This window comes from Mesomycoplasma ovipneumoniae (assembly GCF_033343935.1).
In the GTDB taxonomy this organism is placed as follows: Bacteria; Bacillota_I; Bacilli_A; order Mycoplasmatales; family Metamycoplasmataceae; genus Mesomycoplasma; species Mesomycoplasma ovipneumoniae_G.
The window spans coordinates 1-57,671 of the sequence record NZ_JAWPGQ010000004.1; the positions used below are offsets into that span (position 1 = coordinate 1).

Annotated in this window: 49 protein-coding genes (1 of these 49 running past the window's edge); 39 read left to right on the forward strand and 10 right to left on the reverse strand. The window is 28.9% G+C overall.

What is annotated here, in order from left to right:
* Positions 1-194: 194 nt before the first annotated feature.
* Genes rnr through recA form a run of 4 tightly spaced genes read right to left on the reverse strand, consistent with a single transcriptional unit; the run spans position 195 to position 5,133 of the window.
* Entirely contained in the window at positions 195-2,285 is a 2,091-nt protein-coding gene (gene rnr / locus R7X45_RS01280) for a ribonuclease R (RefSeq protein ID WP_318055624.1), read from the reverse strand.
* A 5-nt stretch (positions 2,286-2,290) separates the two neighbouring features.
* Entirely contained in the window at positions 2,291-2,524 is a 234-nt protein-coding gene (secG, locus tag R7X45_RS01285; protein WP_075949690.1) for a preprotein translocase subunit SecG, read from the reverse strand.
* 47 nt (positions 2,525-2,571) lie between these two features.
* The gene (locus R7X45_RS01290; RefSeq protein ID WP_318055625.1) at positions 2,572-4,104 is read right to left on the reverse strand and encodes a phospholipase D-like domain-containing protein; all 1,533 of its coding nucleotides are present in this window, start codon (positions 4,102-4,104) and stop codon (positions 2,572-2,574) included.
* Positions 4,105-4,119: 15 nt separating this feature from the next.
* The gene (gene recA / locus R7X45_RS01295) at positions 4,120-5,133 is read right to left on the reverse strand and encodes a recombinase RecA (RefSeq protein WP_318055626.1); all 1,014 of its coding nucleotides are present in this window, start codon (positions 5,131-5,133) and stop codon (positions 4,120-4,122) included.
* A 235-nt stretch (positions 5,134-5,368) separates the two neighbouring features.
* Here recA and R7X45_RS01300 point away from each other — a divergent pair, with 235 nt between their 5' ends.
* The 26 genes from R7X45_RS01300 (at position 5,369) to R7X45_RS01425 (ending at position 37,255) form a co-directional block, all read left to right on the forward strand.
* On the forward strand, positions 5,369-6,091 hold the full coding sequence (locus R7X45_RS01300) for a phosphotransferase (protein WP_318055627.1): 723 nt from the start codon (positions 5,369-5,371) through the stop codon (positions 6,089-6,091).
* Between the two features lies 1 nt (position 6,092).
* Positions 6,093-7,358, forward strand: coding sequence for a GTPase ObgE (obgE, locus tag R7X45_RS01305; RefSeq protein ID WP_318055628.1), 1,266 nt, complete (start codon positions 6,093-6,095; stop codon positions 7,356-7,358).
* A gap of 66 nt (positions 7,359-7,424) precedes the next feature.
* Positions 7,425-7,787 carry an MG284/MPN403 family protein gene (locus R7X45_RS01310; RefSeq protein ID WP_044284109.1) on the forward strand — a complete coding sequence of 121 codons (363 nt, stop codon included), beginning with the start codon at positions 7,425-7,427 and terminating at the stop codon, positions 7,785-7,787.
* A 3-nt stretch (positions 7,788-7,790) separates the two neighbouring features.
* Complete coding sequence (locus R7X45_RS01315; protein ID WP_318055629.1) at positions 7,791-8,996, forward strand: MHO_1580 family protein; 1,206 nt, start codon at positions 7,791-7,793, stop codon at positions 8,994-8,996.
* Entirely contained in the window at positions 8,997-9,422 is a 426-nt protein-coding gene (locus tag R7X45_RS01320; RefSeq protein WP_318055630.1) for an MHO_1590 family protein, read from the forward strand. It abuts the gene before it with no gap.
* Between the two features lie 47 nt (positions 9,423-9,469).
* Complete coding sequence (locus R7X45_RS01325) at positions 9,470-10,624, forward strand: DNA polymerase IV (RefSeq protein ID WP_318055631.1); 1,155 nt, start codon at positions 9,470-9,472, stop codon at positions 10,622-10,624.
* 435 nt (positions 10,625-11,059) lie between these two features.
* Positions 11,060-11,788, forward strand: a complete 729-nt coding sequence (locus tag R7X45_RS01330) for a F0F1 ATP synthase subunit A (protein WP_318055632.1) — start codon at positions 11,060-11,062, stop codon at positions 11,786-11,788.
* A gap of 59 nt (positions 11,789-11,847) precedes the next feature.
* Entirely contained in the window at positions 11,848-12,156 is a 309-nt protein-coding gene (locus tag R7X45_RS01335) for a F0F1 ATP synthase subunit C (RefSeq protein WP_318055633.1), read from the forward strand.
* Between the two features lie 20 nt (positions 12,157-12,176).
* On the forward strand, positions 12,177-12,725 hold the full coding sequence (locus R7X45_RS01340) for an ATP synthase F0 subunit B (RefSeq protein ID WP_252262563.1): 549 nt from the start codon (positions 12,177-12,179) through the stop codon (positions 12,723-12,725).
* 3 nt (positions 12,726-12,728) lie between these two features.
* Positions 12,729-13,274 (forward strand): F0F1 ATP synthase subunit delta, encoded by a 546-nt coding sequence (locus R7X45_RS01345; RefSeq protein ID WP_318055634.1) that lies wholly within the window; start codon positions 12,729-12,731, stop codon positions 13,272-13,274.
* 19 nt (positions 13,275-13,293) lie between these two features.
* On the forward strand, positions 13,294-14,817 hold the full coding sequence (gene atpA / locus R7X45_RS01350; protein WP_318055635.1) for a F0F1 ATP synthase subunit alpha: 1,524 nt from the start codon (positions 13,294-13,296) through the stop codon (positions 14,815-14,817).
* A 26-nt stretch (positions 14,818-14,843) separates the two neighbouring features.
* Positions 14,844-15,674 (forward strand): ATP synthase F1 subunit gamma, encoded by an 831-nt coding sequence (gene atpG, locus R7X45_RS01355; protein ID WP_318055636.1) that lies wholly within the window; start codon positions 14,844-14,846, stop codon positions 15,672-15,674.
* A 17-nt stretch (positions 15,675-15,691) separates the two neighbouring features.
* Positions 15,692-17,107, forward strand: coding sequence for a F0F1 ATP synthase subunit beta (gene atpD, locus R7X45_RS01360; protein ID WP_258824775.1), 1,416 nt, complete (start codon positions 15,692-15,694; stop codon positions 17,105-17,107).
* Entirely contained in the window at positions 17,094-17,354 is a 261-nt protein-coding gene (locus R7X45_RS01365) for an ATP synthase subunit epsilon (protein ID WP_044285688.1), read from the forward strand. Before atpD ends, R7X45_RS01365 begins: the two co-directional genes overlap by 14 nt.
* Before the next feature lie 105 nt (positions 17,355-17,459).
* Positions 17,460-17,945, forward strand: coding sequence for a Holliday junction resolvase RecU (recU, locus tag R7X45_RS01370; RefSeq protein ID WP_069099132.1), 486 nt, complete (start codon positions 17,460-17,462; stop codon positions 17,943-17,945).
* Positions 17,946-18,152: 207 nt separating this feature from the next.
* The gene (rpsB, locus tag R7X45_RS01375) at positions 18,153-19,073 is read left to right on the forward strand and encodes a 30S ribosomal protein S2 (protein WP_420372467.1); all 921 of its coding nucleotides are present in this window, start codon (positions 18,153-18,155) and stop codon (positions 19,071-19,073) included.
* 21 nt (positions 19,074-19,094) lie between these two features.
* Positions 19,095-19,997 carry a translation elongation factor Ts gene (tsf, locus tag R7X45_RS01380; protein ID WP_318055638.1) on the forward strand — a complete coding sequence of 301 codons (903 nt, stop codon included), beginning with the start codon at positions 19,095-19,097 and terminating at the stop codon, positions 19,995-19,997.
* A gap of 80 nt (positions 19,998-20,077) precedes the next feature.
* Complete coding sequence (ffh, locus tag R7X45_RS01385; protein WP_318055639.1) at positions 20,078-21,400, forward strand: signal recognition particle protein; 1,323 nt, start codon at positions 20,078-20,080, stop codon at positions 21,398-21,400.
* A 24-nt stretch (positions 21,401-21,424) separates the two neighbouring features.
* Positions 21,425-22,792 carry a glycine--tRNA ligase gene (locus tag R7X45_RS01390; protein ID WP_318055640.1) on the forward strand — a complete coding sequence of 456 codons (1,368 nt, stop codon included), beginning with the start codon at positions 21,425-21,427 and terminating at the stop codon, positions 22,790-22,792.
* Positions 22,785-24,632 carry a DNA primase gene (dnaG, locus tag R7X45_RS01395; protein WP_318055641.1) on the forward strand — a complete coding sequence of 616 codons (1,848 nt, stop codon included), beginning with the start codon at positions 22,785-22,787 and terminating at the stop codon, positions 24,630-24,632. The genes R7X45_RS01390 and dnaG overlap by 8 nt, the downstream gene beginning before the upstream one ends.
* A gap of 610 nt (positions 24,633-25,242) precedes the next feature.
* Complete coding sequence (locus tag R7X45_RS01400) at positions 25,243-26,616, forward strand: RNA polymerase sigma factor (protein ID WP_420372468.1); 1,374 nt, start codon at positions 25,243-25,245, stop codon at positions 26,614-26,616.
* A 7-nt stretch (positions 26,617-26,623) separates the two neighbouring features.
* Entirely contained in the window at positions 26,624-27,397 is a 774-nt protein-coding gene (locus R7X45_RS01405) for a Nif3-like dinuclear metal center hexameric protein (protein WP_318055643.1), read from the forward strand.
* The gene (locus R7X45_RS01410; protein WP_318055644.1) at positions 27,391-28,218 is read left to right on the forward strand and encodes a deoxyribonuclease IV; all 828 of its coding nucleotides are present in this window, start codon (positions 27,391-27,393) and stop codon (positions 28,216-28,218) included. The genes R7X45_RS01405 and R7X45_RS01410 overlap by 7 nt, the downstream gene beginning before the upstream one ends.
* Before the next feature lie 23 nt (positions 28,219-28,241).
* Positions 28,242-29,486, forward strand: a complete 1,245-nt coding sequence (gene tyrS / locus R7X45_RS01415; protein ID WP_318055645.1) for a tyrosine--tRNA ligase — start codon at positions 28,242-28,244, stop codon at positions 29,484-29,486.
* 59 nt (positions 29,487-29,545) lie between these two features.
* On the forward strand, positions 29,546-34,291 hold the full coding sequence (locus R7X45_RS01420) for a DUF4011 domain-containing protein (RefSeq protein WP_318055646.1): 4,746 nt from the start codon (positions 29,546-29,548) through the stop codon (positions 34,289-34,291).
* Between the two features lie 108 nt (positions 34,292-34,399).
* A complete protein-coding gene (locus tag R7X45_RS01425; RefSeq protein WP_318055647.1) occupies positions 34,400-37,255 on the forward strand; it encodes a hypothetical protein in 2,856 nt (951 codons plus the stop codon).
* Positions 37,256-37,752: 497 nt separating this feature from the next.
* Here R7X45_RS01425 and R7X45_RS01430 read toward each other — a convergent pair whose 3' ends face one another.
* Positions 37,753-39,333 (reverse strand): GIY-YIG nuclease family protein, encoded by a 1,581-nt coding sequence (locus tag R7X45_RS01430; RefSeq protein ID WP_318055648.1) that lies wholly within the window; start codon positions 39,331-39,333, stop codon positions 37,753-37,755.
* A gap of 109 nt (positions 39,334-39,442) precedes the next feature.
* On the opposite strand from R7X45_RS01430, the gene R7X45_RS01435 reads away from it, so the two are divergent.
* From R7X45_RS01435 to R7X45_RS01480, 10 genes are all read left to right on the forward strand, one after another.
* The gene (locus R7X45_RS01435; protein WP_318055649.1) at positions 39,443-39,751 is read left to right on the forward strand and encodes a hypothetical protein; all 309 of its coding nucleotides are present in this window, start codon (positions 39,443-39,445) and stop codon (positions 39,749-39,751) included.
* Positions 39,752-39,924: 173 nt separating this feature from the next.
* Positions 39,925-41,721, forward strand: a complete 1,797-nt coding sequence (gene dnaK / locus R7X45_RS01440) for a molecular chaperone DnaK (RefSeq protein WP_318055650.1) — start codon at positions 39,925-39,927, stop codon at positions 41,719-41,721.
* Positions 41,722-41,876: 155 nt separating this feature from the next.
* Positions 41,877-43,001 carry a DnaJ C-terminal domain-containing protein gene (locus tag R7X45_RS01445; RefSeq protein WP_318055651.1) on the forward strand — a complete coding sequence of 375 codons (1,125 nt, stop codon included), beginning with the start codon at positions 41,877-41,879 and terminating at the stop codon, positions 42,999-43,001.
* A gap of 51 nt (positions 43,002-43,052) precedes the next feature.
* Positions 43,053-43,736 (forward strand): (d)CMP kinase, encoded by a 684-nt coding sequence (gene cmk / locus R7X45_RS01450; RefSeq protein ID WP_318055652.1) that lies wholly within the window; start codon positions 43,053-43,055, stop codon positions 43,734-43,736.
* 19 nt (positions 43,737-43,755) lie between these two features.
* Positions 43,756-45,069, forward strand: a complete 1,314-nt coding sequence (der, locus tag R7X45_RS01455) for a ribosome biogenesis GTPase Der (protein ID WP_318055653.1) — start codon at positions 43,756-43,758, stop codon at positions 45,067-45,069.
* A gap of 35 nt (positions 45,070-45,104) precedes the next feature.
* Positions 45,105-45,377: an HU family DNA-binding protein gene (locus tag R7X45_RS01460; RefSeq protein ID WP_010321324.1), complete on the forward strand. Its 273-nt coding sequence runs from the start codon at positions 45,105-45,107 to the stop codon at positions 45,375-45,377.
* 11 nt (positions 45,378-45,388) lie between these two features.
* Positions 45,389-45,619 carry a hypothetical protein gene (locus R7X45_RS01465; protein ID WP_069099100.1) on the forward strand — a complete coding sequence of 77 codons (231 nt, stop codon included), beginning with the start codon at positions 45,389-45,391 and terminating at the stop codon, positions 45,617-45,619.
* Complete coding sequence (lepA, locus tag R7X45_RS01470; protein ID WP_318055654.1) at positions 45,620-47,416, forward strand: translation elongation factor 4; 1,797 nt, start codon at positions 45,620-45,622, stop codon at positions 47,414-47,416.
* A gap of 67 nt (positions 47,417-47,483) precedes the next feature.
* A complete protein-coding gene (locus tag R7X45_RS01475; protein ID WP_318055655.1) occupies positions 47,484-48,440 on the forward strand; it encodes an MSC_0882 family membrane protein in 957 nt (318 codons plus the stop codon).
* Positions 48,441-48,736: 296 nt separating this feature from the next.
* Positions 48,737-48,973, forward strand: a complete 237-nt coding sequence (locus R7X45_RS01480; RefSeq protein WP_318055656.1) for a hypothetical protein — start codon at positions 48,737-48,739, stop codon at positions 48,971-48,973.
* A 79-nt stretch (positions 48,974-49,052) separates the two neighbouring features.
* Here the strand turns inward: R7X45_RS01480 and R7X45_RS01485 are convergent, their stop codons facing one another.
* From R7X45_RS01485 to R7X45_RS01495, 3 genes are all read right to left on the reverse strand, one after another.
* Positions 49,053-49,970: a hypothetical protein gene (locus tag R7X45_RS01485; RefSeq protein WP_318055657.1), complete on the reverse strand. Its 918-nt coding sequence runs from the start codon at positions 49,968-49,970 to the stop codon at positions 49,053-49,055.
* Between the two features lie 100 nt (positions 49,971-50,070).
* Positions 50,071-51,000: a hypothetical protein gene (locus tag R7X45_RS01490; RefSeq protein WP_318055658.1), complete on the reverse strand. Its 930-nt coding sequence runs from the start codon at positions 50,998-51,000 to the stop codon at positions 50,071-50,073.
* A 180-nt stretch (positions 51,001-51,180) separates the two neighbouring features.
* Positions 51,181-51,945, reverse strand: coding sequence for a MurR/RpiR family transcriptional regulator (locus R7X45_RS01495; RefSeq protein ID WP_318055659.1), 765 nt, complete (start codon positions 51,943-51,945; stop codon positions 51,181-51,183).
* An 863-nt stretch (positions 51,946-52,808) separates the two neighbouring features.
* Here R7X45_RS01495 and R7X45_RS01500 point away from each other — a divergent pair.
* From R7X45_RS01500 to R7X45_RS01510, 3 genes are read left to right on the forward strand one after another with little or no spacing between them, the layout of a single operon-like run.
* Entirely contained in the window at positions 52,809-54,278 is a 1,470-nt protein-coding gene (locus tag R7X45_RS01500) for a PTS mannitol transporter subunit IICB (RefSeq protein WP_318055660.1), read from the forward strand.
* Positions 54,278-55,378, forward strand: a complete 1,101-nt coding sequence (locus R7X45_RS01505) for a mannitol-1-phosphate 5-dehydrogenase (RefSeq protein ID WP_318055661.1) — start codon at positions 54,278-54,280, stop codon at positions 55,376-55,378. The genes R7X45_RS01500 and R7X45_RS01505 overlap by 1 nt, the downstream gene beginning before the upstream one ends.
* Positions 55,369-55,797, forward strand: a complete 429-nt coding sequence (locus tag R7X45_RS01510; RefSeq protein ID WP_318055662.1) for a PTS sugar transporter subunit IIA — start codon at positions 55,369-55,371, stop codon at positions 55,795-55,797. Before R7X45_RS01505 ends, R7X45_RS01510 begins: the two co-directional genes overlap by 10 nt.
* Before the next feature lie 473 nt (positions 55,798-56,270).
* On the opposite strand, the gene R7X45_RS01515 is transcribed toward R7X45_RS01510, so the two are convergent.
* Positions 56,271-57,011 (reverse strand): hypothetical protein, encoded by a 741-nt coding sequence (locus R7X45_RS01515; RefSeq protein WP_318053935.1) that lies wholly within the window; start codon positions 57,009-57,011, stop codon positions 56,271-56,273.
* A 516-nt stretch (positions 57,012-57,527) separates the two neighbouring features.
* On the reverse strand, positions 57,528-57,671 hold the final stretch of the coding sequence (locus tag R7X45_RS01520; RefSeq protein ID WP_318055663.1) for a hypothetical protein. It continues 588 nt past the right edge of the window; only the last 144 of its 732 coding nucleotides appear in the window; its start codon lies beyond the right edge, outside the window; its stop codon occupies positions 57,528-57,530.

Consider the following 57,671-nt stretch of genomic DNA (forward strand, 5'->3'; position numbering starts at 1 on the left):
CAAATAAAAACGAGTTTTCTATTTGCATTGAGTTTAAATAGTAGTTGCATTTTTTATGATTTTTGTGAGTGTTTTAGCTAAAAAAGGTAGTTTAAATATTTTGTAATTTTGGTTTTTTAAAATTGTCTCATCAAACTGGGAAACTCCTGAAATTAAAAAAACACTGTAATTTACAGCATTTTTTACAAATAAGACTAATAATTGGTTAAAATAGCACTAATTTTTCCGTCTCAAATATTGGCGCTTTCAATTTTAACATCGATAAATTCGCCTAATTTAAATCTATGTTTTTTATTGTATAAACAAAAATTATCTTCTGCTAACACATAAGGATCATTTTCGCTATCAGGAAGAGTTTTATTAATTATTAAGGCGTCAAACATTCCATCAATTTCAACAAAAAATCCGGATTTAATAATAGAAGTTATTTGCGCTCTAAAGGATTTTCCAATCAAATTTTGGACATATTCAGCTTTTTTTATATTTATAATTTTTCTCTCTAAATTAAATGCTTTTTGTTCTAATTCGCTTGTTGTATAGGAATTTTTTTCCAAAATTTCTTTATAAGCTTCAATGTCATCATTCTTTTGAAATAAAAAGTTATGGATAATTCTATGCAATAACAAATCAGGATAACGACGGATAGGGCTAGTGAAATGACTATAAAAAGTAGCTGCAAGACCAAAATGCCCTTCGTTTTCAGTGCTATAAATTGCTTTTTGCATTGTTCTTAAAATTGAATATTTAAGAAAATTGTCGTTATTTTCTAATTTTATTTGATTAATTTTATTTGCAAACTCTTTAGAACTAGGATTTAATTTTAAGCTGTGTTGTATGCCTAAAGATTTAATAACTTGATTAAAAATTGTTATTTTTTCAGAATCAGGGGTTGCATGAATCCGGTATAAAATCGGAATTTTTTTCTTAGTTAAAAATTCTGAAACATTTTCATTTGCCCTAATCATAAAATTTTCAATTAATTCTTCAGAAATTCCTCTTCGTTTTAGTTTTAGGGATTGTGTATATCCTTCTTGATCTAAAATAATTTTAACTTCATCAAGCGCAAGGTCAATATAACCTTGTTTTTTCTTAAAATTTGACAAAATAGTGTTTAAATTCAAACACTTTTTTAACATATTTTCTAGATCTGTATCGCCAAATGAAAATGAACCAGCAAAAAAATTATTTACTTTTTCATAAGTTAGACGCCATTTTGAATTAATTACAGAAGGGTAAATTTTAATGTATAAATTTTCACCCTTTTTATTTATAAGAGATTCCATTGTGATAGTAAATCTGTCAACATTAGGCATCAAAGAGCAAATTCCGTTTGATAATTCTTCGGGCAGCATAGGAATTACCATGTGTGGCAAATAAATTGAAGTTCCCCTTTTTTGTGCTTCAATATCGATCGCTGAATCCTGTTTTACATAATGGGCGACATCTGCAATATGAACTTTTAAGAGAAAATTTCCCTCTTTTGTTTGCTCAATAGAAATAGCATCATCAAAATCTTTTGTATCATCGCCATCAATTGTAACCACAAGTTCATTTCGCAAATCTACTCTATTTTTGTCGATATTTTTTATTTCTTGTTCAATTTTTGAAGATTCAGCCAGAACTTCTGTGCTAAATGTATCAGTGATTTCCGATTCAATTATAGGAATTTTTACATGTAAAAAAGGCTCTGATTTGTGTCCAATTTTTTGAATAACATCGAGTTTAAGGACATTTTTTTGATAATCAATAATTTTTACTTTATAAAAATTATTGATTTCTAGATCTTGAGTTGAATTTCAGCGAAAGAAAAAATTACCCTTAAAATTAATAGGCTCAAAATCTCAAAATTTATCGTTTTTAACAACTTTTCCAATTAAAAACTTAGTGTTTCGCTGAATAATTTTAGTAACAACACCGAAAAATTGATCGCTTTTGAACCTGTCAACGTAAATATTGATTTTGACTTCATCGCCCTCAAGAGCATTTGCAGTAAATCTTCCGGGAATAAAAATATTATTTTTTTGGGCTGGATTTTGTTTATCTTCAACAAAACCAAACGAGGATTGGGTAGCACGGAAAATACCAACTCGAGTTTCTATAAATTTAGGTCAATAATATTTGCCTTCCAAAGTTTTGAAAACTTGGAAATTTTCAATTAAAGTGCTTATTTGGTGTGTTAAATGTTGGTTTAAGTCAAAAGGAACATTAAATTTTCTAACAATTTCAATAAAAGTCTTTTCGTTTTTAAGAAAATTTTTGAGTTTTTCTTGAGATATAATTTCCATGAATTTTACAACAACCTAATTACTAACGATAGAGCTAAAAAAATAAAGCCCAATATAAACATTGCTCATTTTGTGAACTTTTTGATACCACGTTCTTTTGATACTTGGAATAAATCCAAATCGCTTGATCCGATTAGCGCTCCTGAGAATGAGTTTGAATGTGGTGACATAATTAGCGAAACTAAAACAATCAGGAAACCAAAAATCGCAATAAAAATAACTAAAACTGTTTTTAACATGACTAACAACCAAAAATAAGTTAAATTATACTATAAAAAGCTAATTTCTAAGCCAAAGTTTTCAAAAAGAAAATTAAAAACTTAAAAAAATTAGAAATTTTATTAAATTCTTTTACTTCAACAATAATATTTTGTTTTTTAAGTAAGTCAATGTGATTCAAAAGCTTGTTTAAAATTTTACCTTTAAAAAATAAATTGGTTTCATACTGAAAAAATAAAGATCTAGCATCTAAATTTGAAGTCCCAACCATTCCGATATTATCATCAATAATTATTGCTTTTCCGTGAAAAAAGATTTCCTTAAAAAAGTAAATTTTAGCACCTTTTTTTAACAATGTGTATGCAAAATAGTGATTAAAAGTTTTGATCAATAAAATGTCATTTCTGCCTGGTATAAAAATTTCTACCTCTATTTTTGCAAGTAAAACGTCCTTAAGTGCGTCGATAATTTTTTGTGTTGGCACAAAATATGGCGAAAAAAGCTTAATATTTTTTTTGGCCGAATAAATACTTTTTAAAATAAAACCCTCAATTAATGAGTCAGGTAAATTTGGTCCATTTTGAATAACAACGCCTAAATTTTTAATTTTAGTAGATTGGATGCTGTTTTCTTCAAGTTTGCAAAAATTATTAATTTCAGATTTAGAAATATTTTTTTTACCTCATTTTGACCAGTGAAATAGGAAATTTCGGCAATAAGTTTCGACAATTTCGCCTTCAAGTCGAAGATTTAAATCCATTCAATAGCCATAATTTTTGTCAAAACCTGAGTATTCTTCAGAAATATTATTTCCACCAGTATATACAATTTTTCCATCAATTAGAAAAACTTTTCGGTGGTTTCTATAAAAACTTTGCCCTGAAATAAAAGGAACTTTGAAGGCGTTAAACAAAAGAACTTCAATTTTTTGACTTCTTAATTCAAGTCATTGCCGTGTTTTTATGTAGTAAGTTCCAAAAGAATCGACGATAATCTTAACTTTTACACCTTGTTTGCGCTTATTAATTAGTAATCTTTTTAATTTTTTCCAAATAAAGTCGTTTTTTACAATATAAATATCAATAAAAATGAATTTTTTTGCCTTTTGAATGTCGTTAAAAAGTTTTTCAAAAAAACTATGACCATCAACAATTAAATCGCCGGTAAATTTTTGAACAGGAGATAAAAAATATTTACTTGAATAAACCAATAAATCTCGATCAGTTTTAGGAATTTTTTCTAATAACTTTTCATCAGTTTTACTTGAGTCAATAAAATATTGATATTGTGAAAAATAATGCTTAACATTTTGGTGATTTGAGTATTTTCGCCCTAAAAAAATATAAGCAATTGGTCCGATTATTGGCAAAATAGAACAAGCAATCAACCATGAAATTTTTGCTTCATGTCTTCTTCTTTGTAGCAAAATAAATAAGTTAAAAAGCGAGGTAGAACTATAAACTGAAACAAGTGTTAAAATCGCGATTCAATCAAGATTTCTAGACAGAAAAACATAAATTATGTAAATAGTTCCGCTAAAACCCGCAAGGAAAATTAATAAAAAAAAATAGTAAAAAATCCATTTTGCTCTTTTGAACATTATGGTATAATTTTACTATATTTCTGAACTTTCCTTTTGATTTTCGTTAAGTTTTTCAGTAATTTGCTCCTTTATTTCATTAAATAATTTCTCATTATTTTCAAGTAATAGCTTTAAATTCATTTTTCCTTGAGCAATATTTTCGCCATTGTATGCAAATCATGATCCTTTTCTGGTAAGAATCCCTAATTCTTCTCCTAAATGAATAAGTTCAGCTGATTTTGAAATACCTTTTGCAAAAACAATTTCAACTAAAGCTGTTTTAAATGGAATTGCAAGCTTATTTTTAACAACTTTTATTTTTACGCTATGCCCTGTTATATCATTTCCCGTTGAAATTTGTTGAACTTTTCTAACATCAAGTCGAATTGAAGCATAGAATTTCAGCCCTCTTCCACCTGGAGTTGTTTCTGGATTTCCAAAAATTACCCCTACTTTTTCACGAATTTGATTGATAAAAATAACTGTTGTACCGTTTTTATTTAGTGAAGCAGTTATTTTTCGAAGCGCTTTTGACATAAGTCGTGCTTGCGCCCCAATTACTTGATCTTTCATTTCGCCTTGTAGTTCTGCCATTGGAACTAAAGCGGCAACCGAGTCTACAACAATCAAGTCAATAGCTTTTGTTTTTGCTAATGTATCTACAATATCAAGGGCTTGTTCACCTGAGTCTGGCTGAGAAAGAATTAAATTATCAATATCAATTCCTAAATTTTTTGCATATTGAGAATCAATTGAGTGCTCAGCGTCAATAAATGCCGCAATTCCACCGAGCTTTTGAACTTCGGCAATCGCGTGCAAAGTAATAGTTGTTTTTCCTGATGATTCAGGGCCATAAATTTCAATAATTCTACCTTTTGGGAATCCGCCAATTCCCAGAGCCATATCAATGGCCATACTTCCAGAGGAAAAAACTTCAGTGTCAATCGGTGGTTTTTCACCTAAAACCATGATAGATTCATTTCCAAATTTTTTCTTAATATCACTTAAAGCTTGTTTTAATAGTGATTTGTCGTTTATTTCAGTCATTTTTGTCCTTTTTAAAATATTGGGTTAAATAATTTTCTTGTTTTTTCTTATTTTAAATTAATTTTTTTTGTAAAAAAACCTCAAAAGTAGGAAAAATCGACCAATTTTCCTATTTTAAGAAAAAATTAGCAGTTTTTCTTAAAATATTACGCTAGGGCGGAATAAACAAACATTTATTTTTGTCCTAGCAAGAATTATTAGCTTAAAATCCTAAAAATCTAATAAAATTTATAGTATGAAAAAAATTTCCATTGGTTTTACTAATAAATCTTTTCGCAACGATTCACAATTTATTCAAGAAAAAGTTTATAATGGAATGAATCATCAAATTGATTATTCAATTTTATCAAATTTTGATTTTGTTCCAAAACTAATATCTGATTCAAAAGAAGTGATTATTTGAGAATGAATTGAAGGATCTAATGTTGAAATTACCACTGAATCGCTTGAAAAAATTGCTTATCAATTAAGGGAAATTCATAATTCAAATTTAGTTTTTCCACCGTCTAACCATGCATTTCGGGTAGAACAATATTTAAAAATTCTAGCTGAAAAAGGGATAAAAAACCCTACAATCGAAAAATATAACCCATTTATCAACGAAATTTTGATAAATATGGACAAAACTAAACCACTTCATAATGACTTGTGATTAATGAACATGGTTGAAAAAGACAAAAAAATTTATTTTTTAGATTGAGAATATGCATCAAAAGGCGACATACATTTTGATCTTGCATATTTTATAGAATCTGCAAGGCTAGATGATGATCAGGAAAAAATTTTTCTTAATTTCTATGGAAAACTAAATTATAAATTAATATTATTACACAGAATTTTCGTTCTTTACCTTATAATTTTATGAGTAAATGCACAAGAAACTAAATACTTTGACGACACCCCTTACATGGAAAAATTAGATAATTTATACCAACAATATAAATTATGAAAGGAATAAAATGAGATTTATTGATCAAGTTTCAATCGAAATTCAAGCAGGTAGGGGTGGCGATGGGGTAATATCATTTCGCAGAGAGGCTCATGTTGATAAAGGTGGACCAGATGGCGGAGATGGTGGTAATGGAGGTTCTATTTATTTTATTGGAGATTCTGGTCTAAATTCGTTATTTCCGTTTTATCAAACTAAAAAAATTTTCGGAAATAACGGTGAAAATGGTAGATCAAAAAATAGGACCGGAGCTAATGGCAAGGATATTTTTGTAAAAGTTCCCCTTGGAACACAAGTGTTTTCAAAAAACACTTTGATTTGTGATGTAGTTACTCAAAAAAAATATTTGATTGCCCGTGGCGGCAAAGGCGGTCAGGGCAACACCCGTTTTAAGAATTCAAGAAATAAAGCACCCCGAATATCTGAAAACGGTGAAGAAGGTCAAAAATTAGTTCTTCAACTCGAACTCAAAGTCATGGCCGATATTGGCCTAGTCGGTAAACCAAATGCCGGAAAATCGACACTTTTATCATTAATTTCTAACTCTAAACCCAAAATTGCTAACTATGAATTTACAACTATTGTTCCGCAACTTGGCATGGTCAAATCTTACAATGATTCATTTGTTGTTGCAGATTTACCTGGTTTAATTTCGGGAGCAAGTTTGGGAAAAGGAATGGGAATTGTTTTTTTAAAGCATATCGAACGTTGCCGTGCAATTGCGCATGTGATTGACTTTGGTAGCCCAGAAAAAAACCCGATTGATGATTTTAAAAGTATTAATGCCGAACTAGCTAACTTTAGCCAAAAATTACTAAAACTAAACCAAATAATAATAGCAAATAAATCTGATTTACCCAGTTTTAAAAAAAATTTTCAACTTTTTCAACAAGAATTTTCCGAAATTCCCGTAATAGAAGCCAGTTTGATTTCAAATAATAGTGCTGAAATTCAAAATATAAAGAGAAAAATGTTTGAACTTATTTTGCAAGCAAATCAAACCGAAAATATTGAACAAACAGAAGAAAAGGAAGATTTTGTTGAATATAATCTCGATGCCCCATTTTTAATTACTAATAAATTTCCAGGATTTTACGAGGTCACTGGCGAGTTAATTAAAAAAATAGTTAATAAAATACCATTAAATTCCCAGGAAAATATTTTTAGATTTAACTCGAAAATTAAAAATATCGGCTTGTGAAATGAACTTTTAAAACTAGGAATAAAATCAGGGGACACTGTTAAAATTTATAATTTTGAATTTCAATGAAGTTAAAATTTTTTGACCATTTATTAATTTTTTTTGAGCTTAAAAAATTTAATTTTTACAGGAGATATAAAAATGGATGATTTCCGTAAACCTGCAAGATCATTGCGTAAAAAACTAAAAGATCCATCAGAATGGACATTTGTTCAAAAAAAATCACTAGTTGCTTTCTTATTCCTATACCATAAAACTAATAAACTCCACTCACAAAAAGAAAAAGTTTATGAAACTTTAGGAATTACAAATAAAAATGATGATTTACCAATTTCAGCAATTGATAGAGCTCTTTCACTCTTAGAACCTAGATATACCAAGCTTTTAATCAAAGAATTTATCGATAATGACCGTAACTGAATTAAAAAATACTGGTCTAAATCAACATATTATAAAAATATGCACAAAGCAATCGACCAATTTATTATAATTTTAAATCTTTAGTTTATGAATTTAGATCTTATTCCAAGCCAAAGCCCTGAAATTCAAATTGCAAGAAGCTATGGCCAAATTTCTTTTAATTATGCATCAAATTCATCACCTAATGGAATTAGACAATTTGTAAAAATCGAGCGCGATATTGTTTCAAACAAATATACAGTAATTGTTACTGTTTTTTCAAAAATACCGGGAAAAGTGAATGTTTATGTCCAAGTAAATAATTCAATTCCTGCAGGTCCAAAAGTTTTAGATTTATTACCCGAGCGATTTAATCAAGCAATTTTTACTTTTGGCGGTCTTGATGGCGAGAAAAGTAAGGATAATGCTGACAAATTTCAAAAAATAGATAATATTTTAGTATATCTGACAAAACATAACGAGCAACAAATGATGCTTGACAATGTGGTAAAAATCCGCAACTTTTCAGATGTACGCAAAGAATATTCTATCCAAAATCAAGGAATTGGCTTTAAACTCTTAAAATCAATAAAAATGGCAAATTTAGGAGCCGATGCCTCGCTTGAATTTTCTAAAACTTATGAAAAAATTGACGAACAAACAGTTTATTTTTTCCCTGTTAAATTTATTCAAGAAAAACACAATATAAATATTTTTAAAGTTGGGGTTGATCCTGAGACTTTTCATGCTGGAAATATCGATCGCCAGATCAATATTTCCGACTTAAAACTGACAAATCTACCAATAAAGTCAGCCACAGCAGCTAAAAATTTTTTAAATTTATCCTTCCAATTTCGCCCAGATATCTATAATAAAAACACAAAACCTGAAATTGTTGAGGGAAAATACATAATTGGGGACATTTTTATAACTTCAACCACCTTTTATGATTCAAAAGAACGGGTTGTTTATAGTGGAAATTCACAAATTTCCCAACAAGGATTCATTATTCCTTATAATTTTTCAGGATACCTAAATCCAAAAGTTGAAATGTCAATTAATTCTGATTTTGAGAAAATCAGTGTTGGATTTTCGCAACAAATACACAAAAAATTGATTGACTATGAAAAGAAAAAAGGAATTTACCGTCTGAAAATCACAAATTATCCGACTCCTTTTATAAAATCTGATGAAATTAAAATTTCTAATCAAGATTTTAAATATGTTGCAACTAATTTTTTAACAATCGAGCAGCTCAGAGATCTTTCCTTTACTAATTTTAAAGAAGATGAAGAAAATCAGTTAGAAGAATAGATGCAAATTACTGCCAAAATTTTATCAGGTCTTCTTGCAACAGGGATTATTGTCGGCGGCGGATTTCTAGGTTGATATTTGTATAACTCAAGAGTTGAAAAATCACTGTCACCTTTAAAAAAACAACTAGATTTTGAAGTTAAAAATGAATCAGAATACAAAGAAAACGATGTTTTCCCCAATATTTATGCTAATGATTTTTACGATACAATAAAAGTAAAACAAGGAAAAGTTTATATTGATGAGTGACTAGTTGAAAATGTTATCAAAGAAATTATTTCAAAAGTTAAAGTATCATTTGGATCTTTGAATTTTCGGTACAAAATTGATGAAAATCAGCAAACAATTTATATAGAAATTCTCTGAAAATATAAAAAGAATAAATTAAATAGAAATTATAAAATCAGCCTGTATCAAGATATTTAGTGCTAAAGTGTAAAAAAATAAAATAATAGTATAATTATTTTTGTCATATGCCAAAAATAATTGCCCACATTGATATTGATACTTTTTTTGTCTCATCAGAAATTAGACTTGATCCAACATTACAAGGCCAGCCAATTGCTATTTCTCGAAAAGAGGATTTTGCAATGGCTGTTTCTATTTCTAAAGAAGTTAAAGAAAAAGGCTTCAAAATCACAGATAAAACCGTATATATTAAAAAAAAGATCCCAAATTTGGTCGTAATTGAACCAAATTTGGCTTATTATCGCTTTTTGTCAAGGCAATTCTTTGATTTTATTACAAAAAATTTTACAAAAAAAATTGAAATTTACTCAATTGACGAGTGTTTTTTGGATTTGACTGATTATCTTAGAAAATTTAAGACAATTTACCAAATGTTGTACTATATTAAGAAAAAAGTGCAACAAGAACTTAAATTACCAATTTCAATCGGCGTTGCTCATAATAAATTATTAGCAAAAATGGCAACAAATTTAGCCAAACACACACGAGAAAAAATCACTGTTATTTCAAGGAATCAAATCAAACCACTCATTTATTCTCAAAAAATCGAAAAACTTTTTGGAATAGGAATGGCTACGGCTCAGAAACTAAAAAATATTGGAATTTTTACCATCAATGATCTAGTAAAAGCTGGAGTTGATAATGAAAAAATTATTCAAGTTTTAGGTGTTCAGCGTTATGGATTTTTTCAATCTTTAACTTCAACAGGAGACAATATTGTCTCAAACAAGCCCGAAAACTTCAAAAGTGTCTCACATTTTCGCACTTTTTCTCCTTATGCCAGTCCAACAAAAACAGAAACTCTACTTTTAATTTCAGAATTTTTGCCAAGTCTGGTCGCCAAACTAGACCAGTTTAACAAAGGGGCAAACCGTGTTGAAGTATATTTTAAGCTAAAAAACAAAGAACAAAACCGCTTTTTTACAGATTTATCTCAACCTTCAAATAATTATGATTTGCTGTATAATAATTTAATTGCGCTTGCAAACAAAATCGATGATTTTTCATTATTATCAGGGTTTGGAATTTGTTTGTCAAAAATTTCTGATTATGATATAAGTATGTTAAATACAAGTCCAAAAGTCAAGAATATTATTGCAAGTGTAAATAAAAAAATAGGTTTGAAAAAATTAGTTGTGCTAAAATCATTTAAAAATTAGGCCATTTTAAGCAATGAAATATTTTTATTACTTCTATTTTAAGATTTTTTTAGCAATTGCACTGATTTTATCTTTGGTTGCAATTTGAAATTACACACTAATTTTAGGCTGACTTTTCTCTTTTTTTAGTGTTGCATCCTTTTTGCTTTCAAAACACTTATTTTTTAGCACCATAACAAAAAAAGCAAAAAATAAAGAAAAAACCTCTTCATTTTTTGTTTTTTTTATTTATATTATATTAATTCTGTTTCAAGCTGCAATTTTGATAGCTATTTTTTTTATTAATAAATCATTTCAAACAGCTGCTGAAAATAGTTATGATTTTTTGCTTGGACCAATAAATATAATTTCTTTTATTTTTGGTTATACAATTTTTCCAATTAGTGCTATAATTTATTTTTTATTATCAAAGCACAAAAAAACAAAGGAGTAAAAATGGATTTTTTTTCACACTGAAATCAACCGCAATTATTTACTCTTTTTATTTTAGTAGTTTTTGTAATAATTTTATCAATTATTATCTTTTTTCACATAAAAAAAGCAAAAGTTGACAAAGCTCCTTCAGCAATAGTTTTATTTGCAGAATCATACTTTTTATTTATTGATGATCTTGTTGAGTCTTCCGGTGAAGGTTACGTAAATAAAGCAAAACCTTACGTTTTTTCTCTTTTTACCTTTTTTTTATTAGGTAATCTATTATCATTGGCAGGTCTTGAGCCAATTTCTACTTCAATTTCGGTAACCCTAAGTTTAGCGATAATTAGCTGACTAGGGATTTTTGTTGTTGGATCAATTTTTGCAAAAAGATATTATATACTTGAATTTGCAAAAAATCCACTCAAAATAATAGGGGCACCGGCTCCATTAATTTCACTTTCTTTCAGGATGTATGGAAACATAATTTCAGGTTCCGTTTTCTTTTTGATTATTTATTCAGGAGTTCTTTGACTTTACCAAAAAATCCCGCTAGGTGCTTTTGGTAATTTTAATTTGCCGGTTGTATTAATTTTCCCACCGTTTCTTATTTATTTTGATATTATCGGCTCGTTGATACAGTCATTTATTTTTGTAATTCTAACTGTTTCATACTGAGGAATGGAAGTAATTCACCCGCCACAAAAGCAAAAAACTGAACAAAAAACATTGAACATTGTTCAAACTTAATTATTTTGTAGGCAAAATAATTAAGTTATTATAAATTTATTATAAAAAAAAGGAAAAAAATGGAATCTGTTATAAATTTCTCGCAAAAAGTTGTTCAAAATTTTCAAGAAACTGCAGCTAACACTGCTAATTCAGGACTAAATGCGACTGCATTTGCATATTTAGGTGCTGGACTTGCAATGATCGGAGTTATCGGCGTTGGTGCCGGTCAAGGTTATGCTGTTGGAAAAGCTTGTGATGCTATTGCAAGAAATCCTGAAGCACAAAAAAAAGTTTTTCGTGTGTTAATAATTGGAACCGCTATTGCAGAAACATCATCAATTTACGCGCTTTTAATTGCCTTTATCCTAATTTTCGTACAAGGTTAATTCCAAAAAATTTGTAAGAAATGCAACCAAGTATTAATCAATCATTAAGCGAATTGTTTAAAGGGATAATCCCTAATGTTTATGTAGTTGCTGCAACACTTGTTAGTTTTTTAGTTTTATTTTTAGTTTTGACTTATTTTGTCTATCGTCCACTTAAAAAATATATCAAACAACGCAAGGATTTTCTCCAAAATCACATTGACTCAACAATCCAATCAAATAATGAAGCTAAAGAATTAGCAAAACAATCGCAAAATCATTTAGAAGAAACAAAGCAATATTGCATTGATTTAAAACATGAATCTCAACTTGAGGCAAATAAGCTTATCGAAGATTCAAAAAAACAAGCCACCGAAGAAGCTCGTCGCCTTATTTCTGAAGGTCAAAAAGTTTTAACCGAATATGAAAAAGAAATTGTAAAAAAATATCAGGAAAATATTATTAATGTTGCTGCTGATATAAGTAAAAAATTTCTGATAAATCAAGAGCAAAACAACAAAGACTTACACGAAAAATTGGTTTTAGATCTAGAAAATTTGCTAAAATCTGAGAAAAATATTAGAGAATAAAAAATGCACCCACAGGTAAAAAATATTTACGGCTATTCTGAGTCGCTCTTAGAAATTTCCGTGTCTGAAAAAAAAGTAGATCAATTTATAAATGATAGTTTTTATATAATTGATTTAGTTAGCGTCAATCCTTCTTTAATTTCGATTTTGACGTCACATTTTATTTCAAAAAGTGAAAAATACACTTTGATAGAGAAAATTTTTGACTCAAAAATTGACACTTACATGATAAATTTTCTTAAAGTAATATGCAAAAACAATCTTTTTTCACATTATAATCAAATTTTAATTAAATTTATAAAGCTTGCAAATGCTTATTTAGGCCAAAGTTGAGGTCAAATTCAAAGTGCATTTCCACTGTCACCATCAGAAATTGCCAAATTTGAAGACTTAATTTCCCAAAAATTAAATAAAAAAATAGTTTTACGACCAAAAGTAAATCCAAAATTAATTTCTGGAATCAAAATAAGCATTGATAACCATATTTTTGAACATTCACTCTCATCACAGTTGCGCTCACTCAAGCAAAAACTTATAAAAAATATATAAATTTTAAAGGTTTTTTAACATGAATAAAGATATAAATTTAACCGCAATAATTAAAAATGAAATTAAAAATTTCGAATCCAAAATTCAACATGATGATATTGGAAAAGTTATTGTTGTTGGAGATGGAGTTGCGCTTGTTTCTGGGATTGAAAAAGTAAAATTTGGTGAGCTTGTTCAATTTGAAAATAGTGTTTTTGGAATTGCACTGAATCTTGAGCAAGATTTAATTGGTGTTGTTATTATGGGAAATGAAAACTCTGTTTTTCAAGGCTCAACTGTCAGAAGAACAAAGTCTGTCATTTCAATTACAGTTGGTGATCAACTTTTAGGCCGTGTTGTTAATGCACTTGGTCATCCAATTGACGGAAAAGGTGAATTTGACAATAGCATAAAATCTGAAATTTTTACAAATGCACCTTCAATAATGGACAGAAAAAGTGTCGACCGTGGACTTCAGACCGGAATTTTAGCAATTGACTCACTAGTTCCAATTGGAAAAGGGCAACGTGAGCTAATAATTGGTGACCGTCAAACTGGAAAAACAACAATCGCTATTGACACAATTTTAAACCAAAAAGGCAAAAATGTTTACTGTGTTTATGTTGCAATTGGCCAAAAAAATTCAAGTGTAGCCCAAATTGTTGCTCTTCTTGAAAAAAAAGGCGCCCTTGAGTACACAACAGTTGTCGTTTCAGGAGCTAGTGAACTGTCACCTTTGCAATATTTAGCTCCATATTCTGGAACTTCAATTGCCGAATATTGAATGCATAAAGGCAAAGATGTTTTGATAATTTATGATGACTTATCAAAACATGCTATTGCATACAGAACGCTCTCACTTTTATTAAGAAGGCCACCTGGAAGAGAAGCTTTTCCTGGGGATATTTTTTACCAGCACTCATACCTTTTAGAGCGTTCATCACAATTATCCGATGAAACAGGTGGCGGTTCAATCACCGCTTTGCCAATAATTGAAACTCAAGCTGGCGATATTTCAGCTTATATTCCGACAAATGTGATATCTATTACCGACGGTCAAATTTTTGTTCGTGATAATCTTTTTAATTCAGGGCAAAAACCGGCAATTGATATAGGTCTTTCAGTTTCGCGGGTAGGTTCAGCGGCTCAATCTAAATTAATGAAATGAGCTTCTTCATCATTAAAATTAGAACTGGCACAATATAATGAACTTAAGGCTTTTGCACAATTTGGATCTGATTTAGGCCCAAGTTCGCAGTTAATTCTTGATCGCGGAAACAAAATTTATGAACTTTTAAAACAAGAAAATCAACAACATTTTTCTCAAATTCAACAAATAATGCTGTTAATTTTAATTAGAGAACATCTAATAGATCAGTTGCAACTTGAATCTATGCAATCTTTTAAATCAGTTTTTCTTAAATATTTAGACACAGATTCTGAAATTAAGTCAATTTTAGAAAAAATTGATCATAATGTTACTTTAAAAACTGACGATTTAAATTTAATTTTAAAGTCAGTAACAAAATTGATTGAAAATTTTAATTCAGGTCGAAGTTTTTAATTGGTTTTTTATAAAAGAGAACAAAAATGCCTAAATTAAATAGAATTCGCGCAAGATTTATCCAAATTCAAAATATAAAAAAAATTACTGGCGTTATGGAAATGATAGCTAATTCAAAAATTCCTAAAATTAAACGTCAATTTAAGTCATCTCAAGAATATTTTGAAAATTTAGACCATATTATGCAAAATATTTTGGCAAATTTATGCAAAACACCTGAAGAGCTAGTAGCATCAAGCTCCGAAAAAAATCTTTACATTGTTTTTGGTTCAAATTTAGGTTTTTGTGGCGCCCTTAACAATCAAATTTTAAAAAAAATTACTCCTGAATTAACAAAAAACGATGAAATCATTATTTTTGGCAAGAAAATTTATAACTACATATCACTAAGGTATCCTAAAAATATTATTGAATATTTCCCCGGGGTTGAAGAGACGAATTTTTCTGAGCCAATTCTTCAAGTAACAAACTTAATAAATAAGGCAATTTCTGAAAAAAAATATAAAAAAATTTTCATTTGTTATAATAAATTTATAAATATAATTCAATCAAAGCCAAATATTATTAACTTATTTGATTTTGCAAAAAATAAAACAAAACAAGAGGGATACGGAATTGAATTTGAACCCAGTGCAGTTGAAGTGCTCAAAAAACTAATTCCTTTTTATATTAAATCCCTTTTGGAAAAAATATTTATTGAATCTAAATTAGTCGAGACATCCGCTCGTCGAACTTCAATGGAAAGTGCAACAGATAATGCCCAAGATATTCTTCAAAAATTAGAACTTGAAATAAACTCAAGCCGCCAGTCGATGATTACCCAAGAAATTATCGAAATTATCAGCGGAAAAATGTAGCAAAAGTAGGTAAAATAATGAAAAAACAGATTAATATAGGTCATATAGTTCAAATTTTTGGTCCTGTTATTGATGTTCAATTTCCAAACGACCATATGCCTGCAATTCTTTCAGCCCTTGAAGTTGAAGTTGACAATCAAAAAATCGTTTTTGAAGTTGCCCAACATTTAGGTGAAGGAATCGTCCGTGCAATTGCAATGTCAATGACTTATAATTTATCAAAAGGTTTAGAAGTAAAAGACACAGGTTCTCAAATTTCAGTTCCGGTTGGAAATCAAGTCTTATCGCGAATGTTCAATGTTTTAGGAAATCCAATTGATAGTGGTCCGGCTCTTGATTCAGTTGAAAAAAAACCTATCCACTCAGCTGCCCCGACATATTTAGAACAAAAAGCGGTAAGCGAAATTTTAGTTACCGGAATTAAAGTTATTGATTTATTAATTCCGTTTGTAAAAGGTGGAAAAATCGGTCTTTTTGGAGGAGCAGGAGTCGGGAAAACCGTTTTAGTTCAGGAACTTATTAATAATATCGCAACTAAACACGGTGGACTTTCAGTTTTTGCCGGAGTTGGTGAGCGTTCTCGTGAAGGAAATGACCTTTATTTTGAAATGAAAGCTAGTGGAGTTTTAGACAAAACTGCCTTAGTTTTTGGTCAAATGAACGAACCACCTGGTGCCCGAATGAGAGTTGCTCTTTCTGCCTTGACAATGGCCGAACATTTTCGTGATCAAGACAATCAGGACGTTCTACTTTTTATTGATAACATTTTTCGATTTACCCAAGCAGGTTCAGAAGTTTCAACTCTTTTAGGTAGAATTCCATCGACAGTTGGTTATCAACCGACACTTTCAACTGAAATGGGTCAGCTTCAAGAGCGAATTACATCGACAATTAGGGGTTCAATAACTTCAGTTCAGGCCGTTTATGTTCCTGCTGATGACATCACCGACCCTGCGCCTGCAACTACATTTTCGCACCTTGATGCCAAAACAGTTTTAGATCGTGGGATTGCTGCTCTGGGAATTTATCCTGCAGTTGATCCTTTAGCATCATCTTCAAGAGCTTTAGATCCTAGTGTTGTCGGAAAACAGCATTATGAAGTAGCTAAAAAAGTAGTCCAAATTTTACAAAGATTCAAGGAATTACAGGATATTATCGCAATTTTGGGAGTGGACGAGCTTAGTGAGTCAGACAAACAAGTTGTTGCAAGGGCTCGCCGAATTCGGAACTTTTTATCCCAACCGTTTTTTGTGGCACAAAAATTTTCAGGAATTGAAGGCCAGTTCATTAAAATTGAAGACACTGTTAATAATTTTAGCGAACTTTTATCTGGCAAATTTGATAATGTCCCTGAAGAAGCATTTTTATACGTTGGGACAATTAATCAAGCATTAGAAAAGGCAAAAAAGATGGGATGAAGTGAAAACAATTAATCTTAAAATCTTTAGTCAAAAAGGAATTATTTTAGAATCCCAACCAGTTTCAGTTACTGCAAAAACACAACTAGGATACCGTGTTGCCCAATACGGAATCACGCCTTTTTGCGGAATAATTTCACCATCGGTTTTGTATGTTTTAAATGAAAAAGAAGAACTCAAATTTAGAATTACCGATGGTGTTATATATGCTTCTAAATCTGAGGTTTTAATTTTTACCCAGGGGGAGCTGCATCCCGCTTAATATTAATAAATTTTTAAATTTTAGGCTAAAAATGAGAAAAATTACTTGTTTTTCCCATTTTTTTCCTTTTTTGGTCAAAAAAAGCTTAAAAATTTAATTAAAAATATGAATCATAAAAACCGCGGAATGTTTCTTGAAAAAATTATTAATAACACAATTGAATTTTATTATCAAAATGATATTGCGATTTTTCACAAAAAAAATCTAGATATTGGCTTTAAAGCTGTTCAAAAAGATTTGACCTTAAATGATGCCTTTGTATTAAAAAAGTCAACCGTTGATTATTATGGAATTTATAAAGGAATTTTTGTCGCTTTTGAAGCCAAAAGTACCAATGAAAACGTCTTAAATTTAAAGCAAATTCCAGAGCATCAAATCAATTATCTACATAAAATTAGAAAACATTTTGGTTGTGCATTTTTCATCATTTTCTTTAAACAACTTGAAAAATTTTACATTTTAAGTGTAGACAAAATCGATTTTTCAAAAAAGTCAATTTCTGCCCATTTTTTAGAAAAAGAAGGCATAGAAATCGCACTTACTTACCCTGGGATCATTGATTTTATTGCTTATATTGATCAAATGATTTAATTTATTGTTTATTTTTAATTTTATGGTATAATTTAATTTTTAATTTATATTAGCTCAAAATATCATTAAAATGGATTCAGATAGATGTGCTTTTTTAAGTTCTATCTGTTAGAAATTTTAAGTAGAAACAACAAACAAAAGGAAATATTCATGGATAAGGCAACAACAGCTAAACAAAACCAAAATATCGAACAAAAAGATAGCCAAATGTTGAACATTGGTGAGATTTCTACTGAAAACTCAGCGGAAATTCCTATCGTTTCAAAGCAAAAACTATTAGAAGCTGGTGTCTATTTTGGTCATAAATCATCGCAGTGACACCCTAAAATGGCACAATTTTTACTAAAAAGAAAGCGTAATGAAACTCACATTATTGACGTTTTAAAAACTCAAAAAATGTTAGAAATTGCTTACAAATTAGTTGAAAAATTTGCCCAAAAAGGTGCTAAATTTATTTTTGTAGGTACAAAAAAACAAGCAAAAAAAGCCATTGAAGAACAAGCAATCCGTACAAATTCAATATACGTTTCTGGTCGTTGATTAGGCGGAACTTTAACAAACAGTCGTACAATTTTGTCAAGACTTAAAGCAATGGAAGAACTTGAACAACAAACAGCAGAAAATTTTGAAGGTTATACAAAAAAAGAAATACTTTCAAAACAAAAACAATTAGCTAAATTACAAAAAAATCTTAACGGAATTAAAGGGTTAAAAGACGTTCCACTTTTTTCATTAATAATGTTAGTTGCCGATCCTTTAAAAGATATAATCGCAGTTAAGGAAGCTCGTAAAAAAGGAATTAAAATTATCGGAATAACAGATTCAAATGTTGATCCATCTTTGGTTGATTTTGGAATTCCGGCTAATGATGATTCAACTAAATCAATCACATTAATTTTTACTATTTTAGCTGATGCAATTTCATCAGCAAAAGGTGGTAAAAAACTTTTTGCATATCAGCCTGATGAGCAAATTATTTTGCCAGAAGATCCTGAAAAAGAGCAAAAACAACTAAGATTTCGCCGTAATTCATTCGATAAATTTGAAAAATTTGATAAATCAAAAAGCAAACCAGGCGATAAAAAAGTACAAAATCCTAGCCAGTCTAGCGAAACTAAAATTGCATAATTAATAAAAAAGGAGTAAAAAATGTTAAAAATAGATAAATTAGCAAAAATTAAAGAATTAAGAGAAATTACGGATGCTCCTTTTGTTGATTGCAAAACAGCTCTTGAAAACTCTGACTATGAAATAAATGGTGCTATTAAATGACTTCACGAAAATGGTAAGTCAAAAGCACTAAAAAAAGCTGACCGTATTGCCGCTGAAGGTTTAGTTTTAGCAACTAAAAGTGAAAAACATGCTTTAATTTTTGAACTTAATTCAGAAACAGATTTTGTTGCTAAAAACCAAAACTTTGTAAAACTTCAAGGTGAAATTGCCCAATTACTGCTAGAAAATGACTTTGATAATTTAGAAACAGCTTTGACTATTAAAAATCAAGATTCCCGTACAATTGCAGAAATGTTAATCGAATCTACAGCAACTATGGGTGAAAAAATAACTTTGCGTCGGGTACTAAAAACTCAAATTTTAGAAGGACAAAAAGTTGGACTTTATACACATTCTAACGGACAAATTGCTTCTGTTGTTGTTTTAGATGGTGGAAATTGCACTATTGCAAAAGATATTTCTATGCATGTTTCAGCTCTAAATCCAGAATTTAATTTTGAGTCCGATGTGCCTCAAGAAAGACTTGCAGAAATCACTCAAAAAGTTGAAGATTCACTTGCCTTAGATAAGAATTTTGAAAAGAAACCTGAAGAAATTAAGCAAAAAATTAAACGTGGTAAGATTGAAAAAGAATTTTCAGAATTCGTTCTTGAATTTCAACCTTTAGCAACGGATAGTGCCATTACTGTTGGTAAATATTTAGAACAAAATTCTGCTAAATTAGTCCAAGCTGTTCGTTTTGAAGTTGGTGAAGGCATCGAAAAACAAGCTGTGGATTTTTATACAGAAGTTAATTCACAAATAAAAGAAGCTAAATAATCATTAAATTTAAATCAAAAAATATAAAGAAAGGTATAAAATTTTTCCTGTTTTTTTAGGAAAAATTTTCTATTTTTAAAATGTTAGATTTTTTGACCAATAGAATTCAATCATCTTTAAAAAAAATTCAAAAATCTGTGACCATTAATGAGCAAGATTTAGCAGAAATTATTCGTGAAATTCGTCTTGCTTTACTTGAGGCTGACGTTAATTTATTAGTTGTTAAAAATTTTATTGCTCAGGTTAAAAATCAGGTTTTAACAAACGGGCTGACTTCCAAACTTAATCCCCAACAAGAATTTTTGAAAATTTTACACCAAAATTTAGTTTCAGTTCTTGGAGTTAGTGCAAAACCGATTAATTTTTCTAAAAAACCAACAACAATAATGCTAGTTGGTCTTCAAGGTTCAGGAAAAACTACAACTACAGCAAAACTCGCAGTTTATGCTCGGCAAAAAAATTTTTCAAAAAAAATTTTACTAGTAGCATGTGATACTTACCGTCCTGCGGCGATTGATCAATTGAAACAATTAGGAAAACAAGTTTCAATTGATGTTTTTTATATTGAAAAAACTCCTGTTGAAATCGCAAAAGATGCCCTAATTTATAGCAGAAATAACAATTATGACCTTGTTATTTTTGACACCGCCGGTCGTCTTTCAATTAATTCTGAACTGATGAGCGAGTTAGTTGAAATTAAAAAAGCTGTAAAACCTGATCAAATTCTTTTTGTCCTTGATGCCCTTTCTGGTCAAGATATAATAAATGTGGCCGAAACTTTTCATAAAGAAATTAATTTAACTGGCTCAATTATTACAAAATTAGACTCAAATGCCCGTGCAGGGGCGGCACTTTCAATTACACATTTGCTTAAAATTCCAATTTTATTTATTGGTTCAGGTGAAAAAATTTCTGCCTTAGAACTATTTCATCCAAACAGAATCGCCGATCGAATTTTAGGTATGGGCGATGTGATGTCGCTTTTAGAACAAGCTGAAGAAAATATTGACAAACAAACCGTTAAAAAATTGTCTCATCGTATGTTTTCTGGTCAATTTAATTTAGATGACCTTCTAAATAGTCTTGCTCAAATTCAAAAAATTGGCAAATTTTCGAAAATTATAAAAATGATTCCTGGATTATCGGGCAAAATTAACGCAAGTCAGATTGATGAAGTTGAGCAAAAAATGAAACTTTATAAAATTTTAATTTCATCAATGACTCATGAAGAACGCAAAAAACCAAAACTTTTAAAAAATCCATCTCGCAGGAATCGAATTATTCGCGGTTCAGGTCGAACAGGTGCTGAATTTAACCGTTTAATTAATGAGTTTGAATCAATGTCCAAAAAAATGTCTGAATTTTCATCAAAAAATATTAATTTTGACTCATTTTTTAAATAAAAATGAAAATTAAAAGGATAAATTATGGCCAAATTCGAAAACTACCAATTTTTTATTAATTATCTAAAGAATTTAGGATTTATTTTTCCTAGTTCCCAAATTTATGGAGGTTTAGCAAATTCTTATGATTATGGCCACCTTGGTGTTCTTTTAGCTAAAAATATTGAAAATTTTTGGGCTGATTTTTTCATAAACAAAGATCTTAATGCCTTTTTTATTGACACAAAAATTTTGCTCAACCCAAAAGTTTGACAGGCATCAGGTCACCTTGAAAACTTTAGCGACTTACTAGTTGAAAACAAAATTAATAAAAAACGTTATCGTGTTGACCATTTGTTTGAAAATAATTTTCCAAATTTAATTTTTGAAAAATTAAATCAACAAGAAATTCAGCAATATTTGGCTAAAATTGAAAATTATGATGGATCAAAAACTGACTGATCTGTTCCTAAAAATTTCAATCTTTTATTCCAAACCGAACAAGGTGTTGTTGAAAATGAAAAAACAACATTGTATTTGCGACCTGAAACAGCGCAAGGAATTTTTATAAATTTTAAATCACTTTTGAGATTTACTAAAAACACTTTGCCTCTTCGAATTGCTCAAGTAGGAAAATCCTTTCGAAACGAAATTTCACCTGGAAATTTCACCTTTAGAACCCGTGAATTTACTCAACTTGAACAGGAAATTTTTGTCAGACCTGAACAAGCAGATGAAATTTTTCACTCTGAAATAGAAAAAGTTCAACTTTTTTTATCAAAATTAGGATTTTCGCCAGACTCAATCCGAATTAGCAATCATGAGCCCGAAAAATTAGCTCATTATGCAAAAGCAACCACTGATTTTGAATATTTTTTTAATTTTGGCTGAGGTGAACTAATTGGAATTTCGAACCGTGGAAATTTTGATCTTAAAAATCATATGGCTAAAAGTGGCGAAAATCTTGAATTTGTCGATTCTGCAACCGGTCAAAAAATTTTACCATACATAATCGAACCATCAATTGGCCTAGACAGACTTATGTTAGCGATTTTAGAGCAAAATTTTGTTCATGACATCGAAAAAGACCGTTATTTTCTTAAATTTCCTTTTATTTTAAGCCCATATAAAGTTGCGGTTTTACCGCTTTTAAAGAAATTTTCACCTCAGGCAGAAGAAATATGAAAAATGCTTGTTAGTCACGGAATTACCGCTACTTTTTCAAACACAGGAACTATTGGCAAAAGATATTATTATCAAGATTCAATTGGAACTTTTTTTTGCATTACAATCGATGAAGAAGGAATTCAAAATCAAAGTGTGACAATCAGATTTCGCGATACTTGTGAACAAAAAAGAATAAAAATCACCGAAATTATCCAATTTATAGAGGAAAATTCTTCAAATGAATAAGCAGCAAATTTTAGCTCATATTTTAAAAAACACCGATATTTACGGGCTAATTTCACAAGCAATCCAGCTTTCGCCCAATGGAAGAAACACATTTGTTGGACTTTGTCCATTTCACGAGGACACAAATCCATCGCTGTCAGTTTCAATTTCTAAGCAAATTTTTAAGTGTTTTTCTTGTCAAAAAGGTGGAAATATTGTTAGCTTTGTAATGTTTTGAAAAAATTTAAATTTTTTTCAGGCTGTTGAATATCTCAACAAAGAATACAATTTAAAACTTGAATTAGCAAATAATTTGGCCCCTGTAAAAGTTTATTCTGAAATTGAACTTCAAGCACTGCGTGCTTTTGAAAATTCGGTCTCACTTTACCTTTTAGAGCTACTTACAATTACATCAAGAGCCAAAAAAAGCCCTAAAAACCGACAAGAATTGGAAATTTACAACTTTATAAATTCGCGAGGGCTAGGTCGCGAAATTATTGAAAAATTTAAAATCGGCTTTGCGCCAAGTTCATTTTTAAAGCCTCGGCTAGTTGATTCAAAATTATTTGATGAGGAAACTTTAAAAGATTATTCACTTTTAAATCAACAAGGTTTTGATTTTTTTCAAAATCGAATTGTTTTCCCTATTGAAAATTTAGAAGGAAAAGTTGTTGGATTTTCTGGCCGTTGTTTGCCTAATACTAAATGTGAACCAAAATATTTAAATTCACCATCAAGTAAACTGTTTTCTAAATCTGAAATTTTCTATAATTATAAAAACGCAATCGCTGACAATCCCAAAGAAATTTTTATTACTGAAGGTTTTTTTGACGTTATTGCATTTTACAAGGTCAATATTAAAAATGTAATTGCGCTTATGGGTACTTCTCTGACTAAAAAACACTGTGAATTATTGAATAATTTTACAGTTGTCATTGCCCTTGATGGTGATCGAGCTGGTCTTGAGGCTACCTTAAAATCGGCACTCATACTTTCGCAAAACAAAATTAAAACTTACATTATATCAGGTTTTGACGGAAAAGATCCTGATGAATATTTAAATAATTTTGGTGCTGAGAGTTTTTTAGAAAAACTTTCAGACCGCCAAAATTGCTTTGATTTTGCTTACAGTTTTTACAAAAATCAAATCAAAGAAAATTCTAGCGATGAAATTACCGAATTTGTCAACAAATTTACACCGTTTTTACAAAGTTTGCATGCTCAAAATAGCCCATTACTAGGCGTTTTTTTGAAAAAAATTAATGACGACTTAGGTATTGAAAAAAGTGCTTTTCGCTGAATAAAACCAATTCAGTATCCACCTAAATCTGATCGGGAAGTTGAAGAAGAGTGAGATATTTATGAAAATAAACAAGTAAATAAAAGGAATAGATATGAAAACCAGGCGTATCAACTCGAATATGGTGAGTTAAGATTATTTTTAATTGTTTTGAAGGATTTTCTCGAAGGTGATCAGGAAAAATTTAAACAGTTTAAAAGGTTAAATTTTAAATTTTCAGATCCACTTAATAATAGGTTTGTTGAAAAATTATACCCTAGTGATATCAAAAATCCCGAAATTCGCAGGCAAACTGTACAAGAAATTGATAAAGCAGGCGATTCATTAAAAGAATATTTATTAAAAGAATATTCACGAATATCAGATCATGACTTTAAAAATTTTAATATACATGAAAAAACAATAGATGACGTTGAATACCTTGTTGAAAGTATTAATGAAAGAAGAAAAAGAGAAAACAACAATAATTTATATCAAAGTTCAAAATATAATGAAAATGATTTTGTAATTAATATGAATAACGACGAAATTCAAGGGAGCGGCGATAATGAAAATTGGTAATAAACTGACAATGCAAGAACCTAAAAATTCCCAAAAAGTTTATAGTTTTTCTGAAAAAACTACAAATTCAGCAACTAAAACTGCTGAAAAAAAGGTAAAAACTTCACGTAAAAAAACAAAGGAACAAGTCCAAGTAGATTCTAATTTAAATTTGAATGTCGATTCTGACAGTTTGAACACTAAAAATTCAAAAAAAACTATTGCTAATGAAAAAAGAAAAAACTCATATGAACAAATTGAGACTTTTTTTAATGTTATTAAAACAACCAAGCATCAATCTGATTTTCTAAAAAGTATCGAGGCATTTCGAACCAAAACTTTAAATCAATTATCAAAAAATATTAACTCAACCAATAAAACTTTAAAAGCAAAAGTTAAAGTTTCTTCAACCACAAAATCTAAAACCGTAAATACTGACGTTTTAGAATTAGAGCAAGAAAAATTAGAAAAATCCAAAAAAAAGGCAAAACAAGCAAAAACAACAGTAAAAGAGCAAAAAACCTCCAAAAATAAAGAACTTTTTGAAGAAAACCAAAAGCTGCAAAATTCAGATAATCTTTCAGAATCAGTTAACACATCCGAGTCACGTTATCAGTTTGTTATTGAAAAGTTACAAGAACAGTTAGAACAAAAACAAAAACAAAAAGCTAAAAAAAGTTCGAAAAAAACTGCTGAAAATGTATTTTTGAGTCACGAAGATGTTTATAAATATATCGAAAATTTAAACCTTTCAGTTTCAGAGGACGAATTGGACGAGTTTTTTCAAATTTTAATCCAGAAAAAAATAATTAGCGATGAATTAGACAAAGAAGATCTTGCGGACGTTTCAAGTTCAGATTTTGCTGATCAAATTGGTCAAAAAAATTCTAGAAATAAAACAAAGAAAAATCTTGATAATCTAGACGATGACAAAGATTTAAGCCTAGACAGGCTTGATGACCAAGAAGATTTTGACGATTTGTCTCAAGATGACAGTGGCGAAATGGAATTTGGCCACTCAGTTGATGAATCACTAAGAATCCAAGACATTGATGATCTTGATTATATTAATGATGAAACTTCAAGTCAATTTCGCAAACCTAAAGTTTACAGCGACGATGTTTACCGAAATAAACTTACCGACACAAACGACATGATCAAATGATACATGCGTTGAATCGGAAAATACGGAAAATTATTAAGTCAAGAAGAAGAACAAGAACTCGCCCGTAAAATGCAAATTAAAGGTCGAGTCGGTAAAAAAGCTCGTGATACCTTAATAAAACGTAATTTAAGACTGGTTGTAAATAGTGCAAAACGCTATAAAAACCGTGGTTTAAATTTTATTGACCTAATTTCTGAAGGTAATTTAGGGATTATTAAGGCCGTTTCAAAATATGACCACACTAAAGGATTTAAATTTTCAACTTATGCAACTTGGTGAATTCGTCAGGCAATCACAAGAGCTGTGGCTGATCAGGCAAGACTAATTAGAATTCCGGTTCATATGGTCGAAACTATTAATAAAATTAACAAAGCTGAGCGAGAATTACAGCAAGAAAAAGGGCTAAATCCAACAGCCGAAGAAATTGCTCAGCGTCTTGGGCCTGAATTTACAGCCGAAAAAGTCCGTTATATTAAAAAAATAAATGTCGACCCGATTTCACTAGATAAAGCAATTGGAAAAGAAGAAGATAGCTCTTTTTCTGATTTTATTAAGGATGAAAATTTAATTTCACCAGCTGAATACGCCGAGCGCGAAGAAAAAGCTAAAGTTTTACTTGAAATAATCGAGTCAACACTTGACTATGATGAAAAAGATTTTATCAAACGCCGTTATGGAGTTGGGGTTGATGAAAATGGTGTTCCTTATCAAGCTCATAGTTTTGAAGAACTGGCAGCCATGCGTCGGGTTACAAAGGAGCGAGTGCGTCAAATTGAGGGTAAAATTCTTAAAAAATTAAGAACCCCTCAAAAAAGATGGTCACTACGTGATTTTAACTAAAAAAAGTATGAAAACAAAAGTAATTGGCGACTTTTTGCTTGAAAAATTTCCCTTAGAAAACTGTCAAGACTGAGATAATTGCGGTTGAAATCTCTTTTTTGATTCTGAAATTTCTAAGGTTCTTATTTGCATTGATCTTACAAAAAGTGTTTTAGATTTTGCTATTAAAAATAATTATAATTTAATAATTTCACATCATCCTTTCTTTTTTTATCCCACAAAAAAGGAAGAATTTCAAAATTCGCCATACAAGAAAAAAATTTCCAGCCTTTTAAAAAAACATTCAATCAGCGTGCTCGGGCTCCACACGAATTTTGACTCAACAGACAACCAAACTGCATTTTCAATTGTCAACCAGTGAGGGCTAGATTCAAGCACCGCTATAAAAATCGATGATTTTAACATTTTAATTGAAAATAATTTAAAGGTCTCAGAAATTTTAAAAAGAATTTCACTAAATAGCAATTTAGTGACTTTTCGAGCTAATTTTTCACAAGATTTTTTGCCAAAAAAAGTTGCAATTCTTCCAGGTTCAGGCGGAATTTTAGCATGTCTTTTGGCAAAAAAACAAAAAGCCAATCTTGTTATAACTTCTGATCTCAAATGATCAGATCAGCTCACGATCAAGCATCATAAAATCAAAGTTTTAGAAATTCCCCACCTTATTGAGCAAGTTTTTACTGATAAAATTGCCCAAATATTACAAGAAAAATTTAAAAACATCGAAATTTATAGTTTTAAATTACCTGAAATTTTAAGCGAGGTTAAAATAAAATGATAAAAATTGGATCACATGTACCTTTCAAAAAACCAGATTACCTTTTTGGTGCAATCGACATTTCTCTAAAAAATAAAGCAAATACAGCAATGATTTTTTTAGGTCCACCTCAGTCAACAATGAGAACTCAACCTGAAAATTATAAATTTGACCAGTATGTCGCTGAATTTTCCAAGCAAATTCCGCCTGCAGATATAGTTGTTCATGCTCCTTATATTTTGAATTTGGCTAATCCATTAAAAGCTAATTTTTCTATTGATTTTTTGGTCAAAGAGATTGAAAAAATGAACTTTATATGGGCAAAATTTTTGGTTTTGCACCCAGGTTTTTTCACAACTTACACAAGATTAGAAGCAAAAAATCAGCTTGTAAAGTCCCTTAAAGTTATACTTGAAAAAACAAAAAATGTCGAAATTTTACTTGAGACTATGGCCGGAAAAGGGACTGAAATGTGCTCAAGTTTTGAAGAAATAGTCGAGATAATTCAAGACTTAAATTCAGAAAGAATTGGGGTTTGCCTTGATACTTGTCATGTCTGAGATGCTGGTTATGATCTTAAAAATTATGCTGAATTTCAACAAGAATTAATAAAAACTAAAATAATAAATTATATAAAAGTTATTCATCTAAATGATTCAGCAAATCCGCTTGGTTCAAAAAAAGATCGTCATGCTAATATTGACAAGGGTTTTATTGGTCTTGAAACTCTTCAAAAAATTGTTCATGACCCACTTTTTGATAATATTCCAATCATTTTAGAAACACCTTATGTTGATAATAAGCCAATTTATGATCAAGAAATTGCTCTTTTATTGAAAAAATAGCACTAATTTTGGAGAGTTTTTCTATGTCTGATAAAAATAAAATTGATTTTCTTGATGAGCTAAAACAAAGAGGAATTTTAAAAGATATCACTAATTCTGATAGATTTTTGAATCTTTCTTCTGAAAACGGAATTTATATCGGCTTTGATCCAACAGCACCTTCGCTTCATTTAGGCAATTACATTTCAATAAATCTTTTACAGCGCCTTCAAAATTTTGGAATTAAGGTTCTTGCGGTTGTCGGTGGAGCCACTGGAATGATTGGCGATCCGTCATTTAAACCTAATGAGCGAAAGTTACTTGACTTTGAAAGTGTCAAAAATAACACTGAAAAAATAAAAAACCAATTAAAATCGTTTAATTTACCTGTTTTTGATAATTTTGAAATTTACAAAGATATGAATATTTTAACCTTTTTGCGTGATATTGGGAAAAATATTAATATTGCTTATTTGTTGGCTAAAGATTCTGTTTCTTCTCGGATTGAATCAGGACTTTCATTTACAGAATTTTCTTATCAATTAATTCAAGGGTGAGATTTTAAATTTTTAGCCCAAAATTACGACATAATTGCCCAATCAGGAGGCTCTGATCAATGAGGCAACATGGTGACTGGCCTTGATTTTATTAAAAAATCAAACTTAAAAAATAAGGATAAGACTTTTGTTTTTACAACAAATTTGCTTACTGATGAAAATAATGAAAAATTTGGCAAAAGTCTTGGAAAACCGATTTGGCTTGATAAAAATATGTATTCACCTTTTAATTTATATCAATTTTTGTTGAATCAAAGTGACTCACAGGCCGAAAAAATTATGCTCTGGCTGTCGTTTTTAGATCTGGAATCAATCAGGAAATTAATTTCTTTGCACAATCAAAATAAAAAAGACCGAATTTTGCAAAAAGAATTGGCAAAAGAGGTCGTTTTTAACATTCACGGTCAAAAAGGACTTGAAATTGCAGAAAAAATAACCCAAATTTTATTTAATAAAATAAATTATTTTGAAATAACTTTTAATGATAAGTTAGAACTAAAAAAAATTTTACCCTATTTTAGTGCAAAATTTTTTGACCAAAACAACCTAATTGAATTAGGTATTTTTAGTTCAAAACGTGAATTAAATGAATTTATTTCACATAAAGCACTCGAAATTAACGGTATGAAAATTGAATCTTCTTCTGAAATTAGTGCTAGTTTAGCTGATCAAAATAACCTTTTTTTAATTAAAAAAGGCAAGAAACAATTCTTTATTTTCGAGCTAATTTAAATAAAATTACAAAAAATATTTTATAATATTATAATAAAACTTGATTTAATAAGGGAAATATGGAAGTTGACAGTGTTCGTGAAGATCTAAAAAAATGACAAAATAGATTGCTTGATGTTTCAAAAAGAAATCGATTAATTAGTTTTAATTTAAACATCCCAACAAAAACAAGGCCAATAAAACTCGGAATTTTATTACCTAATTTTAATGATTTTCTTGATAATGTTGTAGAGGCTAAAGCAAAAATATTTTTTCGTTACCCTGAAAAAAAAGCTAAAAAGCAGTCAACTTCAAAATCCAAAAATTTTACACCTCTAACGCTAGAAGAAATTCAAGATGAATTAAAAAACACTAAAAACATCTCAAATTTGATAATATCAGACTTTCCCGTTGAGCAAGAGAATTTAATTATCAAAAATTTGTACTCAAAATTCAAAAATTTTAAAGAAGAAAAAGCGATAAATATTCTTTATCTTGGTATTGGATTTTTGAAATGATTTGAAAAAGATGATGAAAAAACCCCTTATTATAGTCCTATTTTTTTATTTCCTGCTCAACTTAGTCGAATGTTAGAGCAAGGAAAAGAGAAATATTGACTTGAATTTCTTGATAATTCATCATTAAGCATAAATTTAACTCTTCTTAAAAAATTGCAAATTTTGAACTTAGACAGTCAATTATCTAAATTTAAAATCGATACTTCAATCTCAATTAGGGAAAATTTTCTAAATTTTGAAAAATTATTTCACAAAAATAACACTAATTCAAATTGAGAGATAATTCGGTCAATTCAATTGAGCCTTTTTGATTATAGTAAAATTGAAATTTACACTGACTTAGTTGAAAATGAAGAAAAAATAATTAATAATCCTTTTTATAATGAAATAATTGGAAATTCTACCCCAAAACCAAATAATTCTGTCGCCCCTATCAATGAAAATAATCAAGATATTGTTGTTGGTTATAGTTCTAATAATGATCTTGCCCCGTCAGATTATTTTCATATTTTGCCGGCTGATTCATCTCAGGAAAAAGCAATTCAGGCCGCAATTCGTGGTGAAAATTTCATTCTTGATGGTCCACCTGGGACAGGAAAGTCCCAAACAATCACTAATATAATTAATGAATTTTTAGCAAGAAATAAGACAGTTTTATTTGTTTCAGAAAAGTTAGCCGCACTTAATGTTGTTTATTCAAATCTTAAAAAAATTGGACTAGCTGATTCAGTTATAGCAATTCACAACGAAAATATCAACAAAAAAGATGTAGTTGATAATCTTTTAAGCACGCTCGAAAAAGGGGTTAATTCAATATTATTGAATGCTTCAGAGTCGGCTTTAATTGAAAATAATTATATTGAATTACGGCAAAAACTGAATAATTACGGTGAAAAACTGACTCAAATTCGTCCTCCGTTACAAAAAAGTGTGTATGATTTAATTGCTGAATATCAAAATTTGATTGATATTCCAAATTTTGATTTTTCAATTCCAGAAGAAAAACTAAAAAGAATCGACTATTTTGCTCTTCAAAAAATTGAGTGAGGCCTTAGCGATTTATTTCAAAAAATAAAAACTATCAACTTTAATTTAAAAAAACATCCTTGATATGGTTTTAGTCAAAAAACCATTGACGAATTCAAAAAAGACAAATTTAAAACATGAATTTTAAGCTTGACAAATTTAAGTCATACTATTTTTAACAACATCAAAGAGTTTAATTTTTTCTTGATGCATCCAGATCAACATTTAAATAATATTCTTTACTTGTTTGATTTTTTAAAAATTTTAAATAACTTAGAAAAAATTGATTTACCTGAGCTTGAAAAGTTACAAAATTTGTCCCAAGAAATTCAAAAATATTCACAAATTTTGCAAATTCAGTCAGAAATTTCTGCCTTAGAAAAAAAACTTTACATTCATTTTAAGCAAATTCCTTTAGATGTTCCTATCAAAGAATGCTGCCAAATTATTGAAGATCATCTCAATAAAAAACTTAAATTTTTAGACTTTAGATACAAAAAAATTAGACAAAAATTAACTCCGTACTTTAATAAAGATTTTTCTGATACAACTTTTCTTGAAAATTCATCAGAAATTATTACCTTAAAAAACAAAAAAATCTCACTTGAAAAATGGCTTTCAACCCTTTTATTCAAACCTGGCGAAACAAATCCTGGTCAAATCCAGTCAAATTTTTATCAATTAAAGTTTTATAAAAAGTTAAAAATCTTGAATGATACAACAAAAGTCAAAGTTCAAGACAAGCAATTTGTAGATTTTTTCCTTGATTCAAAATATACAAGAGAACTTTTAAATAAAAAATTATTTGAGCCTGTTAGTCAATTTGTTGATATTTGGCGAGAATTTTCGCTTGAATTTGATTCAAAAGAGGTAAATTTTAACTTTTTAGAAAAGAAAAGATTTGAAAACAATCTTCAGACAAAACTACAAAAAATCGACAAAATTCATGAAATTGCCCAAATTAATGCCAATATTTCTCAATTATCTGATTTTGGAATTGACGATTTTATAAAAAAAGCAATTGACGGAAACTTAGAAATTGATTTTTATAAAACTTTTGCAAAAAAATTTTACAAAATTTTAATAGACCAAATAATTAGCACCGAATTTAATAATTATGATTGACAAACACTAAATTCAAATCAAAATAAATTTGAGCTAGCCCAAGAAAAATTAGATTTACTGTCGGCAAAAAGAGTTGATGCAATTCTTCTTGAAAAAATTCCGCAAATTGACTCAGTTTCTGAATATACTCCGGAAATTAGAATTTTAAGACAAGAAGCTAATAAATCTCGACGTTTAATGCCGTTTCACGAACTTTTTGTTAGAATTCCGAATTTATTAAGAAAATTAAAGCCTTGTTTGATGATGTCGCCGCTCTCAGTAAGTTCCTACATTAAAAATAGTGATATGGAGTTTGATCTTGTTATTTTTGATGAGGCTTCACAAGTAAAACCTGAAAGTGCAATTGGAGCAATTGTCCGTGCAAAACAATATATAATTGCTGGCGACAAAGAACAAATGCCCCCAACAAATTTTTTTGACACAATTCCTGAAAGCGAGGATGAAGAATCTGATTTTACCGACTTTAATGTTTCAGATTATCTCTCAATTCTTGATGTCAGTCAAACATTTTTAAAATCTTATAGACTAACATGACATTATCGCTCAAAGTTTGAAGAATTGATTCAACCTTCTAATATTGAAATTTATAACAATGATTTAGTCACTTTTCCAACAAGTCAAAAACCTCAGGATTTGCAAGGTATCAAGCTTGTAAAAGTTGAAAATGCACTTTATAAAGAGCGAAGAAATGAAAAAGAAGCAGATACTGTTATTGAAATACTAGACCAAATTCTTACAAAATATCAAAACAAATTTTCGATAGGAATTGTTACAACTAATTCGGTACAGCGAAACCTCATTCAATCAAAATTAGAAAAATTTAAAGCAAATAAACCTTATTTTTCCCAGTTTTTTAGCGATGAATCATCTACCGAAATTTTTGTCAAAAATATTGAATCAGTTCAAGGTGACGAGCGTGATATAATCATTTTTTCATTAAATTTTGGTCCTAATGAGCAAAACAAAGTTTCACTTCATTTTGGAGCGATTAACCAAAAAAATGGTTACAGACGTCTAAATGTTGCCTTTACTCGGGCAAAATATTCAACAATAATGGTTACATCACTTGATCCTGAGCAAATTGATTTAGAAAAAGTCCGCACACGTGGCGCAAGTTTTCTTAAAAAATATCTAGAAATCGCTAAACATAATTTGTTTGTAGAAAACAAACCTGATAATACTTCAGATTCACAAGTAAGTTTTGAAGACTCCGTCTACAAAGAATTAACAAATATGGGACTAAAAGTTGTAAAAAACGTCGGATATTCAGATTACAAAATCGATTTAGCAGTCTTAAATCCGCAAAATGAAAATAGTTATTTACTAGGAATTCAATGTGATGGGTCTGGTTATTTAAAGCATAAAAATGCCCGTGATCGTGAAATTTTGTGAAAAAATGTCCTTATGTCTCGAGGTTGAAATATCCTTAGAATTTGATCACTAGATTGATTCCAAAATAGAGGTAGTCAACTTAAAAAAATAAAAGAAATAATAAAAAAACTTAAATCTCAAGAAGAAAAACCGCTGGGTGTTGAGGAAAATCCTTCCGATTTACCGCCAAAAACAGCCGAACAACTTAGCGCCCCATTAGCTATTGTTAAAAAAAGACAACCAATTGATTTTAGGTCCTTTTTTGAAAAAAGATTTTTATTTACGGATGAAAATTTGACTGACTTATGAAATCAAACTAAAACCGAATATTCTTTTTTTGAGGAAATTTTTAAAAGAGTTAAAATTCTCAGTAAGCTAGAACACCAAAAAATTGTCCTTTGATTAAGCGGAAATTCAAAAATTACCAACTCTATAAAAGCAAAAAGTGTGAAAATTGCACATAATTTTATAGAAAACAACGTTATTTTTGAAAGTCCGTCGCATTATTTTTTAAAAAATGTGACAAAATATAATTTTTTCCTTGAACCAAAAAGACCAATAAGAGAAATACATTATTTTGAAATTAAGGATTTGATTATAACAATAATTCAAAAAACTAAATCAATTTCAAAAGAGGATATATATTCATTAATTCTCGAAGTAACCGATTTTTCTTTTCTAAAGAAAAAGACTCGGGACTATTTAGATCAATGTTTTCAAAAATTACTTGATGATAAAATAATTTTTGAAAACAAAGGAGAAACTTTTTCCTTAGTAAATCCTTAATTTTTCCCTTTTTTCAAAAAATCATTAAAATTGCATTATTAAGTGAAAAACATACGTTTTTAGCGCTCATGTGGTATAATTTATCTTTAAATATTGAGGTTTGGTCTAATGAAAAAAGCTTTAAAAATTCTCTTTCAAACATCCACGCCATTTCTCTTATACGCTGGAATTATTTCAAGCGCAGTTGTTTTTAGTGCAAAAAACACTAATTTATCGCCAAATTTGTTGAAAAAATCAGAAACTGGGTTGTTAAAAGAATTAAAATATTTAGCTCTAGGTGATTCGCTTAGCTCAGGTTTTGACTGAGAAAGCAATCTTGATGGGCGCGGAAAAATGACTGACGGTTCTATTAGCGGGATCTCTTTTCCTGCTTTTTTTGCCAATTTTGCCCAAAGTATTCAACCTAATTCTGTAAAATCTTTTAAAAATTTAGCGCTAAATAATTCCTCAATTTTAGATTGAATTTATCTTCTTGATCCAAAAAATAATATTATAAGTGATGAAAATCTTGTTAATTTAAGGACACAAACTTACAATTCTTCAAATTTTGCCGACACAATTCGTTCAGTATTTGAAAATTTTAGTGGCGATTTTTCAAACTTAAGAAACGAAATTCGAAACGCTAATTTAATTACAATTTCAATTGGTTTTAAAGACTTTCTTAATACATTTAATAGTACTTTTTTTGACAATGTTCTTTCAGGTAATACATCCCAAAATTCATACGAGATAATAACAACAAATATTAATTACGCATTTACAAAAATTAAACATAACTTGAAAAGGTTATTAACTTTAATTAAAAATATTAATCCTGATACTTACATAAATTTAATCGGATATTACAACGAACATGCAAAAATTGATAAATTTTTAAATGATTTACTTAAAAATTATTTGCTAGAATTTGAACCTAATTTACTTTCAGTAAGTCGTCTAAACGATGAAATAAAAGAAGTCTCACAACAAATGGGCGTTAATTTCATAAATCCATTTTTGGAAAAATCTTGAGGGGGAAAATCAGACCCGTTTTTTGATACAGATTTAGATTTCAGACCCCAAATAAAAGCTAACAAACAAATAGCCCAAAATTTAATTATCTCATTAGCTTTATCCCCAAAAAGTCTTAATAAATCTAAAATACGTGATGAAAACGATGAAATTTTACTAACTAATTTTTCAGCTAATAATTTAGATTCTCAACAACTAGATTTCGGCTCTAACAAGGAAATTTTAGAAAAAATCACTGTCAATGGTTCGCTTCAAAATTTTATTAATGAAAATTCTAGTTTCGAAGAAAAAAGCATTAAAGATCTGCATACAATTTCATTTCAGCAGCCAGAATCAACAAATTATGCCAGTGCTTTGACTCAATTTGTTGGCTTTTTTGATTCAGAACAGAGCGATATTGTCAACGTATTTAAAGATTTAATTAACACTTTTTCCAATAGATCTCAACCAAATTTTGAAGCATTCAATAACGTTGTTGAAGTAATTTTAAAAAGTGAGTTTTTCACAAATTTAACACAGTATGCTCAAGAATTTATTGCAAATTCTGCTATCCAAAATGTTGAACAAAATGAAACTGAGGAGACTTTAGACCAAGAAAATTCTGACTTATCTGCGTCAGACCAATCAAAAACATCCCCTGATTTATTGAGTTTTTTGAAAGAAAAATCCCTTTCTCAGGATAATATTCTTGGACTTTTAAAGGAAATTTTGTCTAGCGAATATGTTCAGAGTCACCACACTAAAACAGTTAATTTATTTTATAATTTGTTATTTAACCAACCGGCAATTTCTAAATTATTAGTTAGCTCAATTTCAACTCAAGAAAATATTCAGCAAATAATAAAAGAAGTATTTCAATTTAATTCAGTTCAAAAATTTATCACTTTTATTTTTACAGAACTAATAAAAAATAATCAAGATTATATATCTGCTAAATCCTTCAGTCAAGTTTTGTATTTATTTTTACAAAATTCAAATAATTACAATAAATCAGTAACTTTTATCAAACATTTTGTAATAGAAGCCCTTAAAAGACCTAATTTTTTGAATGCTATTTTTGAGACTTTATCAACTCAATTTGGCTTTAATATTGAAAAAGAAGACATAAATTCACTTATAACTTTGATTACAAGTGTTAGCGACATATTAGTTAATACTAAAACTTTCAAAAATTTAATTGATTTGTTATCTAATGAAGTTATTTTTGGAATAAAAAGTGGTGTAAGCAATAATCAGTCAGATTTTTCTTTCTTTTCAAATATTATTTCTAATCTAACCAATAAAGTTAGTGATTTTATCAAAGATAAGGAAAATATTTATAATCTTTTCCAAGATATTATCTCTTTTTCACCTTCGGCTAAACAACTAGATTCTGTTAAGTCTTTGCTTGGTAAATTTTTACCATTTATTTCAAAAATTAATTTAAGTTTTATTCTTGACAAAAATTCTGAAAATTATCAGTCTTTAAATTTAATTTTTGAGTCTTTTTCAGATTTCCTGGCACAAGACAACTTTAAAGAATTAAATGATTTAATTAGCGCAATTATGGACGATGTTTTCTTGGTTAATAACTATAAATATCAAAATAGTCCCGATTTATACGGCATAATTTTTAATTTATTGTCTAATAATTCCCAAAAATTAAAACCAATTTTATATAAGTTTATTGAAAAAAACCTTAATAACACCAAAGTTTTAGATGCGCTTAAGTCTTTTTTCGCTAAAATTTTGCCACAGGAATTTCTTGAGAAATTAGACCAAACCAATCAGTCAAATTATTTTAAAACTTTAATTGACTTTGTTTTTGAGGTTATTTCTGAATTAACTATTGAATATAATACCAAAATCGAGCTAACGAAAAACAGTGGTTTTATCGAAGAACCTGATAAAAAATTGGAAAATACTTTAGATTTTAATCACATATTAGACAAACTTAAAAGCAAAAAATCATAAAAAAACAACTACTATTTAAACTCAATGCAAAAAGAAAACTCTTTTTATTTAAATTGAGCCTAAAAAAATATATGAAGTTTTGAAAGAGCCATAACTAAAAGCCATAAATTTGTAGATTTCTAAACGGTCAAATTTAAGGCATTCCATCATATTTAAAAATATAATGGATAATTCGCATTATCATATTTTAATACAACAAAAAACATAATAATTCCCCCTTAATTCATATCAAAATTTATTAATTCATTCTTAGTGATTCATATTATAACATAATTTTATTTTAGACCAAGCAATTTTTTTTATTTTTTGCAAAAGGTTAAATTTAATATAATAAAAATTACGATTTTAACGTCAAAAAAACCCGGATTTACCGGTATTTTGCTATTATATTCACTAAAAAATGAATTTTGCCATCAAACTGTCAAACTAGTAACAAACCTAAAAGCAAAAAGTCATAAATTTAAAATTTTTTTAACTCAAAAAATTTTAAATTTATTTTATTCATTGAAAAGACTTTTTGTTTTATTCCTTTTCATTTTTGATTTTACAAACATATCAACTTTTTCTTGTACATTTTGGAAAAAATTAAATACTTTTTTGTCAAGTTTTACAATATTGCCTTTTTGGTCAATTACATGGCTAGTTTTGTGCTTTTTATTTTTAACAAGTCCAAAAATAGGTGCCTGAATTCCGATGTTTTTTAAAACACTTGCAATCACGTTGACTTGATTACTTGCGCCGTCAACCAAAATTACATCGGGTTTAAGGGCATTTTTAATTTTAAAGTACTTTTCAAAACCTTGTTTCATATAGTTCGTGTCGCCCTTTTTAGACCCAGAAAAATTGAAAAAACGACTATAACTAGGCTCATATGATCCATCAATGTAGAAAATAATTCCGGTTGTTGGGTAATTTTTTTCTGTTTTTTGTGCAGTTTTTTCAACATTTTGCACAAATGTTAAAAAAGAATTGTCAATTGCCATTATTTTGTTGGCACTTTTTATTTTCAGGTTTTGCTTAATTAATTCCAAAATTTCAAAATTTTGGACTTTATTTTGATTTTTGCCTTGGCTAGCGATAAAATCAAGGTGATTTTCCTTTAAATTGTCCAAAATTTGCTTATATTGTTTACTTTTTGCAATTTTTAGCTTAATTTTGCTGTCAAAAAAATCAAAATATTTATCAAAGCTAAAATCAACTATTAATTTATCAGGAGAAATATTATTTTTATAGTATGAATTTAAAAAATTAACTAAAGTCTCAAAAGTATTTAGAACAATTTCGAGATGAAAATGCTTGTTTGACAGAAAAATACCGTTTCGGTAAAAAGCAAAACTGACAGCCAAAAAGTTCGATTCAGGACTAGAAAACCAAAGAAAATCAAGATTTTCTGCGTTATTTAGGTCAATATTTTGCTCTTGACTTCTTGCATTTTTAAGACCATTAATAGCATCAAAATATTCTTGTGCCAATTCAAAATGAAAATTTTGTTTAGCAGCTTCTAATTTTTCCTCAAGAAGCGCGATTTCGTTCCTTTTTTGCAGCAAATTTTTGCAAAAAAGGAACTTTTGTCGAAAAAATTCTACATTTTGATTAGAGGCTTTTTCACCTTTTTCATATAAGGTTTCGCTTTCAAGAAATTTTTTTAAGGCAAAAGCGTATTTTTTACTTGGAAAAGGGCCATAAAAAAAGACATTTGGATCATTTTTTCTTCTAGGAACTTTGTAAACCAGGGAAATTTTTAAATTTTTAACTAATTCTAATTTTATATAAGGATATCCTGAATCATCTTTTAGTTTGATATTATAAATTGGCTGATATTTGCTAATATATTCTTTTTCAAGGATTAGCGCTTCTTTTTCGTTAGCAACAATGTCATATTCAATTTTTCTAATTTTTTGTATTAACAAAAAAGTTTTATAAGAATTTGTTGACCCTTTTGCATATTGATTGACTCTTGAGTGCAAATTTTTTGCCTTTCCAACATATAAAAGTGAATTATTTTCATCATAAAAGCGATAAACACCTGTTTTTTTAGGCAGATTTGTACTCTTAATTAGTTGGTCAAAATTTTCCATAAGTGTCCTTTAATAATAAAATTATAATTAATTTTTTGAAATACTGTTATGATTTAGCAAAAATTTGATATAATTATTACTTAAACTATTGGATTACTTGGAGGAAAAAATGGATTTTGAATCCTATAAACGAACGGCAGAACCTAAAATAAAACAAATCAAAAAAGTTAGCAAAATTTTTTTAGCACTTTTTTTCACTTTTTTACTTGTTTTTATCGGCCTATTGACTTATTATATACTTCAAGTTAATGGCGATGGTTTTCGAACCGAATTTGTCGAGGCAACTTGGCTTGCAATAGCTTTATTGTCGGCTGTAATTGCAATAGTTTTTTTAGTTTCTTTTTTTATCGGAATTTATAAAATAAAAGCGATGAGAAAAGTTGAAAAAAATATCGAAAGTCAGCTAAAAGAACTTTAAAATTTTTAATTTAAGTTCAAAAAAACCCTTGAATTTATTGCCTTTTTTCTTTTTTTAAAAAAAATTAGCACTTTTTGCTTGTGAGTGCCAAAAAATATGTTATACTATTTGTTGTCACACAAGAAAAGACAAATTTTTATTTTTTATTTTTTTAAATGAAAGGAAAACATAATATGGCAAAAGAAATAATTTTAGGTATTGACTTAGGAACAACTAACTCAGTTGTTGCAATTATTGAAAATCAAAAACCAGTTGTTCTTGAGAATCCTAATGGAAAAAGAACAACTCCTTCTGTTGTTGCCTTTAAAAATGGTGAGGAAATTGTTGGCGATGCTGCAAAACGTCAATTAGAAACCAACCCTGAAGCAATCGCATCTGTTAAAAGATTAATGGGTAGCGATAAAACTGTTCGTGCTAACCAAAGAGACTATAAACCTGAAGAAATTTCAGCAAAAATTCTTGCATATTTAAAAGAATATGCTGAAAAAAAGATTGGTCACAAAGTTTCAAAAGCTGTTATCACAGTTCCTGCTTATTTTGATAATGCTCAACGTGAAGCGACAAAAAATGCCGGAAAAATCGCAGGATTAGAAGTTGAAAGAATAATTAACGAACCAACAGCTGCCGCACTTGCATTTGGTCTTGATAAAACTGAAAAAGAAATGAAAGTGCTTGTTTATGACTTAGGTGGTGGAACTTTTGACGTTTCAGTTCTTGAATTATCTAACGGAACTTTTGAAGTTTTATCAACAAGTGGTGATAACCATTTAGGTGGTGATGACTGGGATAATCAAATTGTTGAATGAATGGTTAAAAGAATTAAAGAAGAGTATGATTTTGATGCAAAAAGCGACAAAATGGCACTTACTCGCCTAAAAGAAGAAGCTGAAAAAACCAAAATTAACCTATCAAATCAAAGTGTTTCAACAATTTCCTTACCATTTTTAGGTCTAGGAAAAAATGGTCCAATCAACGTTGAGCTTGAACTAAAAAGATCAGACTTTGAAAAAATGACAGCTCACCTAATTGACCGTACAAGAAAACCAATCGTTGATGCCTTAAAACAAGCTAAAATTGAAGCTAGTGACCTTGATGAAGTTCTTCTTGTTGGTGGATCAACACGTATGCCTGCTGTTCAGACAATGATTGAACACACTTTAAATAAAAAGCCAAATCGTTCAATAAATCCTGATGAAGTTGTGGCAATTGGTGCTGCAATTCAAGGTGGAGTTCTTGCTGGTGAAATTAGTGATGTTTTATTATTAGACGTTACTCCTTTAACTTTAGGAATTGAAACCTTAGGTGGAGTTTCAACCCCATTAATTCCAAGAAATACAACAATTCCGGTAACAAAATCACAAATTTTCTCAACAGCAGAAGACAATCAAACCGAAGTTACCATTTCTGTAGTTCAAGGTGAAAGACAACTTGCTGCTGACAATAAAATGTTAGGTCGCTTTAATCTTTCAGGAATCGAGCCTGCTCCTCGTGGTCTTCCACAAATTGAAGTTAGTTTTTCAATTGATGTCAACGGTATCACAACTGTTTCAGCAAAAGATAAAAAAACTGGAAAAGAACAGACAATCACAATTAAAAATACTTCAACTTTATCTGAAGAAGAAATTAACAGAATGATTCAAGAAGCCGAAGAAAATCGTGAGGCTGATGCAATCAAAAAAGATAAAATTGAAACAACAGTTCGTGCCGAAGGTCTTATTAATCAACTTGAAAAATCAATAACTGATCAAGGTGAAAAAATCGACCCAAAACAAAAAGAACTTCTTGAAAAACAAATTCAAGAACTCAAAGATCTTTTAAAAGAAGAAAAAATTGACGAACTAAAAACAAAATTAGACCAAATTGAGCAAGCAGCCCAAGCTTTTGCCCAAGCAAGTGCTCAACAAGCTAACAGTGCAAGTGATACTGATTCAGATTCAAACACAATTGATGCTGAAATCAAACAAAATTAAAACCTAAAATTTATAAAAAACACACTTGCTTTTTGGCGGTGTGTCTTTTTTATATTAATATTTAAGACTTTTGCTTTAAAAAGTCTTAAATTTTTATTATTTTTCCCAAAATAATAAAAAAGTTTTTAAATTTAAAAAAAGGAAATGTCAATTTTATGGCAAAACAAGATTACTATAAAACTTTAGGAATTGACAAAAACGCAACATTATCTGATATTAAAAAAGCCTATCGAAACTTAGTTAATATTTACCACCCTGATAAAAACACAAAAAAATCTGCTGAAGAACAAAAACAAGCTGAAGAAAAATTCAAAGAAATTCAAGAAGCATACGAAATTCTTTCTGATGATTCAAAAAGAAGTCAGTATGACCGTTATGGACATTCTGCATTTGATCAACAAGCCGGCGGTGGTTTTTCTGGATTTGGCGGTTTTGATTTTGCTGATATTTTTTCAAGTTTTACTTCCGGTTTTGGCTTTGGCGGTTCTCGGCGTCAAAAATATAGCGGCCCTTTAAAAGGTGAAAATTTAACTGCCCGAATTTATATTAGCTTTATTGAGTCAATTTTAGGGACAAAAGTCAGCCAAAAACTTACTAAATATTCCCAGTGCGATCAGTGTAAAGGTACAGGTGCAAATTCTGATTCAGACATAAAAACCTGCTCCAATTGTCATGGACAAGGAGTTCAAAATGAAATCATTAACATTCCCGGATTTGGTCGTATGCAAAACCAAACAACTTGCTCGGTGTGTTCAGGAAGTGGAAAAACTGTTACAAAAAGTTGCAAAAAGTGCCGTGGAAAAACAATAATTGAGACCAAAGAAGAAATTGAAATTTCAATTCCGGCCGGAATTAGAGACGGAATGTTCATTCGGGTTGCAGGATTTGGTGGTCCTGGTCACAAAGGTGGACCTTCTGGTGATCTAAATATCGAAATTAATGTCCACAAACACAAATACTTTTCAAGATCAGGAAATGACATTCATGTTGAGATGCCAGTTTCGATAGTTGATATTATTAATGAAAATAAAGTTGAGGTTCCTAGTCCAACTGGTTTAAAAACTTTGCAACTTTATAGTCATTATAAGTCAGGTCAGACGGTAATTATTGCCCGAGCGGGTGCGCCTGATCCTCAAAATCCAAGAATAATCGGTGATTTACGGGTAAAATTAGTTTTTTATGTTCCTGAATTTAACAGTCGACAAAAAAACGAACTCAACCAAGTTTTTAGCCAAATAAAAGATAAAGTCAAGACAAAATGGCTAAAAGAGTTTCAATAATTTAAAAAACAATTTATAATTTCAAATAAATTGTTTAGGGAATCAATTTATATGTCTTTTAAAAAAATAAATATTGCAATTGACGGACCTTCAGGGGTTGGAAAATCTAGTATCGCCAAACAAATAGCACTCAAATTTAATTATTTATTTATAAATACAGGCGCACTTTATCGTGCAGTTGCCTTATTTTGCCAAAATCACAAAATTAATGCTGAAAAAGAAAGTCAAGTAACAAAAAAATGAAATCCTAATTTTTTGTTACTTGATGAAAAAGGTGATGTTTGGCTTGAAAATCAAAATGTAACTGAATTGCTGCGTGATGATTTAATCTCAAAAAATGCGGCAATAATCGCTCAGTATGGCAAAATTCGCACTGATATTACCCAGCTTTTACACGATTTTCAAAGAAATAACAAAGGAATTGTCGTTGAAGGTCGCGATACAACTTATAATATTATGCCAGATGCAGATTTAAAAATTTTTCTATGAGGTGATGCCCAAACGCGCGCAAAAAGGCGCTTAAAGCAAAATGCTTGTTTAAATTTGGAAACAAATTTTCCTGAAGTTCTAAAATCAATTGAGCGCCGGGACTATCTTGATATGTCACGGAAAATTAATCCACTAAAAAAAACAATTGATTCAATTTTTATTGACACAACCAATTTTAGTCAAGATGAAATTGTCGAGCAAATTTCCAAATTAGTCCTGAGAAAAATTTCGCAACTGGAAAATTAATTTCTTTTTTACTTTAATTATGAAAAACTTAGTCGCCCTTGTTGGCAAAGCAAATGTCGGAAAATCAACACTTTTTAATCGAATAGTTGGCAAAAAAATTTCAATTACCGATCCAACTCCTGGTGTTACAAGAGACCGAATTTACGAAAATGCGCGCTGAAATAGCAAGGATTTTACCCTAATTGACACAGGTGGAATTCAAATTGAAACCAAAAATTTTCAAGAACTAATCAGAATTCAACTGCAAATCGCTATCGAAGAGGCCCAAATTTTAATTTGAGTGCTTGATGGAACAGCCGGGATTGACTCTGAAGATCATTTTGTCCTGAATTTATTGCGAAAATCGCAAAAAAAGATAATTTTAGTGGCAAATAAACTTGATAATTCCAAAAATTTTGATCCAAGTATTTATGAACTTGGATTTGAAAAAATTTTTGGAATTTCAGCTTTGCACGGCCAAGGTGTTGGTGATCTTCTTGATTTTTTAGTTAGTAATTTTGAAAAAACTGCCAAAAGTCAGCAATCTTTTTTTAAATTAGCAATTATTGGTAGACCTAATGCTGGAAAATCTAGCCTTTTAAATCGAATTTTAGGCCAAAATCGTTCAATAATTTCTGACATTCCCGGAACCACGCGCGATTCGATTTCGGGACTGTGAAAATTAGATGGCCAGACTTTTGAAATAATTGACACTGCTGGAATCAAAAAAAAATCTAAACTAGTAGAATCTGTCGATTTTTACGCACTTATACGGGCTTTTCGGTCTTTGGATGATGCTGATCTTAGTTTAATTTTAATTGATGCTACCCAAGATATTCATCATTTTGACCTCAGAATTGCTGGATATGCCTGAGAAAGAAACAAACCGATTATAATTGTTATTAATAAATGAGACTTGATCGAGAAAAATACCTTAACTCAGCAGCAATTTGTTAAAAAAGTACGTGAAAAATTTAAATTTCTCGATTGAGCACCAATAGTTTTTATTTCAGCAAAAACCGGTGAAAAAATCCACAAACTTGCTGAACAAATTTTAGAAACTAAAAAAAATTTATCAAAAAAAATACCAACAAATCACTTAAATCAATTTTTAATGGAAATTCAGCTAATTCAACCCCACCCAAATGTCAATGGAAAAAAGGTATTTTTTAATTTTATTAGCCAAATTAGCGCTAAAATTCCGAGTTTTGTCTTCTTTGTAACTGACAAAAATTTGGTTCATTTTTCATATCAGCGCTATATTGATAACCAAATTCGAAAATATTTTGATTTTTTTGGCTGTCCAATAAAAATTATTTATAAAAATATAAAAAAAAGTGGTAAAATAAGTTAAAATTAAAGCGATTTAATAAGAATGGAGCACAAAAAATGAACAAAAAAGAACTAATCGAACAAATTGCTAACGAAACAAATTTGCCTGTGAAAAATGTTGAGCTTGTTTTAAATCAATTTTTTGGAATAACAGCTGATGTTGTAAAAAAACAAGGCAAATTGGTTATAAATTCTTTTGGAACATTCCAAGGAGTTTTTAAACCTGCCTCTTCATCTTTTAATCCGCTCACCAAAAGTCAGATTACAGTCGAAGCAAAAACAACAATAAGATTCAAACCTTCAAAAGTTTTAAAAGATTATATTGCCTAAAAAGGTTGTAAATGTTCAAAAAAAAACGAAAAAAAGGTAATTTTAAGTACAAGACTGCAAATCAAGTAATATATGGTAATGTTGTTTTACAAAAACTAAAAGAAATTAAGTACGGTAAAAAAATAGCCTTATTTTTACTTCTTTTTACACTAGTTGCAGTTCTAGCCTTAATAATTATTTTTATTGTTTTTCATTTTGCTGGAAGTGGAAATAATATCCAGGAAGTCGTTTCGCGAAGCTAAATGGAAAATACAAAAATTCGCAATTTTGCAATAATTGCCCATATTGACCACGGAAAATCCACTCTAGCCGACCGAATTCTTGAGTTTACAAACACAGTTTCAAAGCGTGAATTAAAAGACCAGCATCTTGATTCAATGGACCTTGAAAAAGAGCGAGGAATCACAATCAAACTAAATGCTGTTCAAATACGTTATAATTCTTATATTTTTCACCTAATTGACACCCCAGGACATGTCGATTTTACCTATGAGGTTTCTAGGTCACTTGCTGCAACCGAAGGTGCGCTACTTTTAGTTGATGCAAGTCAAGGAATTCAAGCCCAAACTTTAGCAAACGTTTATTTAGCCCTTGAGAATAATTTAGAAATAATTCCAATTATCAATAAAATTGACTTGCCTTCGGCAAATGTTGAAAAAGTTAAACAAGAAATTGAGTCAACAATTGGAATTTCAGCGCAAAATGCAATTCTCATTTCGGCAAAAAACGGCATTGGGATTGAAGATGTTCTTGAGGCAATTGTAAAATATATCCCGCCTCCTAAATATTCAAGCGAAAAAGATCCTTTAAAAGCTTTGGTTTTTGACTCTTATTTTGATATTTATCGTGGTGTTGTAATTTTTGTTCGTGTTGTAACTGGAAAAATTAGTGTCGGAAATACTTTTAAATTTATGGCTAATAATTTAAAATTTTCCGTAATTGAGCTAGGAATTTCTAATCCAAATCAGGTCAAAAAAAATGAACTAGTTGCCGGCGAAGTTGGCTGAATTGCCGCCTCAATCCGTAATGCAAAAGATGTAAATGTCGGCGATACAATAACTTTAGTCGAAAATCCGGCCGACTCACCGCTTCCAGGTTATAAAAAAATGGTGCCGGTGATGTATACAGGATTTTATCCAATTGATTCACAGCAATACAATCTTTTAAAAGACTCGCTTGAAAAAATTTCGCTTTCAGATTCATCAATAATTTATGAGCCAGAGTCGTCAAAAGCACTTGGTTTTGGTTTTCGCATCGGGTTTTTAGGGCTTTTACATATGGAAATATTGCAAGAACGGCTTGAAAGAGAATTCAATGTCGGAATTATTGCCACGGCACCTTCGGTAGAATTTGAAATAACTCGAACTAACGGTGAAATTCAAAAAATTTCCAATCCAAGTTTGTTTCCTGAACCTAATTTTATTAGCGAAATTAGGGAACCTTTTATTTTAGCGAAAATTTTTCTTCCTGATGAATTTTTAGGTGCAATTATGGGACTTTGTCAAGATCGCCGTGGAATTTACGTTGATCTTGAATATATTGATGATTTTCGTCGCCGTTTAATTTATAAATTACCTTTGGTTGAAGTGATTTTCGACTTTTTTGATCGACTAAAATCACTTTCAAAAGGATATGCTTCTTTTGAATATGAGCTAGTTGGATTGCAACCTTCAAAATTAGTTAAGTTAGATATTTTGCTTAACGGTCAAAAAATTGATGCCCTTTCAATGATAGTTCATAAAGACTTTTCTTATCCAAAAGCGCGTGATTTAACGCAAAAATTAAAGGAAATAATCCCAAGACATTCATTTGAGGTGCCAGTTCAGGCCGTTATTGGTTCAAAAGTTATTGCTCGTGAAACAATTAAGGCTTATCGTAAAGATGTTACTGCCAAATTATATGGTGGTGATGTTACAAGAAGAAAAAAACTTTTAGAAAAACAAAAGGCCGGAAAAAAACGAATGAAATCATTCGGTGTTGTTGATGTTCCTCAAGAAGCATTTTTAGCAATTTTAAAAACTAACATTAATGAAAAATAGTGTATAATTTTACAAAAGGGGAAAAATTTAGGAAAAATATATTTGTTTTTTCTACTTTTGTGAAATTATGAAAAAAAGACAGAACTTTAATAACAGCAATTACCATAAACGACCTAGTTTTACAAATTCAGCCTATCGTGAGCCTAGGTACTATAAAAACGTGCAAAATCGTCCTAATATTCAAGAAGATTTTGATGATTCAGATGAATATTTTGCTCAAAAAAACCATTACCGTCCAGATCATAGAAGTCCGCAAAATTATTCAAACCATTTAATCGAAGAAAATTATTATCAGGCAATGGAACAAAAAGCTCTTCAACAAGAGGCAAATGCTTTTATTTCAAAAGAAGTGAGAAAAATTTTTGGACTAGAGTTAATTTTTTTACCACTAAAGGCACTTTTTTGACTCTTGGCTTTTTTAGCAATACTAACTGTTTCACTGCTCTGAGTTTATGAGTATATTCCAAGCTGAAATTATGAGCAAAAATATTTACCACTTTTGATAATTCCCGGAATTATCGGTGCAATTGTAATATTTTTATTTGTAAAAACCATGTTAGACTATCGGGCAATTAAAAAATCAGTCGAATATTTCCGCTCACAGCTCAGAAATAATTCTCACAGACTTGAAATGCCGCCAATGATTCCTTGATTAGTTAAAAAATTGAATCAAAAAGAGGTAAATGCAATTTGACTGGCTGCTTTTAGTTTGTTTGGAACAGCAATTTTAGGTTTAGTTTATTGAATTACTTTAAAATATTATCCAGAAAAAAATATTCAATTTTCAACCGAATTTATTATAAGTATGGTCTCAACTGGCGGATTTTTTATTTTAATGCTTGTTTATGACTTAACACTTCGCCGGCGTTTGTCAAATATTGAAGCAATTTTTGGTCATGTTTACCGTAAAAATATTAATATTGAATCAATCCGTTTTCGTCGCCATATGCTTTGAGCAATTTTTACAGTAGTTATTTTCTTAATTTTAAGAAAAATTGCCAAAAGAAAAAAAATAATTACTTAATTAATAAAGCAAAAAACAAAAAAACATCCTTTTTAGGATGTTTTTTTGTTTAATCTCCTGAGTTGATAGTTTGATGGCAAAAACTCACTTTTTAGTGACTGTAAATCACAAAAATGACGGTAAATCTGGGTTTTTTGACGATACAATCTTTATTTTTATTATTTTAAAATTAACCTTTTGAAAAAAATGCTTGTCCTAAAATATAAATTAGTAAAAAACCTAAATTATAAGTTAGTATATAAACTATTTGTTTGAGTTTTTTCTATTAATTTTAAAAAAAGTATTATAATAATGGTATGAAAAGTCCAATAAGTACTCGTGGGAAAAACAAATCTCCACGCAAACCAAAAAGAAAATATACAATTAACGATCTTTCTGAAAATGATCGTGGAGTTTATCAAGAAGTAATGGAGGCTGTTCTCAGAAGATCCGGAATTGACCCCGCAATTATTTTTGAGGAGCTTAAACAACGAAAACAAGAACTAGAACAACAACAAGAAAAAGAACCAGATAAAGATAAAAACGAAAATTAAGCTAGTATAAAAACTAGTTGTCTAGATTTTTCTACTAATTTAAAGTTAAAATTAAAGGATTCTTAAAACCTTACTAAAATTAAATTTTAAATACAAAAAATTTAATTAGCCATTCTAGAATAAGCGGCACTAAAAAAATAGCAACCAAAACTAGAACAATATGGTTGATGATTAAGCGAGAATCATCAAATGCTGAAATCGTAACACTAAAAGAATAAGTTAATACTCAAAACGAGTATCAAAACATAATAAAATTTATAAAAACTGAAAATAGATAAATAATTAGAAAACGAACTTGCCGTTTTTTAATAATAGGATTTAAATCAGCACTTTTTGTATTAAATGAGAAGACGTGTAAAAATATATTAAAATAATAGGAAGGCAAATATACTCTAGTAGTTAATCACAAACCATCAATCATAACAAAAATATTTTCAATGATTTTATCAGGGTTATATCTATCTTTTTTTCTTACGTTGATTCAAATATAAGCGTCTTTTTTCTTTATAAGATTATAATTTTTTTCAAAATCAAAATTAGCTAAGAAATCAAATTGGTTATTTTTATCTATTTTACCTAAATTTTTTTCACATTTCTTCACTAGGTAAAAATTAAAAATTTTTTGGAAAAAACTACACAAATATGAATAAGGCAACAACAGGAGCGAGTAAAAAATTGCTTCGATAAAATGTCGAAAAAAGTAATTATCAAAAACTTTTGTATTAAAATGAATTAAAAAATCAAATTTAAGCGTAAAAATTAGTACTAAAATAACTAAAAAAAGTGGTACTGGATAACTTATTAAAAACAGTGTGAATAGTAAAACAAAGTGTTTGATTGTTTTTTTATCAGGATTAAATTTAAATACAAGAAAGAAGAACAACCTAAAATACAAAATATTACCTAAAATAGGTACTTTTGAAAATTCTCTAGGAATTTTCAAATTAATAAATTTTTCAACAGTTAATCAAAAATCAACAGTTAATCAAAAATACATTTTTACAAAACAAATTTCCTTAAATTAAATTAATAAACTAGTTAAACTAGCCTAAGAATCAACCATTTTGCCTTTAATAATACTATCAAAAAATAAAAATTTATTTCTCAAATAGTCAAAAAGTTATTCATAATTTAGGATGATAAGCCGCCGTGGGTAGCATGAGAAAACCAAAAATTATACTAAATAAACCAGAAAGTAATAATTGTTTTGCTTCGTCATTAGCATCATTTAAATTGCCATTTATTTCAGATGTATTTTCCATTATAAAATAATATATTATTCAAAACGGATATCAAGTTAATATAAGTTGTATAAAAACAAAAGTAAAATAAACGTATAAAAAGATTTTCCAGTTTTTTTTAGAAATATTTGAATTTGTAAATTCAGTAGCGTTGAACAAAAAAACTTCTAAAATTATATGTGCAAAATATTTTGGTAAATTTCAATTAACTTTTCACCATCAACTTTGGATAATAATAAAAATATTTTCAATTATTTTTTCTGGGTTATACCAATGTTCTTTTTCAACACCCATATAAAATTTTCGTTGACATAGAAATTCATAATGTTTAGTATAATTAAAATTGCTTAAAAATGGGAATTTATTATTTGTGTCTAATTTGCCAAGATTTTTTTTTACTTGTTTTACCAAATATAAATGAAAAATTTTTTGCAGAAAACCTGAAAAATACGAATAAGCCACAATTAAAAGCGAGTAGCCAATTATTTCGATCAAATGCCGAATAAAATAATTATTAAAAAATTTTAAATCTAAATTCCTTAGAAAATCAGCATTACCGGCAATTAACAATGTTATTATAACTAAAAAAAGAGGGGCTGGGTAACTTATCAAAGAAAGTACTACAAATAAAAAGTAATGTTTTATTGTTTTTTTATCAGGGTTAAATTTAAAAACTAAAAATGAGAATAGTTTAAAATACAAAGTATTACCTAAAATAGGAATTTTTAAAAATTTTTTCGGTATTTGAAGGTTTATAAATTTTTCAACTGTTAATCAAAAATTCATTTTAAGACATAATCTCCAATTTGGGTCGTAATCAAATTTGTGCTGGTTAATGCCACTTTTGCTGTAAATTGTCCTTTTCTTATTTTTTCTATTTTTGATAGTGCTTGAATATTTTGCCTATCGATAGGCCATTAGATTCGATTCTAAAGGTTTTACATACCACTTTGTTTTAATAGACGACTAATTTTTAAGTAAATTAATAATTTGCATTATTAAATAAATAAAAGCAATTCGTGCTGAAGTGTGCTTTTCAAGAACGTCCTCATTTTTGAATGTTAAGAAACTAATTGAGGATTGCTTGAATAAATTACTTTCATAATTTGAAGTAAAGGAAATAATATTACAATTTTTAGATTTCATTGTTTGAACTAATCGATCTATCTCTAAATGCATACCGGAAAAACTAAAAAAAACGCAAACACTAAAATCCACAGATTTTTCCACTCATTTCTGCTGAACTTCAAAGTCATAATGATAATCGACATAATATTGTAATTTCGATAAATAATTAGCAAAAATCTGAATTATTTCTAAATTTGATCCTTTACCAAAAAATATAATATGCCGCACCTTCTTTAACAAGGCAACAAATTTTATAATAGAATCATGATTTATCTTGTAAAGATTATCGAGATTTTTACTAATAAGAGAATGATATAGGCTAACTGTTGTATTTTTGCTGGCAATTTTGTTGTTGGAAAAACGGCTTTTTTGAATTTGCATATAAGAATAATTACGGTCAAGCGCTGGCAATAAATCCTTTAGCCCTTTAAAACCGAGTTTTTTGCAAAATTTTATTACCGAAGCTGTTGAACAATTAGCATTTTTAGCAATTATACTTAATTTTAAAGTCATAATTTTGGCGATATTTGAAATCAAAAATTTAGCAATTTCCTTATCAATAAAATTATGATTTTGCTTAGAAAACCACAGTAAATCATTCATCAAATTACTATCCATTTTATAAAATTATACAATATAACAATTTATTATAGTAACATAAAATACTATTAACGCATATAGCGATAACTTGATAAAGCTTGTGATCAAAGACTTTTTAAAAAGGAATTTTGATTATAAATTTTGCTAGTATACGATTTTTGCTTGCTTTTTTAGAATTTTTCATGACATTAATATAGATTTTTAGTGCAGAACTAAATGTTACAGATTTTTACACTACTACCAAATTTAGCAAAAAATAGTAATTTTTGTTTTAATTTGTAAACTTAATTTTAAAGCAATGAAAAATTAACATAGTAATTTTAAAATTAGCATTGGTATAGAAAATACCAACTAATTTTTAGCAAATTAATAATTTGTATTTCAGATAAACACAATGGCTAATGAAATTTAATTTTCAAAATACCATTAACATTAAAAAACTAAACAAAGATTATTGTATAAATCAATTTAATAATTTGAAAATATTGATAGATTCTAACCTTTTTCCAAAGCATTATATGCTCGATATTTTCAGCAACATCACTATTTTTACAATAAAATCGCGACTTAAACTTAAAAAACTGATGAAATTTTTGTTTATGTGAGCGTGATTTAGGCTTAATAATTCTATTTTATAAACAATTTTGTTATCACATGAGCATTTTTTTGGGCTACTAATAAGGATGATCGCGACCAAACGGTGGCAAAAATCCTTGAATTCTTTAACTTTAATTTGCAAAATTTAACTGCTCAAAAATCTAGAATTTCTTCATCAATGAAAATATAATTCTGCCTCGAAGGTCGATCGAATTATCAATCAAATTCACATATACTCCACAAAATTATATCAATATTAAGGAGGTTTTATGGCTAATTTAATCAAAACTATTAAAACTAAAATTCAGTCGTTTGGCGGACTTTTAGGACAAATGATAATGCCAATTATCGGTATTTTTATTGCCTGAGGTCTACTTACATCTTTTTTTATTCCCACAGGTTGAACACCGAATAAAGATCTTGCAGCCATGGTAGGTGTTGGAATTACTTATATAATTCCAATTTTAATTTGCTTTCTTGGTGGTTATAAAATTTACAAAATTCGAGGTGGTGCAATTGCTGGAGTTGTAGCAATTGGTGCGGTAGCTGCTGGTCAATCAGAAATTTTTATAAATATTACTGGCGGTACAGCGCCAATGCTAGTTGCAGTTATGCTATTTGGTCCAATTTCAGCACTTATTTTGAAACACACAGAAAAATTTTGAATTAATAAAATTCCAAGTGGCTATCAAATGTTAGCGAATAATTTCTATCTTGGAATTCTCGGATTTGTCCTTTTATTTCCCGTTTATTATTTATCAATTTATTTTATTGGCTACTTTATTAAATCACTCGGATTTTTGACCCAAAAAATGGGAGAGTGAAAATTATATCCTTTAATTGCACTAATTGTTGAACCTGCAAAAATACTTTTTCTAAATAATGCAATAAATCACGGTGTTTTTACAACTTTAGGAACAATTCAAGTAACCGAAACTGGCAAGTCAATTTTATTTTTATTAGAATCAAATCCTGGACCAGGATTAGGACTTTTACTATTCTATCTAATTTTTTCAAAAGAAAAAAACATTAAAGGACAAACAGCATCCTCAATTCCAATCCATTTTTTGGGTGGGATTCACGAGGTTTATTTTCCTTTTGCTATTTTGAGACCAGTCTTAATTTTATCACTAATTGTTGGAGGTATTTTTGGAAATTCAATCCTACAAATTTTTAATGTTGGTGCAGTTGCACCTGTCTCTCCAGGTTCAATTATTGCTCAGTATATCCAAGTAGAAAAATCGACAAATTCATTAGTTGGTATTACAATTGCGATTTTCGGATCTGCTATAGTGACTTTGATAAGTGCCTGAGCTATCAATTTTTTAGCAAAACTACTAAATAAAAACAAGCAAAAAACTGAAAATTTAGACATTAATCATACAAAAAAATTGATTGAAAGTGAAAAATTAAAAACAAAAAGTACTCAAAAATTAAATCCAAAAAAGATTGTTTTTGCTTGCGATGCGGGCATGGGTTCTTCTGTAATGGCTGCTTCAATTTTAAGGAAAGTTTTAAAAGATAATAATGTTGCTGATATTGAAGTTTCTAATTTAGCGATTGCCGATTTGACTGGTGAAGAAGAGCTTATTATCACAATCCAAAGTTTAGAAGATCGTGTTAAAGCTAAAAATTCCAAAGCTAAAATTATTTCCTTAAGTCAATTTTTAGATAGAAAATCCTATGAAAATATAGCTACACAACTTAAAAATAACCAAGAAAATAAGGAAAATTTCTAATGAAAGTTGTTCATTTTGGAGCCGGAAATATCGGTCGCGGATTAATTGCAAAATTATATCAAGAAAATCAATTTGAAATTATTTTCGTTGATGTTAATGATAAATTAATTAATGAGCTAAATCAAAAAGGATTTTATTATGTTATTAACTTTGAAAATGGCCAAAAATATAAAGTGAGAAATTATTTTGCTATTAATCTAAGTGATGAAGAAAAATTATTAATGCATTTAAAAAACGCCGATTTGATTTCGACTTCTGTTGGATCCGAAAATTTAATTCATTTGAGGTCAATTTTTGCAAAATTAGCAAAAATTGAGCAAAAAAGTAAACAAATTATCTGTTTTGAAAACGGATTTCGAGTTAGTAGTAACTTTAAAAAAGGGCTTGAAAACTGTAAATTTTGGCAATTTGTTGACACAACAATTGATCAAATCGCCCCGAGTTCGACAGATTTAAATGTTTATACCGAAACCTACTCAGAAATTATTATTAAAGAAGAAAAACAAAAAATTAAACTAAAGGGAGTAAAATATCTAGAAAATTTAGACTATTTTATTTTACGAAAATTATTTTTTGTCAACACTTTGCACTCGGGAATTGCATATTTGGCATATATTTTAAAATATAATTATGTTCATGAAGCTTTAAATTCACCAATAATTCAAAAATACATTAGCCAACTAAAAATTGTTTTAATTAAAGTGCTTTGATTCCAAAATACTTTAATTAATCAGAGCGAACTTGAGGTATATTTTGAAAAAACAATTAAAAGATTTGAAAATCCAATTTTACAAGATTCAATTATACGCGTTGCTCGGAATCCAATCACTAAAATAGGAAAAAATGAAAGATTTAATTTGTTATTGAAATATGCCAAAAATGCAAAATTAGAACCAAAAGAATTAGAGATAATTTATAGAACTTTTGCTAATATTCTAAATTATGACTCAAAACAGGATATCCAAGCAATGAAAATGCAGGAAAATCTTCTAAAAAATCCCGAAGAATTTTTAAAAATGCAAACAAATTTAGAAGATTTTGAAATCAAAACAGTGCTTAAATTTTATGATAATATAAAAGGGGGTAAGAAATGGATTTAAAAATAGAAAATATCCAATTAAATCAAACTATTGAGTCAAAAAAGGAAGCATTTACAAAATTAATTGAAATTTTCCAAGCAAAAAATTGCTGCAAATATGAATATTTACAATCAATGGAAAAACGTGATTTAGAATCATCAGTTGCTCTTGGAAACTATCTCGCCCTAGCCCATGGAAATTATGACAGTAATGATTTAATTTTTAAAAATTGTATAGAAATTATTCACTTAAAAAATACACTATACTGAGATGATCAACCAATTAGATTTATTATTGGGTTAGCCGTAAAAAATGCTGATCAGATTAATTATATAGAAAAAATAGGGCTTGCATTTATTGAAATTGAGAAAGTGGAAGAAATTTTAAATAGTCAAAATTTAACTAAAGAAAAAATCCTTAACTGAATAAATCAAGCCTAGAACTTAAGTTTTACTAAAATTAATTGGTTTTTTGGTTGACTAGCGCTTTTGCCAAAAAAACAATCTGATTGGTAGTTAAAAATTTTTGTTGCTTTTGGAAATGGTTAATATTATTTATGTAATTTAATAGTTTTTTATAGGTAATAAAATTCTAAATTTTAGTGTAAATTATTTATGTGCAATTAACTTGTACCTTTAGTCTAATAAGAAATTAACGCTCAAAATAAGGCTTGTTTTAATACAATACCAAAACTCCCGCCAAAGTGGCGGGAGTTTCTTTCAAGTTTTGAATTGTTAACAAATCAATAAATCAACTTATTTTTTTGATAAGTAATAGTCACATTTTCAAAATTTTGACTTTTAATATTAATTGCGGCTACAAAATAGTATAAAAAATCATTGGTTAGTTTGTGGTGGTTATTTTTGAAAGTATTAATTTATTTGTGCCTTGATTTTCTAAAAAATTATCCATCTTAAATTTTTTTAGGAAGATAAAATCTAAAAATAGTACTTTTATAGGCTTTTTTAGATTCTTCAATGGAAATAGTCAAAAGATTTTTAGAAATTTGCAATAATTGGAATTGCGATTGATTTATTCATGCTACGGCAGCACTAGCAATAACAAAAAATATAAAACCAGTTAGTGCCGAATCTACAATATCAGGAATAACAGATAAATTAGTGCCCCTTGTTGCAGCAACTGAATATATTGTTGTAAACATAAAATAGTAAAATAAAGTAAGGCATGCAATTAAAATAGCGACTAAAAATGATTCAACGATATAATATCTTAAATAAATCTTGTATAAAAATTGTCGTTTTTCTTCATAGTCGGGATCTTGTTCATTAAATTTGGAAGCAGTTAAAGGTATTTGACTTCTTAACCAAATACCATAAGTGAAAAAACCTCTTCTAACTTGAGGTACATTTTTTTCAATTCTTAAAAGTTGAGGATATTTTTCTTTAAGTTTTTCATTTGATAAATTCAAAGCCTCTTTTTTGTATTTGGAAATAAATCAAATGTATCTTGAAAAGTTAAGAAAAACAAGCAAAAAAATCGAACCAAAAACAAATATTCTTATAATAAGTATATGTTCAGGAAAAAATAATTGAAAAAGTGTGCTTGATATAAAAATAATGTATAAAAAAAAGTTTAAAGCAACATAAAGGGGTTTAAAAAATAATAGTTTATAAAGTACTAAAATTGATTTCATTTTAATAACCACCTGCAATAATTTTTTCTAAATCAAATCTAAATTATATACTAATTTAGGCATCATATAACCTAAAAAAATTACAAATTATTTTCCCTAATTGGCTAAATAATGTGAAATTAAATTAGATTTCTATCTGAAAAAATCCATAAAAATTTAAAACAGAAAATTATGAACACTCCCTAAAATTCTAAATTTTAGTTTAAATTATTTATGGAAAATTAACTTGTGCCTTTATTCTAATAAGAAATTTACACACAAAAACAAGGCTTGTTTTTAGTACAACAAAAAAACTCCTGCCACTTTGGCGGGAGTTTCCTTCAACTTTTGAATTGTTATACCAATCAATAAATCAACTTATTTTTTGATAAATAATAGTCACATTTCCAAAATTTTGACCTCAATATTAATCGTGACTACAAAATACCATAAAAAATCATTGATTAGTTTGTGGTGGCTGTTTTTTGAAAGTATAAATTTATTTGTGCTTTGATTTTCTAAAAAATTTATGCAATCTTAATTTTCTTTAGGAAGATAAAATCTGATAAAAATACTTTTAAAGTCTTTTTTAGATTCTTCAACAGAAACAGTCAAAAGATTTCTAATAACTTGTATTAATTTGATTGTTGATTGATTTAATCATACTCAGGCAGCAAAACC